Below are 51,934 nucleotides of genomic sequence, written 5' to 3' on the forward strand. Positions count from 1 at the left end.
ACACCCGCACGCCGGCGCGCACCGCTTCGAAGGCATAAAGGCTGGAAGCGGCGTAGACGATGCGGTGGTCGGGGCGCGAAGGCAGTAGCAATCGCACATCGACACCGCGCAACACCGCCAGTCTTAACGCGGCGAAAACCGCTTCATCGGGGATGAAATACGGGCTGGTGATCCACACCCGTTCTGTCGCCGCATGGATCGCTTCGACGAAAAACAGCGAGCAGGTTTCGTACGCATCGGCCGGGCCGCTGGCGAGCAATTGGCAGAGCACGCCGTCTTCGGGGTATTCATCCGGCAGGATCAGCGGCGGCAGGGTGCGTGCGGCCCAGAACCAGTCTTCGGCAAACGATTCCTGCATGCACGCCACCACCGGGCCGCGGACTTTGACGTGGGTATCGCGCCACGGTGCCAGCGGTGGTTTTTCGCCCATGTATTCATCGCCGACGTTGTGCCCGCCGACGAAACCGACCACGCCATCGACTACGACGATCTTGCGGTGGTTACGGAAGTTGACCTGAAAGCGGTTGAGCCAGCCGCTGCGCGTGGCGAAAGCTTTGACCTCGACACCGCCATCACGCAGCGCCTGCACGTAACTGTGGGGCAGGGCATGGCTGCCGATGCGGTCGTAGAGCAGGTGAATGGTCACGCCATCGGCAGCTTTCTTCAGCAGCAGATCACGCAGGCGCTGGCCGAGGCGGTCATCGTGGATGATGAAAAACTGGATCAGCACCGCTTCCTTGGCCTGCTCGATGGCGTGGAAAATCGACTCGAATGTCGCCGTGCCGTTGATCAGCAGCTGCACTTCGTTGTTCGCCAGACACGGCATGCGCCCAAGCTTGGGCATCGCCCGCAGTGACGCGTAGGCATTCGAGGCGCGCGCGGTCAGGGCTTCTTCCACCCAAGGGCGCCAGTTCAGCTCGGAAATGGCCTGACGCATTTGTTCGTTGGCTTGGCGCCGCGCCTTGATGTAACCATCAAACGTGCTGCGGCCGAACACCAGGTAAGGAATTAGCGTGAGGTAGGGAATAAATATCAGCGACAATGCCCAGGCGATCGAACCTTGAGCCGTGCGCACGGTGAGCACCGCGTGAAGAGCGGCGATCAAGCCGAGGGTGTGTATCAGGGCGATCAGGTAACCGAAAATGTGCGGTCCAAAATAATCCATGGGGCAGCCTTGCTCCGGAAGATTCAATGCTTAACAGACCATGTTCTGTCGCGATTGTCGCTATTTAATTGGTGCATGAACCGAAGCAATCGGCCGACGTCTAACGGCCACTACTGATCAGGAGTTTTTCGATGAACGTTCGTCTGCTGGGTTTGGCGCTGGGTCTGGGTTTGGCTTTGCCGGTGGTTGCTCAGGCGCAGATGCTGCAGCCGGGTCTGTGGGAAATGACATCGAGCAACGTCAAGGTCGATGACCAGCCTATGGATGTGCAATCGATCCTCGGTCAACTGCAAGGGCAGATGACCCCGCAACAGCGCGCGGCGCTGGAGAAAAACGGCATCAATATCGGCGGCAAAGGCATCCGCGCCTGCCTGACGCCAGAGCAGGTGGCGACCAACGATATTCCGTTGGCCGACCCGCAATCGGGCTGCAAACAGCAGATCACCGATCGCACCGGCAACCAGTGGAAATTCCGCTTCAGCTGCCCGAAAGCACAGGGCACCGGCGTGGCGACGTTCCTCAGCGATCGTGAATTCACCACGGTGGCGAACGGCACGTTCAATGCGATCGGGATCAACCAGAAGGGCAGTTTGGAAACCCGTGCGGTGTGGCTGGGCCAGGATTGCGGCGCTGTGAAACCCCGCGCTTAAAAAGCATCGCGAGCAAGCTTTGCTCCTACGGAATTGTGTGAATCTGTAGGAGCAAAGCTTGCTCGCGAAGGCGTCCTAACAGTCAGCGCATAAACCTCAGCGCTAGCCCGCGACATCCCTCGTTCACCCGTCCCTCCCGCCATGCAATCTGCCCCGACACAATCGTCGCATTCACCCGATGCCGAAAGCTGCGCCCGGCAAACGGCGTCCATGCGCACTGTGACAGAATCGGCTGCCGATCGACCTCCAGCCTCTGCGCTTCAACCAACACCAGATCCGCCCAATACCCTTCACGCAAATAGCCACGATCCGGAATCGCAAACAGATCCGCGACGCGATGGCTGGTCTTCGCCACTAACGTCGTGACCGGCAAAACCCCATCCGCCACCAACTCCATCAGCGCTGGCAACGCATGCTGCACCAGTGGCAATCCCGATGGTGCCTGCGCGTAAGGCTGCTGCTTTTCTTCGCAGGTATGCGGCGCATGATCGCTGCCGATAACGTCCAACCGATTGCTGTTCAAAGCCTCCCGCAAAGCATCACGATCGCTTTGACTCTTGATCGCCGGGTTGCACTTGATCAGGTTGCCGAGCCTTGGATAGTCGCGATCATCGAACAACAAATGATGCAGACACACTTCAGCGGTGATGCGTTTCTGCGCCAACGGTTTGTCCTCGAACAAGGCCAGTTCACGCGCCGTGGTCAGGTGCAAAACATGCAGACGTGTGCCGTGACGTTTCGCCAATTCCACCGCCAGTGATGAGGATCGATAACACGCCTCGGCATTACGAATGAGCGGGTGAGCGGCGGGCGGAATACGATCGCCGAACAGCTCGCGCAGACTGGCCGCGTTAGCGTCGATGCTCGGCGTGTGTTCGCAATGCGCGAGCAGGATGGTCGGCACTTCGGCGAACAGTCGCTCAAGGATCTGCGGATCATCCACCAGCATGTTGCCGGTCGACGCGCCCATGAACACTTTCACCCCGGCCACTTCGCAAGGATTGAGAGCAGCCACCGTATCGAGATTGTCCCGGCTCACGCCAAAGTGAAAGCCATAGTTAGCCACTGAGTTGATCGCCGCCCGACGCTTTTTATCCGCCAGTGCTTCGAGGGTGAGGGTGGCCGGGTTGGTGTTGGGCATGTCCATGAAACTGGTAATGCCACCGGCGACCGCTGCGCGCGACTCGGTGTGAATGCTGCCCTTGGCCGGCGCACCCGGTTCACGGAAATGCACCTGATCATCGATCATCCCCGGCAGTAACCATTGGCCGTTGGCGTCGATTTCTACCGTGGCGTTTTCACCTTCAATGCTTCGCGCAATTTTGACGATGCGCCCGTTGCTGACCAACAGATCGCCGTCAAACTCGCGCCCTTCGTTGACCAGTCTGGCGTTGCGAATCAGCACGCTGCTCATGGTTCAGAACTCGTTCTGCAAGGCTTTGTAGCCGCGCACCAGGTCGACATTGGTGCGCGCCACGTCTTCGGAAAACTCCGAAGCGCTGACGCTCACCGGTGGGAATAACGAGAGGTCGGTGTTCGGGCCGATGCGGGTTGTGGAGGGCACGTAGAACGCGTCCGGCAAATCGCGACCATCGACCACCGAGTTGTGCCGTACCACGCAACCGTTGCCGACGATGCAGTTGAATAACACGCTGTTGAAACCGATGAACACGCGGTCGCCGACCACGCATGGGCCATGCACGATCGAGCGGTGGGCGATGGAACTGAACTCGCCGATGGTCACCGCCGCACCGGATTTTGAGTGGATCACCACGCCGTCCTGAATGTTCGAATTGGCGCCGATGGTGATCGGCTCCATGTCGCCTGAGGCGTCCACTTCGTCGGCGCGGATCACCGCGTAGGGGCCGACGAAAACGTTCTCGCCAATCACCACTTTGCCGCAGATGATCGCGGTTTTATCGACGTAAGCCGACTCGGCGATTTGCGGCAAATCGCCTGAAGGATTCTTGCGGATCATGGTTTGCTCAGCGCGTCGTAAAGGGTGTTGAGGTTGTATTCGAACAGGCCGGTGAAGGTGCTGGCCGGGCCGCTGGCGGCGAGGGCGTCGGAGTACAACGTGCCGCCGATGTGCGCGCCGCTTTCATCAGCGATCTGCTTGAGCAAGCGAGCGTCCTTGATGTTTTCCATGAACACCGCTTTGACCCTGGCCTGACGAATCTGGGTGATCAGCGCAGCGACTTCGGCGGCCGAGGGTTCACGCTCGGTGGACAAACCCTGTGGCGCCATAAAGTCGATGCCATAGGCCTGACCGAGATAACCGAAGGCATCGTGGCTGGTGACGATCTTGCGATTGCCCGGCGGCAGCGAACCAAGCTTGCTTTTGGCTTCAGCGAGCAGGGCGTAGATCTGCTTCAGATAGGCTTGGCTGTTGCGTTGGTAGTCGGCCTTGTTCGCCGGGTCGGCAGCGATCAGCGCTTTGGTAATGTTGGCGATGTACAACTCGGTGTTCGCCAGATTGTGCCAGGCGTGCGGGTCGGGAACGGTTTCGCCGTCCTCATCCAGCGAGCGTGGAATCACGCCATGGCTGGCACTGATGAGCGTGGCTTTGGTCTCGGTGCTGGTGACCAGTCGATCCAGCCACGGCTCGAAACCGAGGCCATTCTTGATGATCAGTTTAGCGCCGAGCAACGCTTTGGCGTCGTCCGGTGTCGGCTCGTAAGTGTGCGCATCGGCGTCCGGGCCGACCATGTTGGTGATCTGGATATGCTCACCGCCGACCTGATGTACCATGTCGGCGAGGATGCTGAAGCTGGTCACCACCGGTAATTTTTCTGCCGCCGACAATGACATCGACAGCAGCAGGCTGAACAACACGAGTAGAGCGCGCATCGGGAAACACCTCATTGGGATGTGAGCAAGGGCGGGCGGCGCAGCAGACCGTGAACCGGCCCGAACACCACCGACAGCAGATAGCCGACGCCGGCGACCAGCACGATGGCCGGGCCGCTTGGCAGCGAGTAGTAGAACGACAGGAGCAAACCGAACCACACCGAGAGGCAACCGATGACGGCGGCGATGGCAATCAGGATCGGTAAGCGGCGGCTCCAGAATCGCGAGGCAGCGGCGGGGAGCATCATCAGTCCGACGACCATCAGCGCGCCGATGGCCTGGAAACCGATCACCAGATTGAGTACTACCAGCGTCAGGAACACACCGTGGGCGAGTGGGCCGAGGCGGCTGACGGTTCTCAGGAACAGTGGGTCGAGGGTGTCGAGCAGCAGCGGTTTGTAGATCAGCGCCATGGCGATCAAGCTGAATCCCGAGACCCACATCATGCCGGTGAGGGTCGGGCCGTCGACGGCCAATGCTGAGCCGAACAGCAGATGAAGCAGGTCGAGGCGTTTGCCGGCGATGCCGAGAATCAGCACGCCGCTGGCGAGAGAAATGGGGTAGATCGCAGCAAGGCTGGCGTCTTCGCGCAGACCGGTGCGGCGGGTGATCCATGCGGCGAGTCCGGCCATGCTCAGGCCGGCGCCGAGGCCGCCGAGTGTGAGTGCGGGAAGGCTCAGGCCGGCGAACCAGAATCCCAGCGCGGCGCCGGGAAGGATGCCGTGGGCGACGGCGTCACCGATCAGGCTCATCCGTCGCAGGATCAAAAACACACCGAGTGGTGCCGTACTGCACGCCAAGACCAGGCCGCCGAGCAGGGCGCGGCGCATGAACACGAACTCGTTGAACGGTTGCCATAAGTGGGCGACGGCGAGCATCAGGCCACCTGCGTCTGAGGGGTTTGCTGGATCAGTTCAACGCTGGCGCCGTACACGCATTCGCGGTTTTTGATCAGCAAGGTGTGCGGAATGTGTTGGCGTACGGCGGCGAGGTCATGGCAAACCACGACGATGGTTCGACCTTGGTTATGCCAGGCGTGGATGTGTTGCCAGAGCAATTGTTGGCCGAATTCATCGAGGGCGGCGTGGGGTTCGTCGAGGAGCAGAACCGGGGCGTCGGTCAGGCTCAATCGGGCGAGAAGGGCGCGCTGTAATTCGCCGCCGGAGAGGGCCATGAGTGGGCGGTGTTCGAGTCCGCTCAGGTGCCAGTTTTCCAGTGCGTCTTTCAGGCGTTGTGCGCGCAGTTGGGTTGAGAGTCGGCGTCCCCAGAAACCGGCGGCGATCAGTTCCTCGAGGCTGATGGGGAACTGGCGGTCGAGGTGCTGTTGTTGGGGCAGGAACGACAAGCCGCTTTGACGTGGAACACTTAGGCTGACTTTGCCTGCCAAAGGTTTTTGCAGCCCGGCGATGACTTTCAGAAGGCTGCTTTTGCCACAGCCGTTGGCACCGATGATGGATGTGAGAGTGCCGCTTTCCAGCTCTAGATTCAGGGGTGTGGTCAGCGGTTGACCGGGTGCGCCCCAGATCAGGGATTGGCAGCGGATCATGCTTGCTCACGCTGCCAGTGGCTTTCGGCGACGGCATCGTGGGCGTGCAGACTTTCGGCGTGGATCACTCGCAAATGGAATTGGTTAACCCCGGGTGTACGGCGAAGTGCGAGATTCAATCGGCGTGCGGCGTCTTCGCAGAACATCAGGTTCTGCCCGTTGGCGAGGGCGAAGGCTTGCTCGTCGGCGCGTTTTACGGCGGTTTGTACGGCGGTGCCTAGGGCGGCTTCAGCGTCATTGATGATCGCGCTCAGCGGTAATTCATCGATGAACTCGTCGAGGTGCAGATGCAATTGTGCGGTGCTGCGTTGGCTGTGAGGTGTGGCGATGATGCCTTGGGTCGATCCGAGCCAAGCCAGCATGTCAGCGTGCTGAAGGGCTTTATTGGCAAAGTCGTCGACGAATTGTTGCTGGATTAACTGCCGAGACAAGGCCGCTGAACAAGGGCAGGTTGAGGAGTAGGGCACTTCTATTTTGAGTTCCACGTGGAACATCTTATTTTTCAAGCTGGCTGAAATGGTCGCTGGATAGGATTTCCATCCGGCCAATGGGCTAATCAACGCAGCGCGTTTCAGCAGTAGATCCGTGTGGATATTCAGGTAGGCGCAGTTGGATAAACCTTCGTGGCTATCCAGAAAACGTTTGAGCACCTGGTGCAGCAGAGCAGGGGAAAGGCTCTGCTGTTCCAGCGCTTCCAGCGCCAGATAGAGGCGTGACATGTGAATCCCGCGAGCCTCGCCGTCATCCAGACTTACTCCCGCATCAGCTTTCGCACTCAAGCGTTGGCCTTCCAATAAAACAGGTAATGCGATGCCGTGCATGCCCACCCATTCGAGGGGCAAGGCTTGGCGAGCGGACTGCGCGGCGATATCCGGAAGTGTCAGCGAATTCATGTTCGGAACCATCGTGTTGAATGAATTGGATGTTACATTATAACAATGCAATCCACGATGCCTTTTTCATGAACAGGTTTTCATATGCACAGACGCCATCTGCTCAATTTGATTTTGGCCAGCGCGGCCTTCGCCCTTCCGTTCAGTGTTTCGGCCGCGCAAATTCGTAACGCGCGGCTGTGGCGTTCTGATGAAAAGCTGCGATTGGTTTTCGATTTAAGTGGGCCAGTGCGCTACAGAACCTTCACTCTCAGTGCTCCGGAACGGCTGATCATCGATGTGTCCGGCGCTAATCTGAGCGGGGATTTCAGCGAGTTGGCGTTGAATGGCACGGTAATCCGGTCGATTCGATCCGGGCCTTTTGGTCAGGGAGACACGCGGATTGTTCTCGATCTGAGCAATCCAGTGCTGCTGAACAGCTTCCTTTTGGCGCCGCAGGATGGCCAAAGTCATCGGTTGGTTCTGGATTTAGTCACTGCGAAAACGTCGCCAGTGACCACAATGGTTCCACGTGAAACACCCAAGATCGGCGCTCACCCCAAGCGCGACATCATCGTAGTCGTCGATCCAGGACACGGCGGAAAGGACCCCGGAGCGGTCGGCGCGAAAGGTGAGCGGGAAAAAGATGTGGTGCTTTCCATTGCTCAGCTACTCGCCAAACGCCTGAAAAAGGAAAAAGGATTCGACGTAAAACTGGTGCGCAATGACGACTTCTTCGTGCCTTTACGAAAGCGTGTGGAGATTGCCCGTCAGCATAAAGCCGACATGTTTATCTCGGTGCATGCGGATGCGGCGCCACGGCTGACAGCGTCTGGAGCGTCGGTGTATTGCCTGTCTGAAGGTGGCGCGACATCGGCGACGGCACGCTTTATGGCGCAGCGGGAGAACGGCGCAGATCTACTTGGCGCTACCAGTCTGCTCAATCTCAAAGACAAAGATCCAATGCTCGCCGGGGTGATTCTCGACATGTCGATGAACGCGACGATCGCCGCCAGTCTGCAACTGGGCAACACCGTGCTGGGCAGTCTGGCCAGTATCACTACGCTGCATCAGAAGCGCGTGGAACAGGCTGGATTTGCCGTGTTGAAGTCGCCCGATGTGCCGTCGATTCTGGTGGAAACCGGCTTCATTTCCAATGTTCGCGACAGTCAGCGACTGGTCACGGCGCGGCATCAACAGGCCGTGGCGGATGGTTTGTTTGAGGGATTGCAGCGCTATTTCGAGAAAAATCCACCGATGGACAGCTATCTCGCTTGGCGACAGGAGCAGCAGAAAGCGCAGGTTTAGCAGCCGACGATTCGGCTGCAGGTGAATTTCGCACTGCTGCCGCCCGAGCTGGAGAAGCGATTAATGGTCGTCCAGCCGACGCGGCGGGTGTAGCCAACCCACGCTTCGCCATCAGAGGCGACACCGGTAAAGAATGTCAGTTGGCCAAAGCGACTGTTGGTTTGCGCCCAATAACGCTGCCCAATCTTTTCAAATCCACGCAGGTAAAGCGTATTGCCGAGAGTGTTGACGCTATACGCATTGCCCTCGGCATCGATGCACGCCAGCAGATTAGCGCTACGTGTGCAGCTGGCCAGCGTCGGCAACTGCGCCGACGCATTGCCAGCAATCAGCAATCCAAGGCTCAACAACGAGCATTTCAGCGCAGTTTTCATTACCAATTCCGCGTGTGGGATGGGCTCAGCTTCCTGCTGTCTATCGCTCAGGGCAAGAGCAGGGCTGGTTTATTCGTGTTGTTATACTATAACATAAATAATAACTGAGCCTGAGCAGGCCGATTTCAAGCGTTTAGCTTCAACGAAACCCTCGTATGAAGCCTCAAAACGCCAAGCGCTAGTAAAAGCGTCAATCGGCTGCCTTCCTATGAGGATTATCCAATGTCAGCCGAATTGCCCGTCACCGTACTTTCAGGATTTTTGGGCGCCGGAAAAAGTACACTTTTGAATTACGTACTACGTAATCGAAAGGGCCTTCGCGTCGCAGTTATCGTCAATGATATGAGCGAGATCAATATCGATGGCAGCGAAGTCCAGCGTGATGTCAGCTTAAACCGCGCAGAAGAAAAAATAGTCGAAATGAGCAACGGCTGTATCTGCTGTACGTTACGCGAAGACTTGCTCGAAGAAGTCAGCAAACTCGCCCGGGAAGGGCGCTTCGACTATTTGCTGATCGAATCCACCGGTATCTCCGAGCCGTTACCGGTCGCTGAAACCTTCACCTTCCGCGATGAACACGGGCAAAGCCTCTCCGACATCGCGCGTCTCGACACCATGGTCACTGTAGTCGACGGTGTGAATTTCCTGCCGGACTACCAGGCGGCGGAAAGCCTCGCCTCCCGTGGCGAAATTCTCGGCGAGGAAGACGAGCGCTCGATCACCGACCTGTTGATCGAACAGATCGAGTTCGCCGACGTGCTGTTGATCAGCAAGATCGACCTGATCAGCCAGCCCGAGCGTGAGGAATTGATCGCCATCCTCAAACGCCTCAACGCTCAAGCTGAGATCATTCCGATGGTGATGGGCGAAGTGCCGTTGGAGAAGATACTCAACACCGGTCGCTTCGATTTCGACAGAGCCGCGCAAGCACCGGGCTGGCTGCAGGAATTACGCGGTGAGCACGTGCCGGAAACCGATGAATACGGCATCGCTTCCACAGCCTACCGTGCGCGCAGACCCTTTCACCCGCAACGCTTCTTCAGCTTCATCGATCGCCCATGGCTGAATGGCAAACTGCTGCGCTCCAAAGGTTTCTTCTGGCTGGCGAGCAAACCCACAGACGCCGGTAGCTGGTCGCAGGCCGGCGGCTTGATGCGCCACGGTTTTGCCGGGCGCTGGTGGCGTTTCGTGCCGAAAAACCAGTGGCCGCAGGATCAGGAAAGTACCGCCGCGATCATGGAAAACTGGATACCGAGCGTAGGAGATTGCCGTCAGGAACTGGTGTTCATCGGTCAGAACATCGATTTCCTACAGCTCTCTGACGAACTGGATGACTGCCTGCTCACCGATGAAGAAATGGCCCTCGGCGTAGAGGGCTGGCGATTGTTGGCGGATCCGTTCGGCCCTTGGCATGAAGAGGCCGCCTGATGCTCGCCCTCAAACTCATGCAAAACCGTACGCGCCATCAGCACCAAGGGCCGACACCTGAAACGTTGACGAAGATCCTCCAGGACGACACCAACCTCGCCGTGTGGCAGCGGCAATTGCCGTTGCACATCAGCGACTTTGCTCAATTACTGCTGTCCCTCAACGATCCCTTGGCGGAATCGTTATGCCTGGAGTTGCCGAACGAGGACGCCGAGCCTGACCTGACCGGGTTGGCCTCAGGCTTCCGTGATCTGGAAGGTTACGAAGGCTTTATCGCTGACCTGAAATGGCTGGTCAGCGCCTTCGCCTGTTTGCTGGGCGCCAAGCGCATCGGCCTGCGCCTGCGGGTGCTCGATAAAGCCATGTGCCCGCGATTCCACGTTGATCACGTGCCGGCGCGGCTGATCACCACGTACGCCGGCGTCGGCAGCCAATGGCTCAAGGAGGGCACGATGGATCGCCAGCAACTGGGGCAGGCCAACGCCGAACCCCAAGCGCAAATCCAGCAACTCAACAGCGGCGACGTCGCGCTATTGAAAGGCGAGAAATGGCACGGCAATGAAGGTTTCGGTCTGATTCATCGCTCGCCGCAATTGGCCGCTGGCGAGCGTCGTTTGATACTGACCCTCGACTGGCTCGGTTAAGGCTTGAGCCACGACCCTTGGCTCTGGCCTTCGCAATACGGCTTTAAATATGCGGCATCGGTGGCGACGCCGTAATAGTGGATGTCCTGGCGATAAGGCATATTGGCGACTTGTGCGTTGCTGCACACACCGAAGGCACCACTCGGGCACTGATCGACGTACTGCACCTCGACTTTCTGCCCGGTCAGCCTCGGTTGGCAGAAGCCATCATTGAACAGTTTCTGCGGAATGTTGCGGTTCTGCTGACAGACTTTGACGTCGAGCCGCTCGCCCTGACTGTGCACCACGCAGGCCTGAGCCCACGCTTCGCTCGACAGCAGCGCCAACAGCAACGACCATCCCATCCAACGCATCTTCGAATCTCCCAAGAAAACTCCCGGCCATGTTGCAGAACATTCCTACCCATGTCATTGCTGGCCCTTTGGGCGCCGGCAAGACCAGCCTGATTCGCCAGCTCATGGCCCAGCGGCCAGAGGGCGAGCGTTGGGCAGTGCTGATCAATGAATTCGGCCAGATCGGCCTCGACGCCGCGCTGCTGACCAGCGACGCCGATGGTATCGCACTGGGCGAAGTGGCCGGGGGCTGCTTGTGTTGCGTCAATGGCGCGCCGTTTCAGATTGGGCTTGGGCGTTTGTTGCGCAAGGCCAGGCCCGATCGATTGTTTATCGAACCGTCCGGGCTGGGGCATCCGGCGCAATTGCTCAAACAGTTAAATGAGGCGCCTTGGCTGGGTGTGCTGGCGGTGCAGCCTTGTGTTTTGGTGCTGGATGCTCAAGCGCTTGAGGCGGGGAAAGCGTTGCCGGCAGCGCAGCGGGAAGCGTTGGAAAGCGCGGGCTTGTTGCTGTTGAACAAGGCTGAAAATCTCGAGGAACCGGCTCGGGCAAAAATCGCCAGCCAGTTGCCGCCAGTCCGGTTGATCTGGACGCAACAGGCGCAACTATCGCTCAGCGAACTGCCGGGCCTGGCTGCACAAGCGGTCAGCGGTGTGGATAACTTGGTCGTACCCAAGGGATTAGGGCAGATGCCGGCCGTCTGGAGCGATCCGACGCTGCCGATTTGCCTGAGTCAGGCGCAGGAGGGAGGCTGGAGCATTGGCTGGCGTTGGCATCCGGGGCAGATATTCAACAAGCAGCGCATTGCTGACTGGCTGGCCAGCCTCAATTGGCAGCGGGCGAAACTGGTTATCCACAGCGCGGAGGGCTGGGTGTCTGCGAATGCTTTGGATAATGCCGAGTTGAATTGGCAGGTCAGCGAGTGGCGGAGGGATTCGCGGATCGAGCTGATCTTCGGTGAGGCGCTGGATGTTGAGGCGTTGCAGCGGGGATTGTCGGGGTGTCGGGAGGAGTAGATCAAAAGATCGCAGCCTTCGGCAGCTCCTACAAGGTGTACATAAATCTGATGTAGGAGCTGCCGAAGGCTGCGATCTTTAGGGTTTCCACTTGGTATGTTCCTGCCGCCACTGGCTCAGCTCGATAACTTCCGCCCGCGGCCGCTGCACCTCAACCACCGGTGGCGTATCGTCGAACGGTGCCGGGTAGGGCGCCAGCTCAATATGCGCACTGTGCGCACCAAACTGGGTAATCGTGCCGTTATGCCGGGATTCGCCAGTCACGGTGAATTCGAAGTTGTAGACCCGCGCCAGCCGTCGACGACCGTTGGCATCTTTGATCAAGCCGATCTTTTTCAGTGCAACATTCCCGTCCAGCAGCTCGACGCCGACGTTGATGCAATGCTGTTTGACCCGCGCCAGCGCGCGCTCGCGCAAGCCGTGGTTGTGCCACAGCCACGCGCCGGCCACGGCGAACAGCATCAGCACGAAGATGTTTTCGAGGGTCAGCATCAACATCAAACTCCAAAAGATAGCGTCAGCTTAACTGCGTCGCCGGTCTGTCGTACAGGCTGCGTTTCGTCGCATACTGCGCGGCTTGAATTTCAATCGTTTTACGGAATGCCCCGAATGAAACGTACGCCTCATCTGCTCGCCATTCAGTCCCACGTGGTGTTCGGCCACGCCGGCAACAGCGCTGCGGTTTTTCCGATGCAGCGGGTCGGCGTCAACGTCTGGCCGCTGAACACGGTGCAGTTTTCCAACCACACACAGTATGGCCAGTGGACTGGTGAAGTGCTGGCGCCGCAGCAGATTCCCGAGCTGGTCGAAGGCATCGCCGCGATTGGCGAGTTGGGCAACTGCGATGCGGTGCTGTCCGGTTACCTCGGCAGCGCGGCGCAGGGCCGGGCGATTCTCAGCGGCGTAGAGCGCATCAAGTCGGTCAACCCGAAGGCTCTGTATCTGTGTGATCCAGTGATGGGCCATCCCGAGAAGGGTTGCAGCGTGCCGACTGAGGTCAGCGACTTCCTGTTGGAAGAAGCGGCGGCCGTGGCCGACATCATGTGCCCGAACCAGTTGGAGCTGGACAGCTTTTCCGGGCGTAAACCGCAGTCGCTGTTCGATTGCCTGGCCATGGCGCGGGCGTTGCTGGCGCGTGGGCCGAAAGCGGTGCTGGTCAAACATCTGGATTATCCGGGCAAACCGGCGGATGGCTTCGAGATGTTGCTGGTGACGGCTGAAGGCAGCTGGCATCTGCGTCGTCCGCTGCTGGCGTTTCCGCGTCAGCCGGTGGGCGTGGGCGATCTGACGTCCGGCCTGTTTCTGGCGCGGGTGCTGTTGGGCGATAGCCTGGTGGCGGCGTTCGAGTTCACGGCGGCGGCGGTGCATGAAGTGTTGCTGGAGACCCAGGCATGCGCCAGTTATGAGCTGCAGCTGGTGCGGGCGCAGGATCGGATTGCGCATCCGCGGGTGAAGTTTGAGGCGACGGCGATCAGTTTGTAAGACCGCGTTGCCCCCATTCGCGAGCAAGCTTTGCTCCTACAGATTTTGACTTTGTAGGAGCTGAGCTTGCTCGCGAAAGCGGTCTCAGGCGTCGCCCTTTATCTCTTGATAGCGCTTCTCCAGCTCCTGGCGAATCTGCCGACGCTGCTGCGCCTGAATATAACGACGCTTGTCTTCACTGTTCTGCGGTTGCAGTGGCGGCACGGCGGCCGGCTTGCGCTGGTCATCGACCGCGACCATGGTGAAGAAGCAGCTGTTGGTGTGACGCACCGAGCGCTCGCGGATGTTTTCGGTGACGACTTTGATGCCGACTTCCATCGAGGTATTGCCGGTGTAGTTGACCGAGGCGAGGAAGGTCACCAGTTCGCCGACATGGATCGGCTCGCGGAAAATCACCTGATCCACCGACAGCGTCACTACGTAACGGCCGGCATAACGGCTCGCGCAGGCGTAGGCCACTTCGTCGAGGTATTTGAGCAGGGTGCCGCCGTGGACATTGCCAGAGAAGTTGGCCATGTCGGGGGTCATCAGTACCGTCATCGACAGCTGGGCGTTTCCGGGTTCCATAACGTTCTCACGGATCAAGGCTGAATTCTGGAAGCACCTCTGCGGGTGCCTGGTCGCTTTTCAAAAGCACCGTTATCGGGACGCCGGGCGACGGGCCGCCGTCACGCCGTGATCGATCTGTTTCCATATATTGCACCGCCTTCCAGCCGCAAGTCGCGGTGTTAACCTGCAAAAGCCCCTCTCAAGGGCAATTCCCACACGAAAAGCGGATTTTTACTTCGCTCGCTCAGACTTTTCTGACGTCTGACTGCGAGCCTCGTCCATCAAGGAGCCCACGCCATGCATGCCATCAGTTTTATTCAGGATCTGGCAGTGATCATGTTGGTCGCGGGTGTGGTGACCGTGTTGTTCCACCGCTTCAAGCAACCGGTGGTGCTCGGCTACATCGTCGCCGGTTTCATCATTGGCCCGCACACGCCGCCGTTCGGCTTGATCCACGACGAAGAAACCATCAAGACCCTCGCCGAGCTGGGGGTGATTTTCCTGATGTTCTGCCTCGGGCTGGAGTTCAGCCTGCGCAAGTTGTTCAAGGTCGGCGCCACCGCGTTTATTGCGGCGTTCCTCGAAATTGTCCTGATGATCTGGATCGGTTACGAAATCGGCCGCTGGTTCGACTGGAACACCATGGACTCGCTGTTCCTCGGCGCGATTCTGGCGATCTCCTCGACCACCATCATCGTCAAGGCGCTCAACGATCTGAAGATGAAGAACGAGCGCTTTGCGCAGTTGATCTTCGGCGTGCTGATCGTCGAAGACATTCTCGGCATCGGCATCATTGCGCTGCTATCCAGTATCGCCGTCAGCGGCACAGTCAGCTCCGGCGAAGTGTTCTCCACGGTCGGCAAACTGTCGCTGTTCATGATCGTCGCGCTGGTCATCGGCATTCTGCTGGTGCCGCGCCTGCTGGCTTATGTGGCCAAATTCGAAAGCAACGAAATGCTGCTGATCACCGTGCTAGGCCTGTGTTTCGGCTTCTGCCTGCTGGTGGTCAAACTTGAATACAGCATGGTGCTCGGCGCCTTCCTGATCGGCGCGATCATGGCCGAGTCGCGTCAGTTGCTGAAAATCGAACGGTTGATCGAGCCGGTTCGCGACCTGTTCAGCGCAATCTTCTTCGTTGCCATCGGCCTGATGCTTGATCCGATGATCCTGCTGCAATACGCGTGGCCGATCGCGGTGATTACCGTCGCCGTGGTACTCGGTAAGATGTTGTCCTGCGGCCTCGGCGCTTTTATCGCTGGCAATGACGGACGCACCTCACTGCGCGTGGGCATGGGTCTTTCACAGATTGGCGAATTTTCCTTCATCATCGCCGCGCTGGGCATGACCTTGCAGGTCACCAGCAACTTCCTCTATCCAGTGGCCGTGGCCGTTTCGGTGATCACCACGCTGCTGACGCCGTACCTGATTCGCGCAGCCGATCCGCTGTCGATCAAGCTGTCGAGCGCGATGCCCAAGCGTCTTGGACGCGTACTGGGGATGTATGGCGAATGGCTGCGCAGCATTCAGCCGCAAGGCGAGGGCGCGATGCTGGCGTCGATCATTCGCAAGATCCTGCTGCAAGTCGGGGTCAATCTGGCGCTGGTGATCGCGATCTTCTTTACCGGCGCATTCTTCGCTGAACGCCTTTCGACCTGGCTGCAGGACTGGATTGCCGATCCGAGCTGGCAGAAGGCGTTGATCTGGGGCGGGGCGTTGCTGGTGTCGTTGCCGTTCTTGATCGCTGCTTATCGCAAGCTCAAGGCACTGTCGATGCTGCTGGCGGAGATGGGCGTGAAACCCGAGATGGCCGGGCGTCACACACAGCGAGTGCGCCGGGTGATCGCCGAAGTGATCCCGATTCTCTCGCTGCTGGTGATTTTCCTGCTGTTGTCAGCCTTGTCGGCCAGTATTTTGCCGACCAACAAGTTGCTGATGCTCATCGCCGTGGTCGCGGCCGCCGTGGCGGCGCTGCTCTGGCGCTGGTTCATCCGCGTGCACACGCGGATGCAGGTGGCGCTGCTGGAAACCCTCGACAACCACAAAGAGTCGTCGGGGCATTGACCGGCCGGGGCGGCTGGCCGATCAGCTTTCCAGCCAGACGTCCCGCGCCCAGTGCCATACCGACTCCCAGGATTCTTCGGTGATCAGCTCTTCTTCGCCCGACCACAGCACCACAGTGCCGTCTTCTTCGACGCAGTAGTAGTTCTCACCGTCCTGGCAGATCGGGATCAGGTCACGCGGTACGCCGATGTCCCACGCATTGGCCGCAACATCCGGCAAATAGGTGTGCGACTGCGGGTCGGTGACGGTTACCGGTTCCAGGCTGCCGTAGACCACATCGCTGACGGTCAGCAAAAATTCTTTGAAAACAAACGGGATGTTGATGAAGAGTTCTTCTTCGACTTCCACCAGTTGGTCTTCGTCAGGCAACTCCAATGGAACCGGTACGGGTTCGTTGGCTTCGCGCAGTTGTTCGATGATTTCTTCCACGTCCGGGATCCTCTTGCTTGAATGGCGCGGTTTATATGGGCCGGTTTATACAGTAGCTCGCTATAGATGCAACCGCGAAATAGAAAACCCCAGCCGAGGCTGGGGTTTTTTATTACAGCAAGTGAACCGCGTGAGGGGATCAGCCGTTCTGGCGGATACCGGCGACCAGCCAAGGCTGGTTCTCGCCCTGCGGACGTTCCATGTTCCAGCTTTCGCTGAACACTTCGCCCTGATCGAAACGCGAGGACTTCGACACACCGTTGAAGGTCAGGGTGGCGATGGTCTTGTCGGCACGGTCATCCACGCCATCCAGTTGAACCTGGAGGTTGTCGATGTAGGTCGACTGGAACGCGTCGCCCAGATCCGCACGCTCACGCTTGAGGAACTCAAGCATTTGCGGGGTTACGAACTCGGCGATCTTGTCCATTTCGTTGGCGTCCCAGTGCTGCTGCAGCGACTGGAAGTGGCTGCGTGCAGCTTCAAGGAAGTTCTGCTCGTTGAACCAGGCTGGCGCGTTGATCACCGGACGGGCGGCAGCAGGTGCAGCCGAACCACCGAAGATCGAACCCATGGCCGCAGGCTTCTGCTCGAACACTTCACGCTGCATTGGTGCGCCGGCCGGAGCCAGGTGCTCCTGCTGCTTGCGTCGACGTGCGGCGATGAAGCGGAAGATAACGAACGCGATCACGGCCAGGATCAGGATGTCGAAGATCTGCATGCCCTGGAAGCCGCCGCCCATGAACATGGAAGCGAGCAAACCACCGGCAGCGATACCGGCCAGTGGGCCGAGCCATTTCGAAGCACCGCCGGCCTTGGCCGCAGCGCCTGCGGCACCGGCAGCACCAGCGGTCGCCGCAGCGCCGCCCATGCCTGGAGAAGAAGGAGCCATCTGGCTGGTCTGGTGCGACGGCGCAGCGCCGGCGCTTTTGCCACCACCAAAGCGCTTGGCGTTGGCGTCGAGGCTCATCGTCAGGCCGATGCACAACGCCATGGCGATGCTAAGAAAACGTTTCATAAAGGGATTTCCCGTTTGTGGAGACACGCGCGCCATGTTGCACAGCTGAAGTGTTACTGGCTAGCGAGAGAGTGTTTCGGGCTTTTGCCTGACAGGTTGCGTTCAGCTTCGCGAGGCAATCAGCGGATGTACTTTTGGCTGTAGGAAAAGGGGATTGGTTCAGCCGGATTTCGGCTCAAAACATCAAGCCCTGTAGGAGCCGAGCTTGCTCGCGAAGGCGGTCTGTCAGTCAACACAACAGTTGAATGTTCCGCTGCTTTCGCGAGCAAGCTCGGCTCCTACAAAGAGCAAAGAGCAATTGAATGGGGCTTAGATAGCTTCCAACTTGGCGTAACCCAGCATCAGCCACTTGCTGCCTTCGCTGAAGTTCACCTGCACCCGTGCCTGCGCACCCGCGCCCTCGAAGTTGAGGATCACGCCGTCGCCAAAAATCGAATGGCGTACCGCCTGACCCAGACTCAAACCGGTTTCCGGAATTTCACTGCCGGCGAACAGGTTGCTGCCGCTCATCGACTGATTGCCGCCGAACGGTCGGCTGACGCTGTTCGACAAACGGACTTCCTGAATCAGACCTTTCGGCACTTCGCGTACGAAACGCGAGACCTTGTTGTAGGTTTCGCTGCCGTACAGGCGTCGGGTTTCCGCGTAGGTCATCACCAGATTCTGCATCGCCCGGGTGATGCCGACGTAAGCCAGACGCCGTTCTTCCTCAAGACGCCCCGGTTCTTCCAGGCTCATCTTGTGCGGGAACAGGCCTTCTTCCATGCCCACGAGGAACACGTAGGGGAATTCCAGACCTTTGGCACTGTGCAGCGTCATCAACTGAATGCTGTCTTCGTGCTCGTCGGCTTGGGTGTCGCCGGCCTCCAGCGAAGCGTGGCCGAGGAATGCCGCCAGTGGCGTCAGCTCTTCATCTTCTTCGTTGTTCTCGAAGTTGCGCGCGGCGCTGACCAATTCCTCAAGGTTTTCTACCCGAGCCTGGCCCTTTTCGCCTTTCTCCGCTTCGTGATAAGCGATGAGGCCGGATTGCTCGATGACGGTTTGCGTCATCAAGTGCAGCGGCATCTCGGCGCACTTGGCGGCGAGGTTCTCGATCAGCTCGATAAACGCGCCCAAAGCACCCGCCGCACGACCGGTCAGGCCTTTATTAGCGACCAGCAGGCGCATGGCTTCCCACATCGAAACATCGCTGTGACGTGCGTGCTCGCGGATGGCTTCGACGGTTTTCTCGCCGATGCCACGGGCCGGAACGTTGATCACCCGTTCCAGCGCCGCGTCGTTACCGCGACCTTCGAGCAAACGCAGGTACGCCATGGCGTTCTTGATTTCCGCACGCTCGAAGAAGCGCTGACCGCCATAGATGCGATACGGAATACGCTCGCGCAGCAAGGCTTCTTCCAAAACGCGCGATTGGGCGTTGGAGCGATAGAGAATCGCGATATCGCTACGAGCAAGGCCGGTTTTCAGCGCGCTTTCGATGGTTTCGACAACGTAGCGTGCTTCATCGTGTTCGTTGAACGCGGCGTACAGATTGATCGCCTCGCCATCGCCGCCGTCCGTCCACAGCTCTTTGCCGAGGCGTCCTGTGTTGTTGGCGATCAAGGCGTTGGCAGCCTTGAGGATGCCGGCGGTGGAGCGGTAGTTCTGCTCGAGACGAATGGTCACCGAATCGGCGAAGTCGGACGAGTACTGATGAATGTTCTCGATCTTCGCGCCGCGCCAGCCGTAAATCGACTGGTCATCGTCGCCGACCACCATCAGGCTGTCGCCGCCCTTGCCGAGCAGGCGCAACCAGGCGTACTGCACGGCGTTGGTGTCCTGGAACTCGTCTACCAGAATATGGCGGAAGCGCTTTTGGTAGTGCGCCAACAGGCCCGGGTGATCGCGCCACAAATCGAGGGCGCGCAGCAGCAATTCGGAGAAGTCGATCACACCGGCGCGCAGGCACGCCGCCTCGTAGGCTTCGTAAATGCTGCGCATGGTCGCCAGGTACAAATCGCCGCTGGCCTGAATATGTTGCGGCCGCAGACCTTCGTCTTTCTGGCCGTTGATGAACCACTGCGCCTGACGGGCCGGCCAGCGTTGCTCGTCGAGACCCAGCTCGCGGATCACCCGCTTGACCAGCCGTTGCTGGTCGTCGCTGTCGAGAATCTGGAAGGTCTGGCTCAAGCCCGCTTCCTGCCAGTGCGCCCGCAACAAGCGGTGCGCCAGGCCGTGGAAGGTGCCGACCCACATGCCGGCCGGGTTGATCCCCAGCAACTGCTCGATGCGGTGACGCATCTCGGCAGCGGCCTTGTTGGTGAAGGTCACCGACAGAATGGAGTGGGGCGAGGCGTTTTCGACCTGGATCAACCAGGCAATACGGTGCACCAGCACTCGGGTTTTACCGGAGCCAGCACCGGCCAGAACCAACTGACGGCCAACGGAGGCTGCTACAGCCTGGCGTTGGGCATCGTTGAGGGAGTTCAGCAGAAGGGAGAGATCATCGCGCATCGGGGCATTCTAGGGTGCGCCGCAGGCCCGGGCAAACCGAGCTTTGCATTAGCCGATGAAAGTGCTGTCAATGACGACCGGTCGGTCACCGGCGACAGCCGTTGGCCCGCTTGGCTCTGCGGGTTTCAACGGTGCCTGAGGGGGGAAAAGTTTTGCGCAAATTATGATCTGGCGTGGTTTGGCAAGTTGATCGGCTTGTGTATGCTCCGTCCACGTTTCGGGCGCACGCCCTCCTTATAAGAACAAGAACGTTGCCCATGACCCTCAGCTCCGAACTGTCGGGCCCCTCTGTGGAACCCCGGGTTATCCGCAAGCACTACGCCACCGAGATGGCGGTCGAGCGCACGCGCCTGCTGTATCAGGGTTCTTTATTGCCCACGCTGTTCATGTTGATCAATGGTCTGGTCTGCGCCGGCTTGCTCTGGAGCCCGCAGCGCTACTTCGTGGTCAGTATTTGGCTGGTGTGGTTGCTGTCGCTGGTTGCGCTGCGGGTGATTCAAGTGGCCGCGTTCGATTCCGCCATTCCCAATCGACAGGCGCAGCCGATCTGGCGCCGAATGTTCCTGCTCGGCTCGACCATGACCGGCCTGACGCTCGCCGGCGCCGGCATCGCCCTGGTGCCCGCCGACAACTTTATGCAGCAAGCCTGGGTGTTCGGCCTGATTGGCGCCGCGACGTTGTCAGCCAGTGTCGCGTACGCGGTGAGTCTGCCCGCGTTTTTGTCCTTCACCTTGCCGTGTCTGTTGCCAGCGATCGGCTATCTGTTTTGGGGCGGCGACGAGCAGGCGCGCGGCTGGGGCTGGCTCGGGTTGATCTTGCTCGGCTCGCTGAGTGTGGTGGCGTGGCAGGTCAATCGGCTGATCGATCGCGGCTTGCTGCGGCGCTTTCAGAATCAGCACCTCATTGAACACCTGCAACAGACCCAATCCCGTAGCGAGCAACTCAATCAGGAACTGGCCAAGGAGATCGACCACCGGCGTTGTGCCGAGGGCAAGTTGCGTGAAGCCCAGGTCGCCCTTGAGGATCGTGTTGCCCAGCGCAGCCGCGAACTGGACGCCGCCAATCAGGCCCTGAGCAAAAGCGAAGCGCGGCTGGCGCTGGCGTTGAAGGCCAGTGAGCTGGGGCTATGGGACTGGAACCTGCAAACCGACGAAGTCCATCACACGCAGATTCAGGAATTGTTCGGCCTCGCCCCGGAATACGTCACGGCGCTGCTGCGCGATCTCAAACCGCGATTGCACCCCGAAGACGTGCCCAACCTCAAACTCGCGCTGACCGAGCATTTAAAGGGCCGCACCGAGGATTATCAGATTGAGTACCGCGTGCGTCATGGCGACGGTCATTGGGTGTGGATCGAAGACCGTGGTCGCGCGGTGGAGCGCAGTGACAGCGGACGCGTAATCCGCATGGTCGGCACCCGCCGCGACATCAGCGTCAGTAAAAGCCTCGAAGAACAGCAACGCCTGGCGGCGACCGTGTTCGAAGCGGCCAGCGAAGGCATCGTCATTCTCGACCCGAACTACGCACTGATCGCGATCAATCAGGCGTTCAGTCGTGTCACCGGTTACGACATCGACGACATGCTTGGGCGCAACGTCGTCGAACTGCCGTGCAGCCGCGATGCGCGCCGTCATTACGTGGCGATCCGTCATGCACTGGAGCAGCACGGCAGTTGGCAGGGTGAGTTGGTCGAGACGCGCAAGAACGGCGAGCTGTATCCGCAGTGGCTGCAATTGAATGCGGTGCGCGACAGTCGCGGCAATGTCAGCCATATCGTCGGCTTCTTCGCCGATCTCTCTGCGCGACGCGAATCCGAAGAGCGCATGCGTTACCTGACCCATTACGACGAGCTCACCGGGTTGGCCAATCGCTCGCTGTTCCGTGAACGTCTGCACGAAGCGCATCAGCGTTCACGTCAGGGTCGGCGCAGTCTGGCGTTGCTGCACATCAATCTGGATCGCTTCAAATTGCTCAACGACAGTCTCGGCCATGAAGTCGCTGACCAGTTGTTGCAGAAGATGGCGCGGCGGCTGGTCAACGCGTTGCCGGAGGCCGACACCATTGCGCGTTTGTCCGGCGATGAATTTGCGGTGCTGTTCGATGCTTACGGCAACCTGTCGAGTCTGGCGCGGGTCGCTACGCGATTGTCGGCCAAGCTGCGTTTGCCGCTGACGGTTGAAGGGCATGAACTGGTGGTCAGCGCCTCGATGGGCATCAGCATGCTGCCGGACAACGCGCGGGAAATTTCCGCGTTGGTCAGCCAGTCGAACATGGCCATGCAACACGCCAAACACCTCGGCGGCAACAACTTCCAGTTCTACACCGAGAGCCTACAGGCCAGCACCCTCGAGCGCTTGCAGCTGGAAAACCAGTTGCGCAAAGCCATCGAAGACAAGCAGCTCAAAGTGTTTTACCAGCCGAAGCTGTGCCTCGAATCGGGGCGCTTGAACGCGGCGGAAGCACTGGTGCGCTGGGATCATCCGACCATGGGCCGGGTGCCGCCGGGGGACTTTATCGGGCTGGCCGAGGAAACCGGGTTGATCGGGCCGATTGGAGAATTCGTCCTGCGTCAGGCTTGCTGGCAGGCGTGCGAATGGCAGCGACAAGGGCTGGAGCCGATCCGCGTTTCGGTGAACCTCTCGGTGCATCAATTGCGGCAGGGCAAACTGGTCAGTCTGGTGCGCCAGGTGCTGGAGGAAACCGGTCTGGCGCCGCACTACCTCGAACTGGAACTGACCGAAAGCCAGTTGCTCGACAGCGTTGAACACATCATCGCGACGTTCCAGCAGCTGCGCGATCTGGGCGTGAAACTGGCGATCGACGACTTCGGCACCGGCTATTCGTCACTGAGTTATCTCAAGCGTATTCCGGTGGATTACGTGAAGATCGATCAGGCGTTCATACGCGGATTGGGCGAGGGCAGTGAGGATGCGGCGATTACCCGCGCGATCATCGCCATGGCTCACGGGCTGTCGCTTAAAGTGGTCGCCGAGGGCGTTGAACGGCAGGATCAGCTGGAATTTTTACGCGCCGAACGTTGCGATGAGGTGCAGGGCTATCTGATCAGTCGTCCGGTGGAGGCCGCCGGTCTGGCCGGGCTTTTGCGCAATCAGGAAAAACCGCTTTAAGGGCTACATGCACCCCATCGCGCCTGATATGGGGACATGGAGTTACGCATTGAGCAGGCAAAAAGCCAATTCATGTAGTATAACTACAAGCGTGCTACATCCTTGCCCATAAGAAGAGTCCAGCCCCTTGAATCTGCTGCAACACATCGCCCAGTCACGTCACCTGTTACGCAAGTCGGAGCTCAAGGTCGCCGACCACGTGCTGCTTGACCCTGCGGCCGTGATGCACAGTTCCATGGCCGACCTGGCCCACAACGTCGGCATCAGTGAACCGACCATCGTGCGCTTCTGTCGCGCCATCGGTTGCTCCGGTTTTCAGGATCTCAAACTGAAGTTAGCGCAGAGCCTTGCGGCCGGTGCCAGCTTCGGTCAGTTCGCGATCCACGAAGACGACTCGGTTGCCGATTACAGCCTGAAGATTTTCGACACCACGTTGCACACGTTGATGGAGGTTCGCGAGAAGCTCGATCCGATTGAGTTGCAGCGTGCGGTGACGTTGATGTCGCAGGCGCAGCGCGTCGAGTTCTATGGTTTTGGCGCGTCGGGCGCAGTGGCCGCGGATGCGCAGCACAAGTTCTTCCGGTTGTTGCTGACCGCAGCGGCGTATTCCGATCCGCACATGCAGGCGATGTCGGCGGTGACGTTGAAGCCGACCGATGTGGCGATCTGTATTTCCCAGTCCGGGCGCTCCAAGGATTTGCTGATCACCGCCAATCTGGTGCGTGAGAGCGGGGCGTCGTTGATTACCTTGTGCCCGAGCCAGACGCCGTTGGCCGAGTTGTCGACGGTGAATCTGGCGATCGATGTGCATGAAGACACTGAGATCTATACGCCGCTGACCTCGCGTATCGCGCACTTGGTGGTGATTGATGTGTTGGCGATGGGCGTGGCCATGGCGCGTGGGCCGAGCCTGGTTAACCACCTCAAGAGCGTGAAGCGCAGTTTGCGTAGTTTGCGTTTGTCGCCCAAGGCAGCCAAAGCTCTGGATGATTAAGATCAAAAGATCGCAGCCTTCGGCAGCTCCTACACGGTCAATGTAGGAGCTGCCGAAGGCTGCGATCTTTTGCTTTGTTGTCGGCAACTTTCATCAAACCGTCATCCCCGCCGCCTATCGTGAAACTCCCGTCATCGCCTTGGGAGACTCGAAATGGCTCAGCCCTACGAAGAACGCAACAGCGCCGCGAAAACCCGTCGTCAGCAGGAAGACCAGCGCCGCATGGAATTTCGCCGCGCTATCGAAGATCGCTTCGAACTCCGTCAGCTTCAAGCCGAAATCGGCGACTTTCCCGACATCACTCACTGGCAGGCGGCACCCGTAGCTTCCCGTCGAAGCGCTCAACCAGCGCGCTGATCTGCACGCGTTCGCTGCGGATAAACGCCAGGAAGGCGTGCGCCACCGGTGACAAGCGTTTGGCTTTCGCTTGCACCAGGCACCAGCTACGGAACAGCGGCAATTCCTCGACCGGCAGCTCGACGAGCCCGCCGGTCGCCAGCTCCAGGTTCAGGGCATGGCGCGTCAACAGCGCCAGGCCCAGACCCGCTTGCACACATTCACGCTGCGCTTCGGCCGACGCCACTTCCTGAGTCTGAGTGAAGTGCACGCGTTTCTCTTTGAAATACTCTTCGCACGCCAGTCGCGTACCCGAGCCGGGCTCGCGGATCAGCAGCGTGTAGGGTTCCAGATCCTGTAACCGCAACGGGCCCATGTGCGCCAAAGGATGATCCGGGCGCGCCACGGCAACAATCGGGTTGTTGAGGAATGGCAAAAATTCCAGGCCCATGTCCTGCGGCACCATCGACATGATCACCAGATCGTCACGGTTGTCCGACAGCCTGCGAATGACCTGGCCGCGGTTGACCACGGTCAGTTGCAGATTCACTTCCGGGTGCTGGCGTTTAAACGCGGCAAACAGGTGCGGGACGAAATATTTGGCGCTGGATTCCACCGCCAGTTTCAGCTGACCCTGCAGCGAGCCCTGCATGTCCGACAGCTGCATATCGAGGTTTTCCAGGCGCCCGAAGATGTCCCGGCTGGCGCGCTGAAGGGCTTCAGCGGCTTCGGTCATGTAGAGTTTTTTGCCGACATAATCGAATAATGGCTGGCCGATCAGCTCTTCCAGCTGCTTTATTTGCAGGCTAACCGCCGGTTGGGTGAGCGACATTTCATCCGCGGCGCGGCTGTAAGAGCGTAAATCACACACCTCGTTGAAGATCTGCAGCTGACGCAATGTCATACGCATCAAGGACTTACGCATTTTATTCGGGCTCGGCACGCGGATAGATGTTCGAACTATAAGTCTTTACTTATGGCTAACCCAATTATTATTCATTTTTGTTAATCCCTTATGAGCGCTAGTGTGGATCTGCGACTAAATTGAAACATTTGGTCACGCGTCGACCTGGGTCTAGCAGGTCGTGGTGCCACCGGCTCAAGGGAACCTCCAAGTGATAACAAAGATCCTGATCGCCAACCGTGGTGAGATTGCCGTACGAATCGTGCGAGCCTGCGCCGAAATGGGCATTCGCTCGGTTGCGATTTTTTCCGACGCCGACCGCCATGCGCTGCATGTGAAGCGTGCGGACGAGGCCCACAGCATCGGTGCCGAGCCACTGGCCGGTTACCTGAACCCGCGCAAACTGGTGAACCTCGCCGTGGAAACTGGTTGCGATGCCCTGCATCCCGGCTACGGTTTCCTTTCGGAAAACGCCGAACTGGCTGATATCTGCGCCGAACGCGGGATCAAGTTCATTGGCCCGTCGGCAGAGGTCATTCGCCGCATGGGCGACAAGACCGAAGCGCGCCGCAGCATGATCAAGGCCGGCGTACCGGTCACGCCGGGCACTGAAGGCAACGTCGCCGACATCGAAGAAGCTTTGGTCGAGGGCGACCGCATCGGTTATCCGGTGATGCTCAAGGCCACCTCCGGTGGTGGCGGCCGTGGTATCCGTCGCTGCAACAGCCGCGAAGAACTTGAACAGAATTTCCCTCGGGTGATTTCCGAAGCGACCAAGGCGTTCGGTTCTGCCGAAGTTTTCCTGGAAAAATGCATCGTCAATCCCAAGCACATCGAAGCGCAGATCCTCGGCGACAGCTTCGGCAACGTCGTGCACCTGTTCGAGCGTGACTGCTCGATCCAGCGTCGCAACCAGAAGCTCATCGAAATCGCCCCGAGCCCGCAACTGACCCCGGAACAGCGCGCCTACATCGGCGACCTGTCGGTGCGTGCGGCCAAGGCAGTGGGTTACGAGAACGCCGGCACCGTGGAGTTCCTGCTCGCCGAGGGCGAGGTGTACTTCATGGAGATGAACACCCGGGTGCAGGTGGAACACACCATCACCGAAGAAATCACCGGGATCGACATCGTCCGCGAACAGATTCGCATCGCTTCCGGCCTGCCGCTGTCAGTGAAACAGGAAGACATTCAGCACCGTGGTTTCGCGTTGCAGTTCCGTATCAACGCCGAAGACCCGAAGAACAACTTTCTGCCGAGCTTCGGCAAGATCACCCGTTACTACGCCCCCGGTGGCCCGGGCGTGCGCACCGACACAGCGATCTACACCGGCTACACCATTCCGCCGTTCTACGACTCGATGTGCCTGAAACTGGTGGTCTGGGCACTGACCTGGGAAGAGGCGATGGATCGTGGCCTGCGCGCACTGGACGACATGCGTCTGCAAGGCGTGAAGACCACCGCCGCGTACTACCAGGAAATCCTGCGCAACCCGGAATTCCGTAGCGGCCAGTTCAATACCAGCTTCGTTGAAAGCCACCCTGAACTGACCAACTACTCGATCAAGCGCAAACCCGAAGAGCTGGCCCTGGCCATCGCCGCCGCCATCGCCGCCCACGCAGGCCTATGAATGAAACAGCTGCGAGCTTTTAGCTGCAAGCGGCAAGTAAAAGCAGATTGGCTTTTTCTTGCAGCTTTTAGCTTGAAGCTTGCCGCTATGAGGAGATACCAATGACTAAGAAGATCTTCGTTACCGACACCATCCTGCGCGACGCTCACCAATCGCTTCTCGCCACCCGCATGCGCACCGAAGACATGCTGCCGATCTGCGACAAGCTCGACAAAGTCGGCTACTGGTCGCTGGAGTGCTGGGGCGGCGCGACGTTCGACGCGTGTGTGCGCTTTCTGAAAGAAGACCCGTGGGAGCGTCTGCGCCAACTGCGCGCGGCGCTGCCTAACACTCGTCTGCAAATGCTCCTGCGCGGGCAGAACCTGCTGGGCTACCGTCACTACAGCGACGACGTGGTCAAAGCCTTCGTCGCCAAAGCTGCCGTCAATGGCATCGACGTGTTCCGCATCTTCGACGCGATGAACGACGTGCGTAACCTGCGCGTGGCCATCGAAGCGGTGAAAGCGGCCGGCAAACATGCCCAAGGCACCATCGCTTACACCACCAGCCCGGTGCACACCATCGACGCGTTCGTCACCCAGGCCAAGCAAATGGAAGCCATGGGTTGCGACTCGGTGGCGATCAAGGACATGGCCGGTCTGCTGACCCCGTACGCCACAGGCGAACTGGTTCGCGCACTGAAAGCCGAGCAGTCGCTGCCGGTGTTCATCCACTCGCACGACACGGCTGGTCTGGCGACCATGTGCCAGCTCAAGGCAATCGAAAACGGCGCCGACCACATCGACACCGCGATCTCCAGCTTCGCTTCGGGCACCAGTCACCCGGGCACCGAGTCGATGGTCGCTGCGCTCAAGGGCACCGAATTCGATACCGGTCTGAACCTCGAACTGCTGCAAGAGATCGGCCTGTACTTCTACGCCGTGCGTAAGAAGTACCACCAGTTTGAAAGCGAATTCACCGCCGTCGACACCCGCGTGCAAGTCAACCAGGTGCCGGGCGGGATGATCTCCAACCTCGCGAACCAGTTGAAAGAGCAGGGCGCCCTCAATCGCATGGGCGAAGTCCTCGCGGAAATCCCGCGCGTGCGTGAAGACCTCGGCTTCCCGCCGCTGGTGACGCCGACTTCGCAGATCGTCGGCACTCAGGCGTTCTTCAACGTGCTGGCCGGCGAGCGCTACAAGACCATCACCAACGAAGTGAAGCTCTACTTGCAAGGCGGCTACGGCAAGGCGCCGGGCGTGGTCAACGAGAAGCTGCGTCGTCAGGCGATCGGCAGCGAAGAAGTCATCGACGTGCGTCCGGCCGATCTGCTCAAGCCGGAAATGACCAAGCTGCGTGCCGACATCGGCGCACTGGCCAAGTCGGAAGAAGACGTGCTGACCTTCGCCATGTTCCCGGACATCGGCCGCAAGTTCCTCGAAGAGCGTGCCGCCGGCACCCTGACCCCTGAAGTGCTGCTGCCGATTCCTGAAGCGGGCGGTGTGACCAAGGCGGGCGGCGAAGGCGTACCGACCGAGTTCGTCATCGACGTGCACGGCGAAACCTACCGCGTCGACATCACCGGTGTCGGTGTTAAAGCGGAAGGCAAACGTCACTTCTACCTGTCCATCGACGGCATGCCGGAAGAAGTGGTGTTCGAACCGCTCAACGAATTCGTCGGCGGTGGCAGCAGCAAGCGCAAGCAAGCTTCGGCACCGGGCCACGTCAGCACGACCATGCCGGGCAACATCGTTGATGTACTGGTCAAGGAAGGCGACACCGTCAAGGCTGGCCAGGCTGTGCTGATCACCGAAGCGATGAAGATGGAAACCGAAGTCCAGGCAGCGATTGCCGGCAAGGTCACCGCGATTCATGTGGCCAAGGGTGATCGGGTCAATCCGGGCGAAATCCTGATCGAGATCGAAGGCTGAGATAACCGCCGCGATCCAACGCTTTAAACCTCGGGGGGGCATGTGCTCCCCTTTTTTTTTGCTTTTTTTCTCTGTAGGAGCTGCCGCAGGCTGCGATCTTTTGATGTTGTTGTTTAAGGGCAAGATCAAAAGATCGCAGCCTGCGGCAGCTCCTACAGGGGATTTGCGGGTGGCGCAGAACCTTGTAGGAGCAGAGCTTGCTCGCGAAAGCGGTGTGTCAGTTGCAGCAAAAACTGGCTGACATTCCCTCTTCGCTGGCAAGCTCGCTCCCACATCAGCCCATCAGAACGTTAGAACGCCATGCGCCATTGGCCCATGACGCCAGTGTTGCGGCTGTCGGAGGCGATGTCGCCGGTGACGCCCATGCCCAGCGTATGACTGGCGGACAGCGCCAGATCGAGGCCGGCATCCAGCGACAAACTGTTGCGATCCAGTTGCGCCCCAGCGATTTCAAAGCCGATCCCGCCGTTCAGCAACTGCTGGCGCGTGTGCATGTCGAGTTCGCCGTAGGTATGTTTCCAACCCGCACTCAGACGTGGCGTCAGTTGCATGCCGTTGTCGAGGTTGTTGGTTTTTGCCACGCGAAGGCCAAAGGTGCTGCTCAGGTTTTTCTGCGACTGACCGTGAACCTTCAGCGCCGCGTCGCCACCTTTTTCGCTGTAACTGTCACGCTGGTAGCGCTGGTAACCGACATTGGCGAAGGGCTCGAGTGTGAAATCGCCCTGGCCGAAGTCGTAACCCAGTTCGGCAAAGGCCTGTTGGGTGGCGGCGTCATAACTGCCTTTAAGGCGATCGCTAAAACCGTTGAACGCCACCCGACGTTTGCTGCTGCCGTCATGACTGGCATAAGTGGCGCCGAGGCGCAGCGCCAGCGGGCCGTCCTGACGCACCGCGTAGGCACCGACATGCCAGCTGTCGAGATCGCCATCGGCATGGCGCGCATCGAGTTTGGTCTGCGAGTTACCACCGATGATCCCGACATGCCATTGCTCATCGAGACGCCAGTCAGCACCTGCAACGAGACCTTGGGTGGAGTGTTTCAGGGTGCTGTCGGCGTCGCGATCGATTTTGCCACCATTGCCCAAAGCCTGAACCCAGACTCGGCCGTTGCCGTCACCTGCTTTAGCTGATCTTGCATCGGTGTCGAGCTGACGCATGGCCGACAGCATGCTGTCGCTGACCGGTGACACGGCGCTCAGTGTGGCTTTGGCAAGGTTGGCGTTGCTGCCGGCGGCGAGTTGATCGAGCGCCAAAGCAGCGGTGTTTCTGTTACTGCCGAGCAGGGCGACGAGGGCTTGGTTCGCAGGTGCAATCGGTGCAGAAACACTGGCCGGGACGACGCTTGCAGTTGGTGCAGTCGTTGCAGGCGCCGCAGGAACAGCTTGAGTCGCGGCCGACGCGGACGCCAGGACAGGGGCTGCATTTTCAGCTGGCTCGGTAACCGCAACGGCAACAGGTGTTTCAGCTGTAGGGGAAGTATCAACGGGATTAGCCGCAACAGCCGAAGTAACCGCCTCGGCGGAGACGGCAGTTCCGATTGAAGCGGCAGCCTCAACAGGAACAACCGAAACAGCAGTGTCCGCTGGCTCCGTACTCATTTCGGAAACTGCCGCCACCACCGGAGCAGAGGACTCCGAAGTCGCGATGTCGATCACTGGCGTTTCCACCTGCGCTCCCGTCGTCTCAGCCACCACCGGCACTACTTCTGGCGGCGCGACCGGAGTGGTGGAAGCATCAAGCATCTGATCGATTTGTTTACCAATTTCGCCAGCATTTTCCGATGAGGCGGCGTTTTCAACCTTCTCTGCATTTCGGCTAAACGTCAGCCCGACCTGTTTCTCGTCGTATTTCAGCGTTGGTGTCATGAACGCCAGATCGTTTTCAATACGGCCAAATTCCCCAACGACTTTTCCCGCTGTCAGAACCGTGTGCTGACTGCTTTTCGGGTAGTCGCCCGCCGTTGTGAGTTGCAACGTCGAATTACCCAGATCGGCCGTCCCAGCGACATCGATGGTCTTGCTGTTGCCTTTCGCTTTGACCTCGTAAGCCAGCGTTGCGCTGGAATTCAGGTTCAAATCACCATTGACGGAAGGTGCGCCGAGCGCCTGATTAACCTTCAGCATTCCATGAACATTCAATGTGCCAGTTGCACCTCCACCAGCGAATTGGCCCTTTTCATCAACGTGGACTGCACCGCCAATAATTCCCCGGTTGTTGAGGTTGCCGCCAGCGGAGACAAAAGCGCCTTCCTCGATCCCGCCTTTATTGATCAGCGTGCCTTCGACCACGGCATGTCCAGCAATCACACCTTCATTGGTGAAGGTCGCTTCAGGGCGCACCACAACCCCTGCGGTGAAGTCCGAGGGCGTATTTTTGACTCGAGTCCAGACACCTTGTTTGACCTCAAGGCCATGGAAGTTTCGCGTATCACCCAGCGAACCCTTGGCCGCATCAAGTTGCAGGACATTTACACCGCCAGCGCCATCCACCGGGCCTGCAAAGCTGCCTTTACCGGTGACGATGAGCAGATCATCGCGCTCACTAAAAGGCTCGGCATAACCCTTCTTGTCGATCGGTGTTTTAAGGGTGTCGGGGTCGTTGATGAACGTATCGAGTAGCGCCGTCAGCGCGCCAGGGGTTGGCACGTTGGCAGGCACTTCTTCGGCCTGTGTGAATTGAGCGCAGCCCATCGCCAGGGTGATGGCCAGCGCCAGTTTTTTCGGTTGGTAAAAGTGTTGAACGGGCATCAAGTAAGGCCTCTTTTGACTGGAGACCAAACTCTAAGTTGAAGGCCTGTGGGGCCGATGTCAGCTGCTTCCCACAGGCTTGCGGCTTCCTTCAGTTTTCTCTGTGGAAAATCGCCGAGGCTGAGGAAACGGCCGGTTTTACCCAGCCATACCGGCGTGTTTTCCTACAATGTTTACAGATGTAACCCGCTGGCACTCTCAGAAACTCATCTGCCATTGGCCGATCAGCCCGTGATTGCGGCTGTTGCTGCCGATCTCGCCGCTGTACCCGACACCCAGCGTATGCCGCGCCGAGATGCCGACATCCAGACCCGCTTCCAGCACCAGGCTGTCACGATCCAGCGAGCTGCCATCGACACTGAACGCGGTGCCACCGGTGACGAAAGCCTGACGCGTCGAATTGCTCACATCGCCATAGGTATGTTTCCAACCAGCCGTCATGCGCGGCGTCAGGCTCATACCGTTATCCAACGTATTCAGGTGGGCCAGACGCAAGCCGAAGGTGCTGCTGAAGTTGTCCTGGGTTTCGCTATCGACTTGCAGAGCAGCGGCACCACCCTTTTCCTGATAGCTGTCGCGGTGATAGCGCTGATAACCGAGGCTGGCGAAGGGTTCGGCGCTGAGACGGCCGCTGCCCATCGCATAGCCGAGTTCGGCGAAGGCTTGCTGACTGTCGGCGTCGTAATCGCCTTTCGGGCGATCGCTGAAACCGTTGAAGGCAACGGTGCGTTTGCTGTCCCCCTGATGGCCGCTGTACGCCGCGCCGAGACGCAATGAAATCGGGCCGTTCTGATGCAGCGCATAAACGCCGGCGTGCCAGCTCTCGACGTTGCCATCGACACCGCTGGCGTCGAGATCGGTTTTCGAATAACCGCCGAGCACACCCACGCGCCACGCCGGGTTCAACGACCAGTCGGCGCCGAGCACGCTGCCCTTGGTGCGTTGTTCCAGACCGCTGCTGCCATGTTCGCCGTCGAGTTTCCCGTAGCCGCCGATGCCTTGCAGCCACAGACGGCCACGGGCGTTCGGGTCATTCAGATTGCGCGCCTCGGAAGGCACGCCGTTCGCCGCCAGCACCGGTGTATCGCGCTGATCGAGGCCGACAGCCAGGCCCGGGCTGCCGCCGATTTGTTGCATCGCCGAGAGCATGCTGTTGCCGACCTGACTGCTGGCGGCGAGGGTGGCGCTGGTCAGGTTGGCATTGCTTGAACCGGCGAGTTGTTCGATTGCGGCGCCCGCCGTGCTTTGCGAGGTATTCAGCAGCGCGTTGTACAGCGCGTTGTTGCTGCCCATCGAAGCGATGCTGTTGGCGGCATTGCGGCCATTGCCAGTGGTAGCGAACTCGTTGAACGCCACGTCGTTGCGGTTGTAACTCAGATCAACCTGCGTCGACGTGTAGGCGAGGGTCGGCGTGAGGAACGCGTAGTCGCTGGTGACGCTGCCGAAGGTGCCGTTGACTTGCCCGGCCTGCAACACGGTGTACTGGCTTTGCCACGGATACGTGCCGGGGCCGGGATTCACCGCCAGCGTCGCGCCGTTAAGGTTGGCGGTGCCGCCGACTTGCACCGGGGCGCTGCTGCCATCGGCGTTAACGCCATAAGCGAGGGTCGAGCCGCTGCCCATATTCAAATCATGCACGACGGTTGTGCGACCGAGGCTGGTGTCGGTGCGCAAGGTACCGTTGACGTCGAGACCGCCCACCGATCCGCCGCCGGCATACACACCGCCCGCATCGACGGTCAGGTCGCCAGCGATGCTGCCCTGGTTGATCAACGTCGCGCCATTGCGCACCGCGCCGCCGTCGCTGAAGTCACCGTTGCCGGTCAGCGTCCACGCACCTTGTTTGACCTCCAGCCATTCGAAGTTGCGACTGTCGCCGAAGCTACCACCCGCCGCATCGTCCATCACCACTTGGTCATCACCGCTGCCGCCATCGACCACGCCGACAAAGCGGCTGCCGTTGCGCAAGGTCAGGCTGTCGTTGCCGCCACCGAGATCCAGCGCCAGGCCATTGCTGCCGCTGATGGTGCCGCCGTTGATCACGTTGTCATCGAACTCGCCGACGAATTTCACGCCGAAACCATTGAGGCCCTGAATGGTGCCGAAGTTCTCCAGCGTGGTCGCTGCCAGCCCCGAATTGCCGCTGCCGTCGTCGACCAGAATCGCGCTGTCGGCGCCGCTGATCAGTGCGTTTTTTGCGTTGAGAATATAGCCGCCACCCAGCGCAATGCCTTCGCTGCCGTTGGCGAAACCACCCTTGTCCACGCCGCCCGCGCCGACGCCTTGAATGGTGCCGTAGTTTTCGATGTGGGCGATGTTGTCGATGTCCACGCCGTCGCCGTCACCGTTCGCTTGCAACCCGGAGTAAGCGCCAGTGATGGTGCCGTGGTTGATCACCGTGCCGTCACCGTCGGAACCGAACCCGGAGCCGTTTCGCCCGGTGATCTCGCCGTAGTTGACCAGTGTCGCGCCGAGGTCGGTGGTGATGCCGTGACGACCACCGGAAATCACCCCGTAGTTGGTCACGCTGACGCCGCCAGCCGAGTCGATATCGATGCCGTCGAATTTCTCGTCGGCGTTGTGCGAATCGCCGGTAGAAATCTCGCCGTAGTTAGTGATCGTGGCGTTGGCGCCGGTCTTCATGCCGTCGCTGGCGTCGCCACGAATCAGCCCGCCCGCGCGATTGATGATGGTGGTTTTCACCCCGTCGCTGCGCAGCGCATCGAGATCCAGACCTTGGCCGGTGCTGGAGCGAATCACGCCACTGTTGTCGATCAACAGACTGCCGCTGACGAAATTGCTGTCGATGCGCAAAGCGTCGTTGGCGCCGAGAATCTGCCCGCCGCTGCGGTTATAGATCGCGTAGTCGCGCGCCTTGCTTTCGTCGCCACTGCTATCGATCGCGCGGCCACCGGTGGAGATGATTTTGCCGGCGTTATCGATCACCACACCGGTGCCGCTGGTCTTGTCTTTCAGGCTGACGGTCTTGCCGCTATTGGAGATGCTGCCCGGCGCTGAAATCGTCAACGTGTCATTCCCGCCCAAGGTTTGCGCGGCGGTGGTGGCGGTGTCGATCTGAATGGTTTTGCCGTGGGCCGCCGTGGCGGAAATCAGCAAAGTGATGGCGAGGGAGAGACGCTGCGGCGGGAAGGACATGGGCGGAAGGCCTTTTTGTTATAAGCGGGCCGTCCTGTATAGCGAAGGGTTTTTACAGAATGATGTCGGTGGGTGATCTGCATTGTTTTGCAGCTTTATGGAAATAGCTGGGGAATATCTGCATTTTGTTGCAGTTTTCTTAGCGCCTTTGCCCTTTGAATCGCAATACATTGCAGATTGAGCGCTGATTAGTTCATCAGACTTACTCCAATATGGCTATGAAGCCTACTGCGTTAAAAAGGCGGAGGTAATGATGTGGGAATGACAGTTGCTGAGCGAATGGTGCTAATGGAAAGCATCCAAGGGGCAATCGCTGAGGGGACACTGGAAATCGGTGAAGCCGTTCGGCGTTTACGCGTGGAAGTGACTGGGTTGCATCAAAACCAGTTCGCAAGGATGTGCAAAATTTCAGTCCGTACATTAGTTCATATCGAGCACGGTGAAGGTAATCAGACGATGAAGTCGTTGAATGCAGTGTTCCGTTGTTTCGGGATGAAAATGAGCGTGGTGCGCATCCGTAGGGACGTGGGTTAAAGATCAAAAGATCGCAGCCTTCGGCAGCTCCTACACAGGTCAATGTAGGAGCTGCCGAAGGCTCGGGCCGCGTTCGGACGATCTTTTGCTTTGCGCCTCAGCTACGGCACTCAACCAAGCCTTTCACTTGTCCATCCGGCGTCTGGTTTTCATCGCTCAACCAACGCTCGAACCCGGCGCCGATCGCCGGCCATTCCGAATCCACAATCGAGTACCACGCGGTGTCGCGGTTCTGGCCTTTGACCACCATGTGCTGGCGGAACACGCCCTCGAAGCTGAAGCCCAGACGTTCGGCGGCGTATTTGGAGCGGGCGTTGCCGTTGTTGCATTTCCATTCGAGGCGGCGGTAGCCGAGGTCGAAGGAATGTTTGGCCAGCAGGTATACCGCCTCGGTGCTTTTCGGCGAGCGCTGCATCGGTGCGCCGAAGGTGACGTGGCCGATCTCGATGCGGCCCTGCGCCGGGACGATCGACATCAGGCTGAGGATGCCTTGCACCTGGTTGTTCGCACGGTCGATGACCGCGAAGAAATACGGGTCGCTGGCGGCCGCGTGATTGTTCAGCCAAGCGTCGAAAACGCTGCGTTCCGGGAACGGGCCGTAGGGCAAATAATCCCAGAGTTTCGGGTCGGCCCCGGGGCCTTCGAGGGCGGCGAACAGTTGTTCGCCATGGCGCGCCGGGTCGAGTCGTTCGAGGCGAATAAAACGCCCTTCAAGCAATGTGGCGGTAGGGGCGGGGACGCCTTTCCAGTCAGCCGGTGAAATGATCATGGGTGCCTCTCCTTAAATGGCTTTGCGAAACTGGATGAAGCCCGGGCGCTCGGCGATGCGCTCGTAGAGCTGGATCGCGGTGGCGTTGGATTCGTGGGTCAGCCAGTGCACTTTGCAGCAACCGTCAGCCTTGGCGGTGGCGTAAACGTGTTCGATCAGCAGGCGTCCGATGCCGGTGCCGCGTGTCTCTGGCGTCACCAGCAAATCCTGCAGGTAGCAGGAATTTTCGATGCTCCAGTTCGAGCGATGATAGATGTAATGCACCATGCCGACCGCTTTGCCATCGGCCCAGGCCAGCGCCGCGTGGGTCGGTTCGCTCGGGTCGAGGAACCGCTGCCAGGTGCTGTCGGTCACGGCGTCCGGCAGTTCGGTGTTGTAGAAACGCAGGTAGGCCTGCCACAACGGCAGCCACGCGGCGCGGTCGGCGGCGCTGACCTGGCGAATGTCGATCTGACTCATGGTGATTTCCTTATCGCATCAATTGGGCGAGGGTTTGATCGTTGACTTCGGGGCTGGCGGCCAGACCTTCACGCACGCCGGCAATGTCTTCGGCGCTGCGGTTTTGACTGAGTTTGCGCTTGCCCTCGAGACGGTCGATGGGAATGGCAAAACCGACAATTGCCTTGAGCATGCCGTCGATGTAATCGGCGGGCGCATCGGCGACGGACCACGGCTGCGCGCGGCCGGCTTCATGACGGTCGGTGAGGGTGCTGACGATGTCGAGCAGGCGTCCACCATCGCTGAAGGTTTCGGCGTGGCCATAGGCGTGCACGGCGATGTAGTTCCAGGTCGGCACGACTTTGCCGTGCTCGGCCTTGCTCGGGTAAAAACCCGGGCTGACGTAGGCGTCGGGGCCGGCAAAAATCAGCATGGCTTCGGCGCCGTCGCGCAGGTCTTTCCATTGTGGATTGGCGCGGGCCAGGTGCCCGTACAGCGTGCCGTACTCGCCTTGTTCGCAATGCAGCAGCACCGGCACATGGCTGGCTTGCAGACCGTTTTCGCCATGAGTCACCAAAATGGCGAGGCGGGTGGCGAGGATCAGTTCGTGCAGTTGGGACAGTTCTTCAATGGCAAAGGCGCGCGGCGTGTACATGGACAGATTTTCCTTGGCGAATGCCTGCATCCTAGGCAGGCTATTGGTCTGTTGTAAGAGCCATTGATGACCAATTTCATAGGTCCATTACCATGCCTGATTCGTCAACGCTGTCCATGCCCTTCAATCCCGCCGGTATCGAGCTTGATCGCCGGCAGGGCCTGAGCCGCCAGCTCTATCAGGCATTGCGTCTGCGCGTACTCGATGGGCGCTTGGCCAGTGGTACGCGGCTGCCGGCCAGCCGCGATTTGGCGGCGGCGTTGGCGATTTCGCGTAACAGCGTGGTGCGCGCCTACGATCAGTTGTATGCCGAAGGGTTTATCGAAGGGCGGGTCGGCGACGGCACTTACGTCGCACAATTGTCGGCACCACCGCCCTCAGCGAAAAAACTATCCACAAAAGTATCCACAGGGTTTTCAACAGGCTTACCCACAGCCTTATCCACAAATTGGCTGGATTTACCTGTGATTCCATCCAGTAAAGTTATCCACAGCGATACTTTTTCACGCATCGAAAACAACCATTTGGCGAAGCCGCCGAGTGGTCCGCCGCGTGCTTTTCGTGTCGGTGTGCCGGCCTTTGATCTGTTCCCTTTTGAGGTATGGGCCAAGCTGAACGCGGCTTTCTGGCGCAAGCCGGATTTGCAGCAGCTGTGTTATGGCGACCCGGCCGGTGATGCGCGCCTGCGCGCAATGATCGCCGCGTATCTGCGCAGTTCGCGCGGCATGCAGTGCAGCGCTGAGCAAATTGTGATCACCAGTGGCGCGCAGCAGGGCATTAGCCTTTGTGCACAGTTGCTGGTGGAGCCGGGCGATGGTGTCGGCATCGAAAATCCTGGCTACCGCGCGGCGGGTCATGCGTTCGCTGTAGCGGGTGCGCGATTGCGCGGTATTGCGGTGGACGAGGAGGGCATTGATTGCGCGGCGTTGGCAGCGGCAACGGATTGTCGCGTCGCCTACGTGACGCCGTCTCATCAATACCCGACCGGCGTGGTGATGAGTCTGGCGCGACGTCTGGAATTGCTGGCGTGGGCCGAGCGCACGCAAGGCTGGATCGTCGAGGACGATTACGACGGCGAGTACCGTTACACCGGCGCACCGCTGGCGCCATTGGCGGCGCTCGATCGGCAGGGGCGGGTGTTGTACGTCGGCACCTTCGGCAAAGTCGCATTCCCGGCGCTGCGCCTGGGTTATCTGGTGCTGCCGCCAGCGCTGGTGGACGCCTTTTCCCAGCGCCGCGCGGTGGACGTGCGCCACTCGGAAGTGAGCACCCAGGCCGTGATGGCCGAGTTCATGGCGGCCGGGCATTTTCAGCGACACATTCGGCGGATGCGCCGTGCAGCGTTGAGCCGGCGCAATACCTTGTTGGCCGGTTGGCCGAGCGATATTCCCGGCGTCGGCAGCCTGCCGAGTGTGGCGGCCGGTCTGCATTTGACCATTCCCGTGGACACACTGGCCCGCGAGCAACAGTTGATTGCTCTGGCCGCCAGCGCCGATGTCGAGATCAACGGTTTAAGCAGTTATTGGCTGCCGGATTCAACCTTGCCGGCGGATCAACGCGCCGGCCTGGTGTTGGGTTTTGCCGCCGTGCCCGAGGCCGCGATCACTGCGGCACTCGGGCGTTTACGAAAGGTTTGGCGGGGCTGAGATCAAGGGTTTTCTTCGACGGCAGGTTCCTCCAGCACAGGCAGATCGAGGAACAGTTTGCGCAGTGCCGGATCAGTCAGTTTGCGCAAAACACCGTTGACCCGATCGAACGCATTCAATGATTTTTGCTGATCCACGGTGAGCGTTTCCAGGTAGCCGTCGGCGACTTTCAGGTGAGCCGTCGTCGGTTGGTCGGACGGTGTCTGCAGCGTTTTGTAGTGGAAGTGGGCAACCCACAGCGGCCGATTGTGATTGGCTTTGTCCAGAATCCGGAATTCCTGAAAGTAATCGCCGAACTGTTTCGTTGCAATCAGTCCGCGCTCATCACGTACGAGACTGACCTGCGCTTGCTCGTACATCCAATTGAAGGCGGTTTGCGTCGGCTTGCGCAGTTTGTACAGGCTGGCGCGGATATTCACGCCTTCCTGCCTGACATGTCGGGCTGCTTCACGCAGTTCAGCACTCAGCTCTGCCACTGGAGGCTGCTCTTTTTTGGCTTCGCGCAAGTTTTTCAGCGCTTGTTCGACCTCGTCAGCACGGCGCTCCAGTTTCAGCGCGTACTGATCATGGATGTCCTGCATGTCGGCAGGAATACGTGAGGGCCGCAGCGCATCCTTGCGGGTACGCTTGAGAAAGTTGGGGTAATCGAGAGTGAGATCCAGGGCATTGTTTATGGTGTCGATATCGTCGCGAGCCGGCGTCGGTGTAGAAGTTGATTTTGGCAGTATTTTATTCACTGCTTCAGCGGGTTTTTGCGCCGGGGCTGCGGGGGCTGGATCGCGTGGTCGGGACTTGTGCACCTTGATCATCGCCCGCGATGGACCGGGGCGCTCGGATTGTGACGTCTCGGTGATCTGCAGGGATTCTTCATTGAGCAGCAGAGAGTCGAGACGGGTCTGCGCCACTTGCCGAAACTCTTCGATCACCGTGCGCAGATGCATCACCGGGGCGCGCTTGACCAGTCCCGGGTGAGTATCGGGCAGCTCGAGCAAGCGCTCGTCGGCATCGTTGAAGGTTTCGAGGAAGTGGTTCATCCGTTCCAGCTCCGCAGCGGGTGTCGCTGAGGGGCTTCCGGCATCGGTCTGGACAGCCAGCTCGTGCGCTGCTCTCGCCGCACTGATGATAATGCTACTGACCTCTTCGCGAGCCTGACCCATGAGCGGGCCACCGCGGTCTTCTAGACACAGCTCGTTGGACATGCCGATTTCATTGGCTTTGAAATCCAGCGCGGTAGCACGGGGCATCAGGTTTTCAAGTTTTGTCGCTGTGATGATGCCGGTTTTACCAAGCGCCTTGAGCTGCTCAAGGGAGGTACGAGCCAGGGTCAGTTTCTCTTCCAGTTGCTGGCCCAGATGGATCGAGCGGCTGATGGTGTCGACGTAGATCTGGCGGGGGATCGGTTGATCGGCGGGTACGTTGAAGGCCATTGCATGCGTGGCTGCATCGTAGGCATTCCTGTTGATTAAAAACCACGCCGAGATGTTTTTGTGCAGTTCTGTGGTCATGCGCACCATGTCGTACACATAACCGACCGTGCCGCCCTTGGTGCGCCATTCGCGCAGTTGATCCAGCGCCGTCGCGTACTCGTTGATGGCCGTTTCCACTTTTTGCCCGTAAGCGCGCGTGGCGGCTGCGCTTGCCGGTGGGGCTGCCCTGAGCTTTTCGTTGAACGTCGTGTTCAACTCGGCCTGGAGGATTTTTTCGCGCTCCTTGAACGCCTTCAATGCGTCTTCGAGTTGTTGTTTTCGGTGCTCGTTGGCGTGCTTGAAATGCTGCAGACGACTTTTGCGGCCACCCCCGCGCAGGCGCAAACGGGTGTCGATGTACCACAATCCCTGCAGACCGTGGGTTAACAGCGGGCCACTGCGCGTCGGATCGCCCGGCACACACAGGGTGACTTGATCCTCGGGATCCAGACGCACTTCAAACCAGCGTTCGCGCACCTGCGCGTAGGTCTTGTCCCCGAGCTGGTAGAGGTGAGGCGGCTCTACGTTGAGCGTGATCAACGCTTCGTGCTTCAGGTCGGGCGGTGTCACTTTCAGCGAATCCAGATAGCGCCCCAGTTCGGCGGAGTTGCGTCGTGGCACTGAGCCGCCGACTTCAAGCGATGAACTGTGTTCAGGCGGCAGTTCATTGAGCAAAGGCATTGGCTGAAAACGTGAGCTCACCGGGGCGACCTCGATTTTGCGCGGGACTTCAATGACCGTTCGTGGGGTGCCTGCCGTGCCCGAAATCCGACGTCGTTGCCGCACGGCGTGGTGGGTCAGAATGATCCCCAGCGTCAACAGCACATTGCCCAGTGAAGTCCACTCGCCGAGGCGATTACCGCGCTCATGCGCGTCGAGCGCCTGCTGGATTTCCTCAATGCTTTGCCACACCCAAACGGCTGTCCCGAGCGCGCCGCTGAGAAAATTCGACGCGACATTGAACAGGCTCCAGCTGCTTTCCTGCAGCAACAGCCAGCGCTGATCGGCGTTGGACAGCGATTGACGATCCGCCAGTTCCACGATGGCCCGTGCGTTGTTTTCGAACAGCGTCTGCAGCCGGTCACCGTTGATTTCGTCATGGCCGAAATTCACGTGACCGAGCCCGTCCAGACGCAGATTGGGGTCGGAGAGCTGTTGCGTGATCAGCCAGGGCGACGGCAATCCTACGGGGAACACGTACTGGGCATATTCGAAACTCAGATTGCGATCGGGCAGCCAGGCCAATACCGAATCCCTGAGTTCGCCCGGTTGATGCAAGGCGTACAGCAAATTCTGTCGTGACGGGAATTGCATCAGCGTCGGTTCAAACAGCGGGCGGTACAGAATGCACGGACCATTGTCCAGATCGCCCGGGCCGATGATGAACATGTTGGTGACGGTGTCCGCGGCGCTGACCAGTCGATGCTGCGGGATCAACGTCAGTGGGCAGATGGAAATCCGCTGTGAAGACACAACGGGTTCGCCGACCAATTGGCGAATGTAGGCAAAACCGGTTTCATCAAAACCGTTCTGCGCGCGAACCTTGTTTTCCAGTGCGGCAAGGGGCAGCAACAGGCGCAACTGCTGGTGATACAGCGCTGCCTGACGCGCCGACTCCTGTGGGTCGTCGAGCAACCTGCGCTTGATCAGCTGTGGGTAGACCTGACCGATATCGACTTGCTTTGACAGCCGCACCAACAGATCGACTGTCAGCCAGGCCGGTACAGGCTCACCGTGTTTGAAACGAAGGCTGGCCTGATAAGGCGCGGTATTTTCCAGGGCGAACTCGCCGAGGTTGCGCGAATAGGTGTCGAGCACGTTGGGCAACGTCAGATCACCGGCGGTAAAGCTGTTGGTGATGCTGATCTCGAGATCATCCAGGGGCAGGGCGGCGGCGCCTTCGGCGTGTTTGTCGCGAATAATTGCTTCGTGCATCAGCCGCTGGGCAAAACGGTCGATGGGCTCGATCAGATCTTTGCTGATTTTGGCCTGCGGGTCGCGGTACAGCTTGCCCAGGCCGGTGATATATCGACTGTAAGCGGCGAGGTCTTTGGCGGAGGCGTTGTGCAGCCAGTCCGGAATTGCTGCGTCGAGTTGATCGAGTCGGGCCTGTTCGTCGACAGGCATCACCGACTCCGTCAGGGTGGCCGCAGCGGAGGGGTTGTCGCTGTCACTGGCGCTGATCGCGACTATGGCGTCGAGCTGCGAAGCCACCAATGCCCAGGCCATGTGATCAAAAATGTTGCCATCCGGCTCGAACAATCGCCACTGCATCGGTCGCCCGTCCAGCTGTTCGGAGAGGCGTGAGGGCAACGACGCCCCCAGCGCATCCATCGACGCAAACGACTCGTAGCCGCTCTCGATGGTGTACATCAACACCCGCTCGTGCCCTTCGTGACGAGCGCGAATGACCAGCGCGCCGCCCAGCAACAGGTGAGTTGCGCCAGCGCTTTCGAGAATGTCGATATCAATCAGGCCGGCCCGAATGTCGCTGAAATCACCCTGAGTTGCCAATCGAATGTTCTTGTCCGGCGTGGTGAAAATCAGCCGGGCCAAGGCACACTCTTCGGTGTTCCAGCCCTGCACCTGGTTGACGTCCAGGGCTGTGCGCAAAGAGTCGGCAAGTGCTTGCCAATGCTGTTCGGAGCGGCTGCTGCTGTTCCAGAAATCCAGTTGGCGTTCCTGATACTCGACAAACAGCAGCGGCGCGTACTCATTAAGCAGGCGGCCGATCTCCTCGATGTCGACGGCCAGATGCCTGGGCGTTGGCGCGTCGGGTTCCGTGGTCAGGAAGTGTTCACCGGCGAGAAAGTTGGCCGCGGCACCGTACAAATTCAGGCGTACCAACGCGTGGCTCAGGGATTCAAAACGAGTGGTGTCGGCAACGATCTGATGGTCTTCTTCACGCCATTGCGGTGTACCTATCATGCACTTGTCTGGATTCAGTGCCAGCTCGGGATATAACCCGTGTACGGCTTCGCTGAGCAATTGCGCAGCAACACCTGCCAGCGTCGGCCCATGGCTGGTCAGGTTGACCAGACGGCTTTTATCGAGCAAGGGCGTGGACGGGCTGGAAGCCAATGTGATGACTGGATTCATGCGTGTGCCTGCGATGTGGAAGGTGTGGTGACAGAAAAAAACAGATTTTTTGCCAGTTGCACGCCGATCTCGCTGCGGTAGATGGCGATCACATCCTGTGTGCTGGACGCACTGGTCAGGTTGTAGGCTCCGCCTAACAGGCGCTGGTCTCGGGTCTTGAGGTGGGCGGCGCTGAACAACTCGGCAACCGTGTCGGCGCGCTCGTAATGAAAGTGCGCGTACCACAGCACGGCGTTGGTTTTGCGGTCGCGAATTTCATATTCCTGCAGAAAGTCTTTCCTTGGGCCTTTGAGCCGACGCCGACCGGCAATCACTGCGATCGTCACCTCTTGCTGCGCCATCAGCCATTCGACGCGCGGCGCTGTGGGCAACTGGCGTTTGGTCATGCTCACGCGCAGTGAATGCCCCTCGCTCTTGAGCTGTTTCACCGCCGCGTCGAGTTTTTCTTTGAGCAGGGTCGCGGTGTTCGCCTGGGCATTTGAAGAAGGCGCAGAACGCAACGCCTGTTCGATGGCCTTGGCGGTATCGTGCAACTGATTGGCGTGGTGGTTCAGCGACTCTTCGACTTCGATCGGCAGCCGGTTCGCTTCATGAGCGAGACTTTTTTGCCGTTCGATAAAGCCCTGCAGCGCATCCAGCAAGGATTGCCCCGAGTTCATCAGGCTGCTCAAACTTCTCGATGGCAGGATTTTCGGAGGTTTGCTGCGCAGGCGTTGCACCCAAACGCCCGGTTCCTTTTTGTGAAAGGTTGCCAATACCCTGCCGGTCAGGCTGGCTTTGACATCCGCCAATTGCACGTGACCCTCGGCTTCTTTGCGTGGCACCGCGAGCTGAGTGCCTTTGAAGCGCGTTTTGATGGCTTTCTTTACCGGCGCGCGTGACGGGCCGGGCTGTGGCTGCTGAGGTCCACGGTCACGCAACAGTTGAGTCAGTTGGTGGGTGCTTTGCTGGCTGAATTCGCTGATGTGTAATTGCAATTGCTCAAGCTGATCGGGTATCAGCTCTGCGGCTGACTGCAGCGCAAGATCGCGTAATCGCGAGTCGATGATGGCGAACTGATCGACCAATGCATTGAGCGGCTCGATACGTTGGCTATCGCTGAGGACATGATCCTCACGTTGCAGATCCAGCGAGTTCTGAATCGCCAGGTCGGCCTCGTCGACCAGACGTTCGAGGTTTTCCCGAACAGCGTCCAGCCTGGCGCTGTTGCCTTCTTTGACGCAGAACGGACGCGTCAGCGTTACCCGTAGCGCTTTCATGTCCGGTACTTCGTACTCCGGCAGTTTTCTCTTGAAATCACTGGCAACTTGCGCGGCTTCTTTGCCGAGAATGTTCAGTTCGAGAAAACTCGCTTGAGCCATTTCTGTACGCTGGATCATCAGGGTGGTCAGTCTGAGCATCTCTTTGTAAGGGCCCAGATCAGCCGGCTTGATCCCTAGCTCCTCACCGGCCAGCAGCTTCAATGTCTCGTTCAGCGACGACTTGAATGCCGTTTCGATCTGATCGATCCACGACTGATTGAAAAACAGCTGGGTTCTGAGCATCTCGATCATTGAGGCGCGGTAACGCGGAACGGCATCGAAGCGGTTCAGCTCTTTTACCGAGCTGATGGCGTCGTCGTAGGCGCGGATCTGTGCTTCAAGCTTTTGCAGAAATACCGTTTCGTGGGCGGGATAGGTCGCATCCGGCGCACTGAGCATCGCCTTGCGCGCAGCGACCAACGCCGCCTTCGTCGGCCCCAGCTGGTTGTCGAATTGTTTAAGTTGCTGGCGCAGTTCGTCGACCCGCTGTGCATTCTTGCGCAGCACTTCGGCTCTGCGGCTTTTGAGCCCGCCACCGCGCAACCGCAGGCGCGTATCGATGAACCAGCGCCCCTGAAGGTTATGTACCAGCAGGGGCCCCGGGCGTGGTGGCTGGTGGCGGGAGTCGATGATCTGTACATCGTGCTGGTCGTTGAGTTGAACCTCGAACCAGCGCGATCCGACATTGGCGTAGAGCTTGTCGTCGCTGGCATAGAGGTGTTGCTGCGGGCCCTCATTGATGGGTTGTCCCAACTCGGGCGGCTTGTTGATGGCAAAGCGTTCCAGAGCCTGACCAAGGCTGACGGGCGTGCGATTGAGCGCGCCATCGCTATGGATTGCCAATTGATGGCTGGCCGGCAAGTCGACGGATGAAATGTCCGCGAGCTGTTTCATCTGGATTTTCGTCGGGTGCACAGGTGTTTCAACGACTGTGTTTTTGACCTGCGCTTCGGTTTCGCCGATCCGGCGCGTCGGCCTGCCCCGCGTGGCCGCGCGATGGGCCAGCACCATGGCCAACTGCAGAAGCAGGTCAGTGAGGGCGTGGGCAGCCAGTTCGTGGTCATCGTTTTGTGCAGCTTCAAGTGTTTGCTGCAGATCATCAAAAATCTGCCAGATCCACACCGCCGCGCCGAAAGTCGGATTGAGAAATGGCAACACCGCGTTAAACAGTTTCCACGCACCCAGTTTCAGCGTCGCCCAATGACTTTCGGCGTTTGATACCGATTGCCGGTCGGCGAGATCGATCAGCGCGTGGGCATTGGCCTTGAACAAAGCAGGCAGGTAATCACCTGCCAGTACGTTGCCGCCCAGCCTCACCGGTCTATTGAGGTTGACGTTAAGCAGCGGATTGGTCAGCAGCTCGGCGAGCACCGCGAGGTCGGGCAAGTCGCCGTGGAAAATGTAGTTTGAATAAGTGGCGCGCACTCGATCCGGCAACCAGGCGAGTACCGATTCGCGGATCTTTTTCGAATGCTTGATGGCGTAGATCAGACTCGCCGGTGTCGGGTACTGAGTCAGTGCGTTATCCAGCAGGGGCCGGTAGAGCAGGCACGGGCCTCTAGTCGGGTCACGCGGGCCGATCACGAACATGTTGGTGACGGAATCAGCGCTGTCATCGGCCTGTTGGTCAAGGACGAACGACAGTGGCCGGATGACGATTTCCTGATCGTCGACGCGGCGATTTTCACCGTCGGTACTCATCACCGCGACGACGTAACGATAACCCTGCTCATCAATGCCGCCTTCGCCGCGGATCTTGTTTTGCAGCGCGAGCAGCGGCAGTTGCACTCGCAAGTGACGGCTGTACAGATCCTCTAGATAAGCCGACTTGACCGGGTCATCGATCAGTCGATCCTTGATCCGCGCCGGATAGGTTTTACCGACATTGAGTGTGGTGACCAGCTCTTCGACATAGGCGGTCGTCAGCCAGTGGGGAACGCTTTGCGCGCCGAGGAAATACAGTTCTTTATCGCCCAACGGTTCCGCGATCAGGTTTTCCAGAGCCAGTTCGGCCAGGCTCAGGATCAGCGTCTCGCTAGTGCCGGTGGCCTGAGTACCCCAGACCACCGGACTGGTAATGCGGATACGCAGATCTTCAAGTTTCAGGTCTTTGGCTTCGGGGTGTTTTTTCTGCATCAGCAAGCTGATGTTGTTCAGAGCGAAACGCTGAATCGGCGGGATGTCATCTTCAAATGAAGTGGCACTGTTCTGCCGTACGGCGGCCAACTCCATGAGGTGGCGGCTGAACGCACTGAGGTCGTTGGAATTCGCTCGGCTCAGCCACTCTGGTAATAACGGGTCGATGCGATTGAAGCGCGCGTCGTTGTTGTGCGCGTGATGGGCGTTAGTGTCCGGGGCTGGTCTTGCCGGGTTGTCGCTGAAATCAAGCTCGCCCAGCGCCTGAGCCTGGAGGGCGATCAACGTGCAGGCCTGGGTGTCGAAAAAATTGCCTTCGGGTTCGACTAATCGCCACTCGACCGGACTCTCCGGTGGCTGATCGGCAAACTGGCTCAGGTATTCGCTCAGTTCTTCCAGTGAAGAATGGGCACGAAAGCCGATGACCACCGAGTGGCTGAGGATCATCGTGCGTTCACCCTGCACGCCGATGACCACAGCGATGTCCATGATGTTGAGGTGCTGCGCGGCTGCGCCTCCGCGATCCAGATCAATCAGGCAGACCCGCGTCTGGTAAGGATCATGGGACTGGCGCAGGGCGCGGTCGGGATAATTGAATACCAGGCGCGCGAGGGCCAGTTGATCGGCGTCCCAGCCTTTGACCCGCTTGAGGTTCCAGCGGGCGCGCAGGGCCAGCGACAGCTCCTGCCAGCGAGGCGTGTCGGGCTTGGTGAGCTGGTTCCAGTAATCGAGCTGCTGTTCCTGATAGGCGGTGAACAACACCGAGGCCAGCGTGTTGAGCTGCCGGCCGATGGCATCGATATTGACGGATAACTGGATGGTCGGGTTGGCGCCCGGTTGTCGAGTCAGGAACTGTTCACCGTCGATGTACATCACCGGTTTGCTGGCGATCACGTGCCACAGCAGAGCGTCGGTCAGGGACTCGAAACGAGTATCCCCCGCGATGATCTGTTCACCGTCGCTGATCCAGGAAGGTGTGCCGACCATGACCAGATCCGGATCGAGTTCAAGGGCCGGGTAAAGCCCGGCCAGTGTCGAGCGAAGCACCGTTGAGGCGACTTCACGCAGGGAAGGGCCAGTGACCAGTTGTGTCAACAGGTCGCCGGGTGGAGTGGGCGTGGGTTGAGAATCGGGCTCGTTGTTGAGCATGTTCAGATCCTTCTGACGATGAGGCTGCAAAACGCAGCATCGGATTCGCGAAGGTAGCGGGGGTTCTTTGGCGTTTGGTGGTAACTATTTATCGCAGCCAAAAAAAGACCCGCGCAGTGGCGGGTCAGTTTGTGCGCCAGTCTGTCGGGTTTACTGCTCGAAACCTTCCAGCACGTTCACCGCGTTGATGCCGATTTCTTCGACCGCGTAACCGCCTTCCATGACGAACAGCGTTGGCTTGCCGAGGGCGGCGATGCGTTTGCCCATCGCCAGGTAATCCGGGCTGTCGAGTTTGAATTGCGAGATCGGATCATCCTTGAACGTATCGACACCGAGCGACACGACGATGACGTCGGCGCCGTAGCGGTCGATCTCGTCGCAGCACTGCTCCAGCGCCGCGCTCCAAACGTCGTAGGCGGAACCGGCGGGCAGCGGATAGTTGAAGTTGAAGCCTTCACCGGCGCCTTCACCGCGTTCATCGTCATAACCGAGGAAGAACGGGAATTCCGCTTCCGGGTGGCCGTGGATCGAAGTAAACAGCACGTCGCTGCGCTCGTAGAAAATCGACTGCGTGCCGTTGCCGTGGTGGTAGTCGACGTCGAGGATCGCGACTTTCTTGTGGCCTGCATCGAGGAAGGCTTGTGCAGCGATGGCGGCGTTGTTGAGGTAGCAATAACCACCCATCAAATCGCTGGCAGCGTGGTGTCCCGGTGGGCGGCACAGGGCGAAGGCTGCGCGTGCGCCATTCTGGATTTCTGCTTGTGCGGTGAGAGCAACCTGCGCCGCGCTGTAGGCCGCTTGCCAGGTACCGGCGGTGATCGGGGCGCCGCCGTCGAAGCTGTAATAACCGAGTTGGCCGTGCAGGCTGGTCGGTTTGATCGCGCGCAGGGTGCGGGCGGGCCAGGTGTAGGGCAGCAAGTCACCGTCGGTGTTGAATTCAGTCCAGCGATCCCAGGCGCCTTTGAAGAAATCGAGGTAGTCGCGGCTGTGGATGCGGGCGATCGGTTCGAGGCCGAAATCTTTTGGTGCTTCGACCGGGCCGAGGTTCTGGTTTTGTACGCGTTGCAACACATGGTCGGCGCGCGAGGGCATTTCGAAGCACGGCTTGAGCTGGCCATCGATGAGTTCGCAGCGGCCATGGTGCAGGTGGTGATCGTCTGAGTAGATCGTCAGCATTTGTTGTTCTCCGCAAGGCTGGTTCGGTTGCCCCCAGTGTTGCGGCGCGAGAGGAATCGGAGAACGGCAGGAAAGGCCAAAAGGGGATTGATCTGGCCAAAACCTCTGACCGCAATTCGCCCCCTGAGGATCAAAAGATCGCAGCCTTCGGCAGCTCCTACACCGATTCCCTGTAGGAGCTGCCGAAGGCTGCGATCTTTAGATTTTCAAGCCCTGAATTGGCTGGGGGCCACGCCGCTCCAGCGTACAAAGGCATGGCGGAAACTCGCGGTCTCGCTGAAGCCCAGCGTTTCGGCAATGCGATAGATCGGCAACTGATCCTCACACAACATCTGCTTGGCCCGCTCGAAACGCAGTTCATCGAGCAGTTCCTGATAGCTGCTGCCCATGTCCTTCAGATGGCGGCGCAAGGTGCGTGGCGAACATTTCATCTGCTGCGCCAATCCTTCCAGCCCCGGCGCGGCATTCAATTGCGCACTGAGCAACTGACGAATGCGCCCCAGCCATGCCTGACGCCCGGTGAATTCGAGGTTCTGCTTGCGGCAACGTTCGGCCATGGCTTGATGCGTAATGGCATCCGCCAAGGGCAACGGCTGATCGAGCCAGTGTCGGTCGAAGGCGAAGGCGTTGTCCTTGGCGGCGAAGTGCAGCGGCGCGTTGAAGTGTTCGGCATAGCTGTCGCGGTAATCCGGCGCGGCGTGTTCGAACCGCGTGGCGAGCAGCGGCAGCGGATGCCCGAGCAAGTCATCGCAAATCACCTTCAGCGAGACCAGGCAGAACTCGGCATTGAACACCGCCATTGCCGGGCTTTCGCGATAGTCCGCCGCAACGAACCAGACGCGCTCGCCATCGTCTTCCAGGCTCAGTTCGAAAAGTGTTCCCAACAGCGCCGGATAACGGATCGCCAAACGCAAAGCGTCACCGAAGGTGGCACAGGTCAGCAGCGCATAACCGAGGATGCCGTAGCAGGAAACGTGCATGCGCCGGCCCAGTTCCAGACCGATATCGTGCTTGAGCGCGACCGCGTTGGCGCAGACCTGCATCTCTTGGTTGGTGGTGATGCGTGTGTCGGCACGGTTTAAATCCGCCGCACTGATGCCGCTGCCGTTGAGCAGCGCCTCGCTCGACAGGCCTTCGGCTTTGAAGGTGTTGAGGATCAGCGAGACCGCGTTGAGGGTAGTGAGGTGGGAGTGCAGCATGGGATCTTCCAGCCTTGAGATGGCTGGAATGCAGCAATTTATATGCCGTCACAGCCCCTCACCCCAGCCCTCTCCCAAAGGGAGAGGGGGCCGATTGGGGGATGTTGGTGAGATGCACCGACGTGAGACATCTCTGCCGAATCCACAATCGACACGGTTTATCAGGTCGAAGGACAGCGAAAAACAACTCGGTCAGTCCCCTCTCCCTCCGGGAGAGGGCTAGGGTGAGGGCCGATCCAGAGCCTTGCTCAGAGCAACTCACCACACAGATCCAGTTCAATCAGCCGGCGCACTTCTTCAGTTTCAAGCCCAGCACCGAGCAACCCGTGCAACTTGCCAAACGCCGCCTCACGGGTCATGCCGCCACCGGACAACACGCCAACCCCGCGCAAGCGGCTGCCGGCCTCATACACATCCAGCTCAACCCCACCTTCATGGCATTGCGTAACCGCCACCACCACCACGCCGTTGTCCCGCGCGCGACCAAGGCTCGCCAGAAACTCCGGGTTATCGCTCGGCCCGGTGCCGCTGCCGTAGCATTCCAGCACCAGACCCTGAATGCCGCTGTCGAGCAGGCCATCAAGAACTCCAGCGCTAATGCCGGGGAACAATGGCAGCACGGCAACTTTGGCCAGTTGCTTCGGCTGGTTATAGCTCAACGACGCCGGAATCGATGGGGCTTTCACGCCGCCGCCCTGACGCTCCAGACGCTTGAATGGATGACGGCCGAAGCTGCGCACTTTCGCGCAACGGGTCGGCGCCAGTAGTTCACCGTGGAAGTACAAATGCACGCCCGGCGCCAGGCCTTGGCCGAGGGCAACCAGTGCGCCACCGAGGTTTTCCCAGGCATCGCTGTCGGTCACGCCCGCCGGCAGCATGGAACCGGTGAAGCACACACGCGCATGCAGGCCGAGCAACTGGAAGCTCATCGCCGCCGCGCTGTACGCCAGCGTGTCGGTGCCGTGCAGGATCAGCACACTGTCGCAGCCTTGCACGTCCACGGCATCGACCACCGCTTCACGCAGTTGCTGCCAATAAGTTGGGGTCATGTTGGCGCTGTCGATCAGCGGCGACATCTCGCGAAAGCGCCACTGCGGCACGACGAGTTCAGGCTGGCTGTGCAGGTAATCGCGCATCCGCGCTTCGAAGCCGGACGCCGGGGCCAGGCCGTTGGCACTGGCCTGCATGCCGATGGTGCCACCGGTGTAGAGCACCATGACGTGTTGAGCGGCGGGATAAGTCGACGAATTCATAGGATTCTCCGAAACGATGAGTTCCTGTAGGAGTGAGCCTGCTCGCGATAGCGGTCTTTCAGCCAACATAAATGTTGAATGATGAACCGCTATCGCG

At 59.4% G+C, this 51,934-nt stretch carries 39 protein-coding genes (1 of these 39 cut by a window edge); 14 read left to right on the plus strand and 25 right to left on the minus strand.

Going from position 1 to position 51,934, the window contains the following annotated elements; all coding sequences use genetic code 11:
- Window positions 1–1,165 carry the 5' portion of a cardiolipin synthase gene (gene cls / locus QMX93_RS00800; RefSeq protein WP_053125224.1) on the minus strand. 275 nt of this gene lie to the left of the window's left edge, so only the first 1,165 of its 1,440 coding nucleotides appear in the window; it begins with the start codon at window positions 1,163–1,165; its stop codon lies beyond the left edge, outside the window.
- A gap of 131 nt (window positions 1,166–1,296) precedes the next feature.
- Here cls and QMX93_RS00805 point away from each other — a divergent pair, with 131 nt between their 5' ends.
- Window positions 1,297–1,815: a DUF3617 domain-containing protein gene (locus tag QMX93_RS00805; protein ID WP_034152149.1), complete on the plus strand. Its 519-nt coding sequence runs from the start codon at window positions 1,297–1,299 to the stop codon at window positions 1,813–1,815.
- A gap of 82 nt (window positions 1,816–1,897) precedes the next feature.
- Here QMX93_RS00805 and QMX93_RS00810 read toward each other — a convergent pair whose 3' ends face one another.
- From QMX93_RS00810 to folE2, 6 genes are read right to left on the minus strand one after another with little or no spacing between them, the layout of a single operon-like run.
- Window positions 1,898–3,229, minus strand: a complete 1,332-nt coding sequence (locus QMX93_RS00810; RefSeq protein WP_282351518.1) for a dihydroorotase — start codon at window positions 3,227–3,229, stop codon at window positions 1,898–1,900.
- Between the two features lie 3 nt (window positions 3,230–3,232).
- A complete protein-coding gene (locus tag QMX93_RS00815) occupies window positions 3,233–3,793 on the minus strand; it encodes a carbonate dehydratase (RefSeq protein WP_282351520.1) in 561 nt (186 codons plus the stop codon).
- Window positions 3,790–4,665, minus strand: a complete 876-nt coding sequence (locus QMX93_RS00820; protein ID WP_282351522.1) for a metal ABC transporter substrate-binding protein — start codon at window positions 4,663–4,665, stop codon at window positions 3,790–3,792. Before QMX93_RS00820 ends, QMX93_RS00815 begins: the two co-directional genes overlap by 4 nt.
- A gap of 11 nt (window positions 4,666–4,676) precedes the next feature.
- Window positions 4,677–5,543, minus strand: coding sequence for a metal ABC transporter permease (locus QMX93_RS00825; RefSeq protein WP_282351524.1), 867 nt, complete (start codon window positions 5,541–5,543; stop codon window positions 4,677–4,679).
- Complete coding sequence (locus tag QMX93_RS00830) at window positions 5,543–6,211, minus strand: ATP-binding cassette domain-containing protein (protein WP_282351527.1); 669 nt, start codon at window positions 6,209–6,211, stop codon at window positions 5,543–5,545. Before QMX93_RS00830 ends, QMX93_RS00825 begins: the two co-directional genes overlap by 1 nt.
- Complete coding sequence (gene folE2 / locus QMX93_RS00835; protein ID WP_282351529.1) at window positions 6,208–7,104, minus strand: GTP cyclohydrolase FolE2; 897 nt, start codon at window positions 7,102–7,104, stop codon at window positions 6,208–6,210. The genes QMX93_RS00830 and folE2 overlap by 4 nt, the downstream gene beginning before the upstream one ends.
- Window positions 7,105–7,188: 84 nt before the next feature.
- On the opposite strand from folE2, the gene QMX93_RS00840 reads away from it, so the two are divergent.
- Window positions 7,189–8,391, plus strand: a complete 1,203-nt coding sequence (locus QMX93_RS00840; RefSeq protein ID WP_282351531.1) for an N-acetylmuramoyl-L-alanine amidase — start codon at window positions 7,189–7,191, stop codon at window positions 8,389–8,391.
- Here the strand turns inward: QMX93_RS00840 and QMX93_RS00845 are convergent.
- Window positions 8,388–8,765, minus strand: a complete 378-nt coding sequence (locus tag QMX93_RS00845; RefSeq protein ID WP_282351533.1) for a glutamine synthetase — start codon at window positions 8,763–8,765, stop codon at window positions 8,388–8,390. The two genes, QMX93_RS00840 and QMX93_RS00845, sit on opposite strands and share 4 nt — an antisense overlap.
- Before the next feature lie 222 nt (window positions 8,766–8,987).
- On the opposite strand from QMX93_RS00845, the gene zigA reads away from it, so the two are divergent.
- Window positions 8,988–10,193, plus strand: coding sequence for a zinc metallochaperone GTPase ZigA (gene zigA, locus QMX93_RS00850; RefSeq protein ID WP_282351535.1), 1,206 nt, complete (start codon window positions 8,988–8,990; stop codon window positions 10,191–10,193).
- Window positions 10,193–10,837, plus strand: a complete 645-nt coding sequence (locus tag QMX93_RS00855) for a DUF1826 domain-containing protein (RefSeq protein ID WP_282351537.1) — start codon at window positions 10,193–10,195, stop codon at window positions 10,835–10,837. The genes zigA and QMX93_RS00855 overlap by 1 nt, the downstream gene beginning before the upstream one ends.
- Here the strand turns inward: QMX93_RS00855 and QMX93_RS00860 are convergent.
- Entirely contained in the window at window positions 10,834–11,190 is a 357-nt protein-coding gene (locus QMX93_RS00860; RefSeq protein ID WP_282351539.1) for an NADH:ubiquinone oxidoreductase, read from the minus strand. The two genes, QMX93_RS00855 and QMX93_RS00860, sit on opposite strands and share 4 nt — an antisense overlap.
- 29 nt (window positions 11,191–11,219) lie before the next feature.
- Here QMX93_RS00860 and QMX93_RS00865 point away from each other — a divergent pair, with 29 nt between their 5' ends.
- Window positions 11,220–12,185, plus strand: a complete 966-nt coding sequence (locus tag QMX93_RS00865) for a CobW-like GTP-binding protein (RefSeq protein WP_282351542.1) — start codon at window positions 11,220–11,222, stop codon at window positions 12,183–12,185.
- Between the two features lie 78 nt (window positions 12,186–12,263).
- On the opposite strand, the gene QMX93_RS00870 is transcribed toward QMX93_RS00865, so the two are convergent.
- Entirely contained in the window at window positions 12,264–12,677 is a 414-nt protein-coding gene (locus tag QMX93_RS00870; protein WP_282351631.1) for a DUF3301 domain-containing protein, read from the minus strand.
- A 117-nt stretch (window positions 12,678–12,794) separates the two neighbouring features.
- Between QMX93_RS00870 and pdxY the strand changes: the two genes are divergently transcribed.
- Window positions 12,795–13,667: a pyridoxal kinase PdxY gene (pdxY, locus tag QMX93_RS00875; protein WP_053125194.1), complete on the plus strand. Its 873-nt coding sequence runs from the start codon at window positions 12,795–12,797 to the stop codon at window positions 13,665–13,667.
- Between the two features lie 84 nt (window positions 13,668–13,751).
- Here pdxY and QMX93_RS00880 read toward each other — a convergent pair whose 3' ends face one another.
- Window positions 13,752–14,234 carry an acyl-CoA thioesterase gene (locus tag QMX93_RS00880; RefSeq protein ID WP_145593770.1) on the minus strand — a complete coding sequence of 161 codons (483 nt, stop codon included), beginning with the start codon at window positions 14,232–14,234 and terminating at the stop codon, window positions 13,752–13,754.
- Window positions 14,235–14,513: 279 nt separating this feature from the next.
- On the opposite strand from QMX93_RS00880, the gene QMX93_RS00885 reads away from it, so the two are divergent.
- Window positions 14,514–16,277 carry a cation:proton antiporter gene (locus tag QMX93_RS00885; RefSeq protein WP_053125192.1) on the plus strand — a complete coding sequence of 588 codons (1,764 nt, stop codon included), beginning with the start codon at window positions 14,514–14,516 and terminating at the stop codon, window positions 16,275–16,277.
- Window positions 16,278–16,298: 21 nt separating this feature from the next.
- Here the strand turns inward: QMX93_RS00885 and QMX93_RS00890 are convergent, their stop codons facing one another.
- The 3 genes from QMX93_RS00890 to uvrD form a co-directional block, all read right to left on the minus strand.
- Entirely contained in the window at window positions 16,299–16,706 is a 408-nt protein-coding gene (locus tag QMX93_RS00890; RefSeq protein ID WP_008078852.1) for an SMI1/KNR4 family protein, read from the minus strand.
- A gap of 139 nt (window positions 16,707–16,845) precedes the next feature.
- Window positions 16,846–17,721 carry a Tim44 domain-containing protein gene (locus tag QMX93_RS00895; protein WP_282351565.1) on the minus strand — a complete coding sequence of 292 codons (876 nt, stop codon included), beginning with the start codon at window positions 17,719–17,721 and terminating at the stop codon, window positions 16,846–16,848.
- A 309-nt stretch (window positions 17,722–18,030) separates the two neighbouring features.
- A complete protein-coding gene (gene uvrD / locus QMX93_RS00900; RefSeq protein ID WP_282351567.1) occupies window positions 18,031–20,214 on the minus strand; it encodes a DNA helicase II in 2,184 nt (727 codons plus the stop codon).
- A gap of 257 nt (window positions 20,215–20,471) precedes the next feature.
- Here uvrD and QMX93_RS00905 point away from each other — a divergent pair, with 257 nt between their 5' ends.
- The 3 genes from QMX93_RS00905 (at window position 20,472) to QMX93_RS00915 (ending at window position 24,693) form a co-directional block, all read left to right on the plus strand.
- Window positions 20,472–23,342 (plus strand): GGDEF domain-containing phosphodiesterase, encoded by a 2,871-nt coding sequence (locus QMX93_RS00905; protein ID WP_159813195.1) that lies wholly within the window; start codon window positions 20,472–20,474, stop codon window positions 23,340–23,342.
- A gap of 127 nt (window positions 23,343–23,469) precedes the next feature.
- Window positions 23,470–24,336: a transcriptional regulator HexR gene (hexR, locus tag QMX93_RS00910; protein ID WP_053125183.1), complete on the plus strand. Its 867-nt coding sequence runs from the start codon at window positions 23,470–23,472 to the stop codon at window positions 24,334–24,336.
- Window positions 24,337–24,489: 153 nt separating this feature from the next.
- The gene (locus tag QMX93_RS00915; protein WP_082341506.1) at window positions 24,490–24,693 is read left to right on the plus strand and encodes a hypothetical protein; all 204 of its coding nucleotides are present in this window, start codon (window positions 24,490–24,492) and stop codon (window positions 24,691–24,693) included.
- On the opposite strand, the gene QMX93_RS00920 is transcribed toward QMX93_RS00915, so the two are convergent.
- Window positions 24,635–25,597, minus strand: coding sequence for a LysR family transcriptional regulator (locus QMX93_RS00920; protein ID WP_159813193.1), 963 nt, complete (start codon window positions 25,595–25,597; stop codon window positions 24,635–24,637). The two genes, QMX93_RS00915 and QMX93_RS00920, sit on opposite strands and share 59 nt — an antisense overlap.
- Before the next feature lie 190 nt (window positions 25,598–25,787).
- Between QMX93_RS00920 and QMX93_RS00925 the strand changes: the two genes are divergently transcribed.
- Both QMX93_RS00925 and oadA read left to right on the plus strand, forming a co-directional pair.
- Complete coding sequence (locus QMX93_RS00925; RefSeq protein ID WP_053125176.1) at window positions 25,788–27,203, plus strand: acetyl-CoA carboxylase biotin carboxylase subunit; 1,416 nt, start codon at window positions 25,788–25,790, stop codon at window positions 27,201–27,203.
- A gap of 101 nt (window positions 27,204–27,304) precedes the next feature.
- Window positions 27,305–29,113 carry a sodium-extruding oxaloacetate decarboxylase subunit alpha gene (gene oadA / locus QMX93_RS00930; protein ID WP_159813191.1) on the plus strand — a complete coding sequence of 603 codons (1,809 nt, stop codon included), beginning with the start codon at window positions 27,305–27,307 and terminating at the stop codon, window positions 29,111–29,113.
- 290 nt (window positions 29,114–29,403) lie between these two features.
- On the opposite strand, the gene QMX93_RS00935 is transcribed toward oadA, so the two are convergent.
- Window positions 29,404–31,860: an autotransporter domain-containing protein gene (locus tag QMX93_RS00935; RefSeq protein ID WP_282351594.1), complete on the minus strand. Its 2,457-nt coding sequence runs from the start codon at window positions 31,858–31,860 to the stop codon at window positions 29,404–29,406.
- A gap of 198 nt (window positions 31,861–32,058) precedes the next feature.
- Entirely contained in the window at window positions 32,059–35,016 is a 2,958-nt protein-coding gene (locus QMX93_RS00940) for an autotransporter domain-containing protein (protein WP_282351596.1), read from the minus strand.
- Window positions 35,017–35,271: 255 nt separating this feature from the next.
- On the opposite strand from QMX93_RS00940, the gene QMX93_RS00945 reads away from it, so the two are divergent.
- Window positions 35,272–35,550 carry a helix-turn-helix transcriptional regulator gene (locus QMX93_RS00945; RefSeq protein ID WP_212545387.1) on the plus strand — a complete coding sequence of 93 codons (279 nt, stop codon included), beginning with the start codon at window positions 35,272–35,274 and terminating at the stop codon, window positions 35,548–35,550.
- 97 nt (window positions 35,551–35,647) lie between these two features.
- On the opposite strand, the gene QMX93_RS00950 is transcribed toward QMX93_RS00945, so the two are convergent.
- The 3 genes from QMX93_RS00950 to QMX93_RS00960 are packed head-to-tail and all read right to left on the minus strand — an operon-like array spanning window position 35,648 to window position 37,412.
- Window positions 35,648–36,319: a GNAT family protein gene (locus QMX93_RS00950; RefSeq protein ID WP_282351601.1), complete on the minus strand. Its 672-nt coding sequence runs from the start codon at window positions 36,317–36,319 to the stop codon at window positions 35,648–35,650.
- Between the two features lie 12 nt (window positions 36,320–36,331).
- Window positions 36,332–36,778: a GNAT family N-acetyltransferase gene (locus tag QMX93_RS00955; RefSeq protein ID WP_282351603.1), complete on the minus strand. Its 447-nt coding sequence runs from the start codon at window positions 36,776–36,778 to the stop codon at window positions 36,332–36,334.
- A gap of 10 nt (window positions 36,779–36,788) precedes the next feature.
- Entirely contained in the window at window positions 36,789–37,412 is a 624-nt protein-coding gene (locus QMX93_RS00960) for an FMN-binding negative transcriptional regulator (RefSeq protein ID WP_212550321.1), read from the minus strand.
- Between the two features lie 92 nt (window positions 37,413–37,504).
- Between QMX93_RS00960 and QMX93_RS00965 the strand changes: the two genes are divergently transcribed.
- Window positions 37,505–39,058 (plus strand): PLP-dependent aminotransferase family protein, encoded by a 1,554-nt coding sequence (locus tag QMX93_RS00965; protein ID WP_282351609.1) that lies wholly within the window; start codon window positions 37,505–37,507, stop codon window positions 39,056–39,058.
- A gap of 2 nt (window positions 39,059–39,060) precedes the next feature.
- Here the strand turns inward: QMX93_RS00965 and QMX93_RS00970 are convergent, their stop codons facing one another.
- The 5 genes from QMX93_RS00970 to QMX93_RS00990 all read right to left on the minus strand — a co-directional run bounded on the left by QMX93_RS00970 (window position 39,061) and on the right by QMX93_RS00990 (window position 51,837).
- Window positions 39,061–43,623, minus strand: coding sequence for a DUF6543 domain-containing protein (locus QMX93_RS00970; RefSeq protein ID WP_282351611.1), 4,563 nt, complete (start codon window positions 43,621–43,623; stop codon window positions 39,061–39,063).
- On the minus strand, window positions 43,620–48,209 hold the full coding sequence (locus QMX93_RS00975) for a hypothetical protein (RefSeq protein WP_282351613.1): 4,590 nt from the start codon (window positions 48,207–48,209) through the stop codon (window positions 43,620–43,622). Before QMX93_RS00975 ends, QMX93_RS00970 begins: the two co-directional genes overlap by 4 nt.
- Before the next feature lie 150 nt (window positions 48,210–48,359).
- Window positions 48,360–49,385, minus strand: coding sequence for a histone deacetylase family protein (locus QMX93_RS00980; RefSeq protein WP_282351615.1), 1,026 nt, complete (start codon window positions 49,383–49,385; stop codon window positions 48,360–48,362).
- A gap of 206 nt (window positions 49,386–49,591) precedes the next feature.
- On the minus strand, window positions 49,592–50,584 hold the full coding sequence (locus tag QMX93_RS00985) for an AraC family transcriptional regulator (protein ID WP_282351617.1): 993 nt from the start codon (window positions 50,582–50,584) through the stop codon (window positions 49,592–49,594).
- 248 nt (window positions 50,585–50,832) lie between these two features.
- Complete coding sequence (locus QMX93_RS00990; protein ID WP_282351619.1) at window positions 50,833–51,837, minus strand: asparaginase; 1,005 nt, start codon at window positions 51,835–51,837, stop codon at window positions 50,833–50,835.
- Window positions 51,838–51,934: the final 97 nt, after the last annotated feature.

Origin of the sequence: Pseudomonas sp. PS01303 (assembly GCF_029959385.1) — a bacterium.
Lineage (GTDB): Bacteria > Pseudomonadota > Gammaproteobacteria > Pseudomonadales > Pseudomonadaceae > Aquipseudomonas > Aquipseudomonas rustica.

Excerpts from the sequence above, each read along its gene's own strand:
- QMX93_RS00805 (WP_034152149.1), top strand. The coding sequence starts at position 1,297 with ATGAACGTTCGTCTGCTGGGTTTGGCGCTGGGTCTGGGTTTGGCTTTG.
- QMX93_RS00810 (WP_282351518.1), bottom strand. The coding sequence starts at position 3,229 with ATGAGCAGCGTGCTGATTCGCAACGCCAGACTGGTCAACGAAGGGCGC.
- QMX93_RS00815 (WP_282351520.1), bottom strand. The coding sequence starts at position 3,793 with ATGATCCGCAAGAATCCTTCAGGCGATTTGCCGCAAATCGCCGAGTCG.
- QMX93_RS00820 (WP_282351522.1), bottom strand. The coding sequence starts at position 4,665 with ATGCGCGCTCTACTCGTGTTGTTCAGCCTGCTGCTGTCGATGTCATTG.
- QMX93_RS00825 (WP_282351524.1), bottom strand. The coding sequence starts at position 5,543 with ATGCTCGCCGTCGCCCACTTATGGCAACCGTTCAACGAGTTCGTGTTC.
- QMX93_RS00830 (WP_282351527.1), bottom strand. The coding sequence starts at position 6,211 with ATGATCCGCTGCCAATCCCTGATCTGGGGCGCACCCGGTCAACCGCTG.
- folE2 (WP_282351529.1), bottom strand. The coding sequence starts at position 7,104 with ATGAATTCGCTGACACTTCCGGATATCGCCGCGCAGTCCGCTCGCCAA.
- QMX93_RS00840 (WP_282351531.1), top strand. The coding sequence starts at position 7,189 with ATGCACAGACGCCATCTGCTCAATTTGATTTTGGCCAGCGCGGCCTTC.
- QMX93_RS00845 (WP_282351533.1), bottom strand. The coding sequence starts at position 8,765 with ATGAAAACTGCGCTGAAATGCTCGTTGTTGAGCCTTGGATTGCTGATT.
- zigA (WP_282351535.1), top strand. The coding sequence starts at position 8,988 with ATGTCAGCCGAATTGCCCGTCACCGTACTTTCAGGATTTTTGGGCGCC.
- QMX93_RS00855 (WP_282351537.1), top strand. The coding sequence starts at position 10,193 with ATGCTCGCCCTCAAACTCATGCAAAACCGTACGCGCCATCAGCACCAA.
- QMX93_RS00860 (WP_282351539.1), bottom strand. The coding sequence starts at position 11,190 with ATGCGTTGGATGGGATGGTCGTTGCTGTTGGCGCTGCTGTCGAGCGAA.
- QMX93_RS00865 (WP_282351542.1), top strand. The coding sequence starts at position 11,220 with ATGTTGCAGAACATTCCTACCCATGTCATTGCTGGCCCTTTGGGCGCC.
- QMX93_RS00870 (WP_282351631.1), bottom strand. The coding sequence starts at position 12,677 with ATGCTGACCCTCGAAAACATCTTCGTGCTGATGCTGTTCGCCGTGGCC.
- pdxY (WP_053125194.1), top strand. The coding sequence starts at position 12,795 with ATGAAACGTACGCCTCATCTGCTCGCCATTCAGTCCCACGTGGTGTTC.
- QMX93_RS00880 (WP_145593770.1), bottom strand. The coding sequence starts at position 14,234 with ATGGAACCCGGAAACGCCCAGCTGTCGATGACGGTACTGATGACCCCC.
- QMX93_RS00885 (WP_053125192.1), top strand. The coding sequence starts at position 14,514 with ATGCATGCCATCAGTTTTATTCAGGATCTGGCAGTGATCATGTTGGTC.
- QMX93_RS00895 (WP_282351565.1), bottom strand. The coding sequence starts at position 17,721 with ATGAAACGTTTTCTTAGCATCGCCATGGCGTTGTGCATCGGCCTGACG.
- uvrD (WP_282351567.1), bottom strand. The coding sequence starts at position 20,214 with ATGCGCGATGATCTCTCCCTTCTGCTGAACTCCCTCAACGATGCCCAA.
- QMX93_RS00905 (WP_159813195.1), top strand. The coding sequence starts at position 20,472 with ATGACCCTCAGCTCCGAACTGTCGGGCCCCTCTGTGGAACCCCGGGTT.
- QMX93_RS00915 (WP_082341506.1), top strand. The coding sequence starts at position 24,490 with ATGGCTCAGCCCTACGAAGAACGCAACAGCGCCGCGAAAACCCGTCGT.
- QMX93_RS00920 (WP_159813193.1), bottom strand. The coding sequence starts at position 25,597 with ATGCGTAAGTCCTTGATGCGTATGACATTGCGTCAGCTGCAGATCTTC.
- oadA (WP_159813191.1), top strand. The coding sequence starts at position 27,305 with ATGACTAAGAAGATCTTCGTTACCGACACCATCCTGCGCGACGCTCAC.
- QMX93_RS00935 (WP_282351594.1), bottom strand. The coding sequence starts at position 31,860 with ATGCCCGTTCAACACTTTTACCAACCGAAAAAACTGGCGCTGGCCATC.
- QMX93_RS00940 (WP_282351596.1), bottom strand. The coding sequence starts at position 35,016 with ATGTCCTTCCCGCCGCAGCGTCTCTCCCTCGCCATCACTTTGCTGATT.
- QMX93_RS00950 (WP_282351601.1), bottom strand. The coding sequence starts at position 36,319 with ATGATCATTTCACCGGCTGACTGGAAAGGCGTCCCCGCCCCTACCGCC.
- QMX93_RS00955 (WP_282351603.1), bottom strand. The coding sequence starts at position 36,778 with ATGAGTCAGATCGACATTCGCCAGGTCAGCGCCGCCGACCGCGCCGCG.
- QMX93_RS00960 (WP_212550321.1), bottom strand. The coding sequence starts at position 37,412 with ATGTACACGCCGCGCGCCTTTGCCATTGAAGAACTGTCCCAACTGCAC.
- QMX93_RS00965 (WP_282351609.1), top strand. The coding sequence starts at position 37,505 with ATGCCTGATTCGTCAACGCTGTCCATGCCCTTCAATCCCGCCGGTATC.
- QMX93_RS00970 (WP_282351611.1), bottom strand. The coding sequence starts at position 43,623 with ATGAATCCAGTCATCACATTGGCTTCCAGCCCGTCCACGCCCTTGCTC.
- QMX93_RS00975 (WP_282351613.1), bottom strand. The coding sequence starts at position 48,209 with ATGCTCAACAACGAGCCCGATTCTCAACCCACGCCCACTCCACCCGGC.
- QMX93_RS00980 (WP_282351615.1), bottom strand. The coding sequence starts at position 49,385 with ATGCTGACGATCTACTCAGACGATCACCACCTGCACCATGGCCGCTGC.
- QMX93_RS00985 (WP_282351617.1), bottom strand. The coding sequence starts at position 50,584 with ATGCTGCACTCCCACCTCACTACCCTCAACGCGGTCTCGCTGATCCTC.
- QMX93_RS00990 (WP_282351619.1), bottom strand. The coding sequence starts at position 51,837 with ATGAATTCGTCGACTTATCCCGCCGCTCAACACGTCATGGTGCTCTAC.